Raw genomic sequence first — 57,077 nt, forward strand, 5'->3', positions numbered from 1 at the left:
GCGACTCGAGGACGTCCTGCTGCGCTCGCGCATCGCGGAGGGCATCGCGGTGGCCGAGCTGACCGGCGAGGGCCGCCACGCGGTGGCCGCGCTCATCGCCGATGGGCTCATCGAGGGATCATCCGCCGTGCGCGGTCGCGTCGTCCTCACTCGCCGTGGACGTCTGCTGGCGGATGCCGTGGTGCGCGCCCTCACCGCCTGAGCACACGATCGCGGTAATATTGGCACTCGATCACCCTGAGTGCCAATAAGGAGGAGCGATGGTCTCGGAACGCGGCCTGCAGGTCCTCCGCGCGATCGTGCAGGACTACGTCGACACCCACGAGCCCGTCGGCAGCAAGGCGATCGTCGAACGGCACCAGTTCGGCGTGTCCGCCGCGACCATCCGCAACGACATGGCGCTCCTGGAGGACGAGGAGCTCATCGCAGCGCCGCACACATCCTCCGGACGCGTGCCCACCGACAAGGGATATCGCGTGTTCGTCGACCATCTCGCCGAGCTGCGCCCGCTCTCGACGGCGCAGCGTTCGGCGATCTCGTCGTTTCTCACCGACCCGGGCGACCTCGACGAACTCTTGATGCGCACCGTGCGCGCCCTCACACAGCTCACCGGCCAGGTCGCCATCGTGCAGTACCCGTCATTCGCCCGCGCGAACGTCACTCACGTCGAGTTCGTGCACCTGGGCGGAGCACGCGTCGTCGTCATCGTCGTCACCGACACCGGCCGGGTCTCCCAGCGCGTGGCCTTCCTCGCCGAGGAACTCACCGAAGAGGCCGCCCAGCAGGTCAAGACGGCGATCTCGCGGCTGGTCACGGGCAAGCCCGTCGCGGAGGCTGCGGCCGCGATCGTCGAACTCTCGGCGTCAGCCCCCGACGGCACCCGCATCGATGCCGCGCTGCGCACCGTCGCGCGGATCGTCGGCGAGGAACTGGAGGACTTCCGCCAGGACCGGCTCGTGATGGCCGGGAGCGCGACACTCGCGCGGCGCGAGAGCGACTTCCGCGGGAGCATCTACCCGCTGCTGGAGGCCATCGAGGAGCAGGTCACCCTGCTGCGTCTGATGGGCGAGATGGTCGCCGACGACCAGGGACTCGCGGTGAGCATCGGCCGGGAGAACGAGCCCTTCGGGCTCACGGAAGCCTCGGTCCTCACGAGCGAGTACGACGCGACGGGTGCACGCGCGCGCGTCGGCCTCCTCGGCCCCACCCGAATGGACTACCCCACCAACCTCGCGGCGGTCCGCGCCGTCGCGCACTATCTGAGCCGACTGCTCGACGAGGACGACACGTCCCGCTGAGCGATCCGCTCCCGAACACCGACCCGCGCCCGCAAGGGCAGGAAAGGCGATTGTGGCCGACCACTACGAAGTCCTGGGCGTATCCCGCGATGCGAGCCCCGACGAGATCAAGAAGGCGTATCGGCGTCTCGCGCGCGAACTGCACCCCGATGTCAACCCGGGAGCGGACGCGTCCGAGCGCTTCAAGCTCGTGACCCACGCCTACGACGTCCTCAGCGACCCGGAGCAGCGCCAGCGCTACGACATGGGCGGCGACAGCTCGCCCTTCGGCGGAGGCGGCGCGGGTTTCGGCGGCTTCGGCGACATCTTCGAGACCTTCTTCGGCGGCGGCGGAGCGCGCGCCGGCCGGCCGCGCTCGCGCCGTGAGCGCGGCCAGGATGCGCTGGTACGGGTGACCCTCGATCTCGGCGACGTCGTGTTCGGGACCCACCGTGACATCGAGGTCGACACGGCGGTGCTGTGCGAGACGTGCCAGGGATCGTGCTGCCAGCCCGGGACGCAACCGGCGACCTGCGACATCTGCCACGGATCCGGTCAGGTGCAGCGCACCGTGCGCAGCCTCCTCGGCAACGTCGTCACCTCTCAGCCCTGCACCACCTGCCAGGGCTACGGCACCACGATCCCTTACCCGTGCGCGAGCTGCCAGGGCCAGGGCCGCGTCCGCGCGCGGCGGACGGTCTCGGTCGACATCCCCGGGGGCGTCGAGACCGGACTCCGCCTGCAGCTGCCGGGCTCCGGGGAGGTCGGCCCCGCGGGCGGTCCGAACGGCGATCTCTACCTCGAGGTCACCGTCGCCACCCACGAGGTCTTCAGCCGGGAAGGCGATGACCTGCTCGCCACCCTCGAAGTGTCGATGCCCGATGCGATCCTCGGCACGCACACCACGATCTCCTCGCTCGACGGCGACGTCGACCTCGAGGTGCGCTCCGGAGTGCAGTCCGGTGACGTCCTGACGATCAAGGGCCGCGGCATCACGCCCCTGCGCGGCGGCACACGCGGCGACCTTCGGGTCGGCGTGCAGGTCGTCACGCCGACGAAGCTCGACGCCAAGGAGCGCGCACTCATCGAGGACTTCGCCAAGCGGACGAAGGCCCCGGCTCCCCGCCTGGCGCAGTTCCACCAGGGCATGTTCTCGAAGCTGCGCGACCGGTTCCGCGGCTGAGATGGCTCTGCACTTCCTCGTCGACGAGCCGTCGGAGGACGGGCCCGCCGTCGCCGACGCCGCTCCGGGCGACGAGATCATCATCGCCGGTGCCGAGGCTCATCATGCGGCGGTCGTGCGTCGCGTCCGCGTCGGCGAAGAGGTGACGGTGGGCGACGGTGCCGGCGTCTGGCTCACCGGTGTCGTCGCGGCATCCGCACCCAAACGCGTCGCGGTGACGGTGACCGCCCGCACCGTCGCCGCGCCACCCAGCCCGCGCCTCGTGCTCGCTCAGGCGCTTGCGAAAGGCGACCGCGACGAGCTCGCGGTGCAGGCGGCAACCGAGCTCGGCGTCGACGAGATCGTGCCGTGGCAGGGCGCGCGCAGCGTATCGCGCTGGAGCGACGACAAGGCCATCAAGGGCGTCGCACGCTGGCAGAGCATCGTCCGCGAAGCCGCCAAGCAGGCGCACCGCCCATGGGTTCCGCGCGTGTCGGCGCCGGTGTCCGTCGCCGGCCTCGCCGCACGTGCCGCGGACGCGCGCGTTCTCGTGCTGGAGCCCACAGCCGCCACGGCCTTGAGCGCCGTCCCTGTGGCCGACGGCGCGGAGATCGTTCTCGTCGTCGGCCCCGAAGGCGGCATCGCCCCCGACGAACTCGACGCGCTCGCGGATGCCGGAGCCATCGCCGTCCGCCTCGGCAACACGGTGCTGCGCACCTCCACCGCGGGACCGGCTGCCCTCGCCGTGGTCAACGCCCGCCTCGGCCGCTGGTGACGGGCGCTGACTACACTCGGAGTATGAGCGAACCGTCCATCTTCACGCGCATCCTGGAGGGCGAGATCCCGGCCGAGATCCTTGCCGAGACCGAGAACGTGTTCGCGATCCGCGACATCGCACCACAGGCACCGGTGCACCTGCTGGTGATCCCCAAGAGCGCCGCCTACCGCGACGTCGTCGAGCTCGCGGCATCCGACCCGGCTCTCATGAGCGAGATGGTGGGGCTGGCGAACACGCTCGCCGCCGAACACGCCGACGGCGACTTCCGCCTCGTGTTCAACACCGGTCCGGCCGCCGGCCAGAGCGTGTTCCACGTCCACGCGCACGTGCTCGCGGGAGGACTGGACGAGGGGAGCCTCGGTGGCTGATTCCACCGACGACGCGTACGCGACCGCACCCGCCGTCGACCGGATTCTCGCCGACGGCGTGGCGATGGTCCAGCTGCTCGGACCGCAGGACCGGCTGCTGCGGGTCGTGGAGCGCGAACACCCCGACGTGCAGGTGCACGTGCGCGGCAATGAGATCACACTGACCGGCCTTCCCGCCTCCGTCGCCCGCGCCCGCGCTCTGGTCGACGAGCTGATCGCCATGGCCCGCGCAGGTCACGGTCTCGAACCCTCCGACGTGCAGACCTCGAACCGTATTCTCCGCGCCGACTCCGGCGAACGCCCGTCAGAAGTGCTCGGCGAGGCGATCCTCAGCTCGCGCGGGCGCACGATCCGCCCGAAGACGCTCGGTCAGAAGCGGTATGTCGACGCGATCGACGAGAACACGATCGTCTTCGGCATCGGTCCTGCCGGAACCGGAAAGACCTACCTCGCGATGGCGAAGGCCGTTCAGGCCCTGCAGCGCAAGGAAGTCGACCGCATCATTCTGACTCGACCGGCGGTGGAGGCGGGGGAGCGCCTGGGCTTTCTGCCCGGCACCCTGACCGACAAGATCGACCCGTACCTGCGCCCGCTCTACGACGCGCTCAACGAGATGATGGACCCCGAGATCGTCCCCAAGCTCATGGCGTCGGGCACGATCGAGGTCGCTCCGCTGGCGTACATGCGCGGGCGGACGCTCAACAACTCGTTCGTCGTCCTCGACGAGGCCCAGAACACGACGCCGGAGCAGATGAAGATGTTCCTCACGCGTCTGGGCTTCGGCACCCACATGGTCGTGACCGGTGACATCACGCAGGTCGACCTGCCGCAAGGAGCCTCGGGGCTGCGGCTGGTCACCCGCGTGCTGAAGGACATCGACGACATCCACTTCGCGATGCTGACGAGTGAGGACGTGGTGCGCCACAGCCTCGTCGGCCGGATCGTCGACGCGTACAGCGTGTACGACGAGCAGCGTCTCGCCGCGCGGCGAGAGCGCGACGAGGCCGCCGAGTTCGCCAACCGCGCCGAGCGGCGCAGCGGCATCCCGCGCTCCAGCGGACCGAGAGACCACCTGCCGCCCCGGGACAACCGGGGACACCAAGGCCCCCACGGAACACAGCGAGGACGCTCATGACCATCGAGATCACCAATGAGTCCGGCGTCGAGATCGACGAGACCGTGCTGCTGCGTCTGACCGAGAACAACCTCGCCGAGCTGCACGTCAGTCCGGATGCCGATGTCGCGATCCTCCTCGTCGACGAGGGCGCGATGGAGGCCCTGCACGTGCAGTGGATGGACGAACCGGGTCCCACCGATGTGCTCAGCTTCCCTATGGACGAGTTGCGACCGGGAACGCAGGAGCAGCCCACGCCGCCGGGTCTGCTGGGCGACATCGTGCTCTGCCCCCAGGTCGCCGAGACGCAGGCCCAGGCGGCGGGCCACACGACCGTCGACGAGCTGATCCTGCTCACCACGCACGGACTGCTGCACCTCCTGGGCTTCGATCACGCCGAGCCCGAGGAGGAGCGCGAGATGTTCGGTCTGCAGCGCGATCTGATTGCGGCATTCCACGCGTCGGAGCGCCGACGACGCGCATGACAGAGATCCTCCTCCTCATCGCGGCGGCCCTCCTGGTCGCGCTCGGCGGTCTGATGGCGGCGCTGGATGCGGCGCTCGGCGTCACCTCGCGCGCCGACCTCGCCGAGATGGCGACGACAGGACGCAGCGCGGCCGCTCTCGGCCGGATCGGCGCCGATCCCGAAGCGCACGGCAACGCCGTCGTATTCATCAGGATCCTCGCCGAGACGACGGCGGCCGTCGTCGTGACCGTGGCGTTCACGATCGCGTTCGACAGCATCTGGTGGGCCATGCTGGCCGCTGCGGTGCTGATGACCGTGGTGTCGTTCGTCCTGGTCGGGGCGAGCCCTCGCGCCGTGGGCCGCCAGCACGCGCGCGGACTGCTGCGGGCGTGCGCCCCGCTCGTGCGCGGCGCGCGCATCGTCCTCGGCCCCCTCGCGCATCTCCTCGTCATCGTCGGCAACCGGGTGACCCCCGGCATCCATCGCGGAGCGTCGTTCGCCAGCGAGGAGCAGTTGCTGAGCATGGTCGACGAGGCCGCGTCCCAGGACCTCATCGAAGAGGACGACCGCGAGCTCATCCACTCCGTGTTCGAGTTCACCGACACGTACGTGCGCGAGGTGATGGTTCCGCGCACCGACATGGTGACGATGGATGCCGCGGCCACGACGCAGCAGGCGATGCAGCTCTTCCTCGACAAGGGCGTCTCGCGCGTGCCCGTCGCCGACGGCGAGGCCGACGACATCACCGGTGTCGTCTACCTCAAAGACCTCGTGCAGTTCGCGTATCGCGACGAGACCGCATGGCGTGACGCGCCGGTCGCACAGATCGCCCGCCCCGCCGTCTTCGTCCCGGAGTCGATGAAGGCCGAGACGCTCCTGCAGCAGATGAAGCGGGATGCCGTGCACGTCTGTCTCGTCGTCGACGAGTACGGCGGCGTGTCGGGACTCGTGACCCTCGAAGACCTCATCGAGGAGCTCGTCGGCGAGATCTCCGACGAGTACGATGCCCGCTCCAACGAGATCGTCGACCTCGGCGAGGGACGTTTCCGCGTGAGCGCACGACTGGGACTCGACGAGGTCGGGGAGTTGTTCGGCCTGGAGCTGGAGGACGAGGACGTCGACTCGATCGGCGGCCTGCTGGGCAAGCTGCTCGGCCGCGTGCCCCTGCCGGGGGCGACCGCGGAGTACTCCGGGCTGCGGCTGACGGGTGGGGCCTCCCGCGGACGCGGACGAGGCCTGGCCACCGTGTTCGTCGAACCCACCGACAGCCTGCTCGCCGTCGACGCCGCCTTCGGCGACGACAACCGCACCGATCGGGAGGACTCCCACCGATGACCGCCAGCCCGCAGACCCGCTCCGGGTTCGTCACCTTCGTCGGCCGACCCAACGTCGGCAAGTCCACGCTGACGAACGCCCTGGTGGGTGAGAAGGTCGCGATCACCTCCGACAAGCCACAGACGACGCGGCGCGCGATCCGCGGCATCGTCAACCGCCCCGCCGGCCAGCTCGTCATCGTCGACACCCCCGGCATCCACAAGCCGCGCACGCTGCTCGGCCAGCGCCTGAACGACCTCGTCGAGCAGGTCCTCGGCGACGTGGACGCGATCGGCTTCCTCGTGCCGGCCACGGAGAAGGTGGGTCCGGGCGACCGGCGTATCGCGGCATCCCTCGACGGGTACCCCCGCGCGAAGAAGGTCGCCATCGTCACGAAGACCGACATCGCATCGCGCGACGAGATCACCGAACGACTGATGGAGGTCGACAGTCTGCGCGAGGACTGGGATGCCGTCATCCCCCTCTCCGCCGTCGCGAACGAGCAGCTGGACGTGCTCGCCGACGAGCTGCTGACGCTCATGCCCGAAGGACCCGCCCTCTACGAGGACGGTGTCGTCACGGATGAGTCGCTGGAGGACCGCATCGCCGAGATCATCCGCGAGGCGGCGCTGGAAGGCGTTCGAGACGAGCTGCCGCACTCGATCGCCGTCACGATCGACGATATCTCCCGCCGCGACGAGGGCGAGCTGACCGACATCTACGCGAACCTCGTCGTCGAGCGCGACAGCCAGAAGGCCATCATCATCGGACACAAGGGCTCGCGCCTCGCGTCGGTCGGCGCGCGCGCCCGCGCCCAGATCGAACCGCTCGTGGGCACCAAGGTGTTCTTGAAGCTGCACGTGCGCGTCGCCAAGGAATGGCAACGCGATCCGAAGCAACTCGGAAGGCTGGGATTCTGACATGACGCACACGACGGCACGGCAGTGGCGGGCGGTACGGGCCGGTGGGCCCGAGACGTGGGAACTCGCCGAGGTCGAGGTTCCCGCCCCGGCCCCCGGAGAGGTGACGATCCGCGTGCGCGCGGCGGGCATGAACCCCGCCGACGCCAAGCACGTCGCCGCCGAGAACGGGCAGTCCTGGCCTGTGCCGATCGGGTACGAGGTGTCGGGCGAGATCACCGCGATCGGTCTCGATACCGAGATCGGGTCGGGACCCGCGGCCAAAGGTGACGAGGTCGTCGCCTTCCGCGTGCAGGGCGGCTATGCGACGGAGATGACGGTGGATGCCGCGAAGGTGTTCCACAAGCCCGAGCCGCTCAGCCATCCGGAGGCCGCGAATCTGCTGCTGACCGGCACGACCGCCGCGGAGATGCTGCACGTCGTCGCGGCGAAGCCGGGAGAGACGATCCTCCTGCACGGCGCGTCGGGTGCCGTGGGCGTCGCCGTGCTGCAGTTGGCGGCGCTGCGCGGCATCCATGTCATCGGCACGGCGGCCGAAAGCTCGTTCGAGCGCGTGCGGCGCTTCGGCGGCGAGCCCGTCGCCTACGGACCGGGGCTCTTCGAGCGGGCGGTCGCGATCGCCGGTGATGTCCCCATCGTCGCGGCGCTGGATGCTGTCGGGACGGATGAGGCCATCGACGTGTCGCTCGCGCTGGTCGCCGACCGTGCTCGGATCGTGACGATCGTGTCGCCGTCGCGGGCGAAAGCCGACGGATTCCACTGGATCGCCGGGGCACTGCCCGACAGCGCGCGCTTCCGCGACGCGGCGCGGGCAGGCCTGATCGCGGCCGCGAACGCCGGCACTTTGGCCGTCCCGGTGGCACGTACGTTCCCCCTCACCGATGCGCCTGCGGCGCTCGCCCTGTTGGCCGAGGGACACGCCGGGGGAGCCCTGGCACTGGTCCCGTGAGTTTCGTCGAGTTCGACGGACAGGTGTACGCTGTCCCCATGCGCGCGTTCGGCCTCCTTCTTAGCCGCCGCGACGAGACCTCGTTCTAGGGCCCTCCTCGTCGCGGAGCTTGTCATCGTCTGACACTCGGCCCGCACCATCTGACGAAGAGAAGCGAACCCCATGAAGAACATGCAGCAGCCTTCCGGCATGCCGATCCACAAGTACCGCCCGTTCCACGAGCAGATCCGCGTCGACCTGCCCGACCGCACCTGGCCCGATGCCCGCATCACGACGGCTCCGCGCTGGTGCGCCGTCGACCTGCGCGACGGCAATCAGGCCCTCATCGACCCGATGAGCCCCGAGCGCAAGCGCATCATGTTCGAGCTGCTCGTGGGCATGGGCTACAAGGAGATCGAGGTCGGCTTCCCCTCCGCGAGCCAGACCGACTTCGACTTCGTCCGTCAGCTGATCGAAGAGAACCTGATCCCCGACGACGTGACCATCCAGGTGCTGACGCAGGCGCGTGAGCACCTGATCGAGCGCACCTACGAGGCGATCGCCGGAGCGAAGCAGGCGATCGTGCACCTCTACAACTCGACGAGCGTCCTACAGCGCGAGGTCGTCTTCCGCAGCGACAAGCAGGGCATCATCGACATCGCTCTGAACGGGGCACGGCTGTGCCGTGAGTTCGAGAAGCGCATCCCCGAGACCGCCGTGTACTACGAGTACTCGCCCGAGTCCTACACCGGCACCGAGCTGGAGTTCGCCGTCGACATCTGCAACCAGGTGATCGAGATCTTCGAGCCCACTCCTGAGCGCAAGGTCATCATCAACCTGCCGGCAACGGTCGAGATGGCCACGCCCAACGTCTATGCCGACTCGATCGAATGGATGGGCCGTCACCTCGCGCACCGCGAGAACGTCATCATCTCGCTGCACCCCCACAACGACCGCGGGACGGCCATCGCCGCCGCCGAGCTCGGCTACATGGCCGGAGCAGACCGCATCGAGGGCTGCCTGTTCGGAAACGGGGAGCGCACCGGCAACGTCGATCTCGTCGCGTTGGGCATCAACATGCTGACGCAGGGCATCGACCCGCAGATCGACTTCAGCGACATCGACCAGGTCAAGCGCACGGCCGAGTACTGCAATCAGCTGCCCGTCCCCGAGCGCAGCCCCTGGGCCGGCGACCTCGTCTTCACCGCATTCAGCGGCTCGCACCAGGACGCGATCAAGAAGGGGTTCGAGGCCATGGAGGCGCGGGCCGCGGCATCCGGGGTCACCGTCGACGACATCGAGTGGGCGGTGCCGTACCTGCCGATCGACCCGAAGGATCTCGGTCGCTCCTACGAGGCCGTGATCCGCGTCAACTCGCAGTCCGGCAAGGGCGGCGTCGCCTACCTGTTGAAGACGGACCACGCGCTGGATCTGCCTCGCAAGCTCCAGATCGAGTTCTCCGGTGTGGTGCAGGCCAAGACGGATGCCGAAGGCGGCGAAGTCTCCAGCGACCAGATCTGGGCGATCTTCACGGATGAGTATCTGCCTGCGCGTGAGGCGGACGAGAAGTGGGGGCGGTTCGAGTTGCTGTCCACGCGGACGCAGAGCGACATGTCGGGCGAGGTTTCGCTCGAGGTCACCCTCCGCGACGGCGAGGAGACCGTTGCGACACGCGGCGTCGGCAACGGCCCCGTATCGGCTTTCCTGGAAGTCGTGCGTGCGCAGGGCTTCGACATCACGCTCTACGACTACGTCGAGCACACGCTCAGCGCCGGGGGCGACGCGCAGGCCGCGTCGTACGTCGAGCTGCAGGTGGATGGCGAGCGCTTGTGGGGCGTCGGCATCGACGGTGACATCTCGACCGCGTCGCTGAAGGCGATCGTCTCCTGCGTGAACCGCGCCATCCGTACGCGCGAGCGCTCCGGCTCGCTCGCCGCCGTCTGACGCCGCGTTTCGACTCGTCGCAGCGCGTCGAAACGCCTCAGGGCCGGATGATCGGGATCGCGCTGGTCTCCACCGCGACTTTGCGCCGGTACAGCGCGCGCTGTTCGGGCAGCGAGATGTCGAAGATGACCGCGAGCAGTCGGATCACGGTCGTGACCACGACCGAGGCGATCGCCGCGGCCACCAGCGGCGCACCGACGGCGTGTGCGAACGCGAGCAACGCGCAGCCGACCGCGGCCGCGACGGCGTACAGCGATCCGACGTGCATGATCGCCACCGGCAGGCCCATGATCACGTCGCGAAGAATGCCGCCGCCCACCGCGGCGCAGACCCCGACGAAGACCGCCGGGACGGGGGGAAGGCCGAGCGCCAGCGCCTTGGAGGTGCCGAAGGCACCGAACAGGCCGATCACCACGGCGTCAAGGGCCACGATCACCGCGTTGAGGCGCTCGAAGATGTTGGCCAGCAGCATGCCGACCAGAGCCGCGCCGACGGCCGTGATCAGGTACCAGTTGCTCTTCAGCGTCGCGGGTTCGACGTTGAGCAGGAGGTCGCGGATGATGCCGCCACCCATGCCCATCACGGTGCCGACGATGACGACGCCGAGCAGGTCGAGTCGGCGCTGTCCGACGAAGCCCGACGAGAACAGGGCGCCCTGTACACCGCCGAGTCCCACGGCGAGGAGGTCGGCCCAGAGGGGGATCACGAACAGCTGCTCCGTCACCTGACCATTGTCTCCAATGCCGCCCGATGTCGGCACCGGCGGGGATAATCGAGGGGTGCCCACCTACCGCGACGAGGTCGTGGTCCTGCGCACCCACAAGCTGGGTGAAGCGGACCGCATCGTGACCATGCTCAGCCGTCGCCACGGCAAGGTACGCGCTGTCGCAAAGGGTGTGCGCCGCACGTCGTCGAAGTTCGGGGCCCGCCTCGAGCCGTTCATGGTCGCCGACGTCCAGCTCTACCAGGGGCGCTCGCTCGACATCGTGCAGCAGGCCGAGTCGCTCGGCTCGTACGGGGCCGCGATCGTGGCGGACTACGACCGTTACACGGCTGCGCACGCCATGGTCGAGACCGCCGACCGGCTGAACGAAGCCGAAGCCACCCCCCAGCAGTACCTGCTGCTCGTGGGAGGATTGCGCACCCTCGCGCAGGGCGGACGGGAGTCGCGTTCCGTACTCGACTCGTACCTGCTGCGCGCGATGTCGCTGTCGGGCTGGGCTCCCGCCCTCTTCGATTGCGCGCGATGCGGCGCGGCCGGCCCGCACGATTGGTTCGTCGCGCAGCTCGGCGGCGTCGTCTGCGGCGACTGCGCTCCGGCCGGCTCGGCGCGCCTTCGTCCGGAGACGGGTGCGCTGCTGCGCGCCCTCGTCGCGGGAGAATGGGATGTCGTGGATGCCGCGACCCACGCCGCCACCGCCTCGGCATCCGGCCTCGTCGCCGCCTACGCGCAGTGGCATCTCGAGCGCGGCATCCGTTCCCTGTCCCATGTGGAGAGCACCCGTTGAGCCCCAAGCCCTACACGCATCGCGATGCCGTGCCGTACCGCCCCCTCGATTGGACCGGCATCCATCCGCCGCGTTTTCCGAAGGGCGGTGTGCCGAACCACGTTGCGATCGTGATGGACGGCAACGGACGGTGGGCCAACCGCCGGGGACTGACACGAATCGAAGGACACCGGGCGGGCGAGGAGGTGCTCCTCGACGTCGTGGCCGGCGCGATCCAGGCCGGAGTGAAACACCTCAGCGTCTACGCCTTCTCGACCGAGAACTGGGCCCGCTCACCGGAAGAGGTGCGCTTCCTGATGGGCTACAACCGCGACGTGCTGCACCGCCGCCGTGATCAGTTGAACGAATGGGGCGTGCGCATCCGCTGGGCGGGCCGCAAGCCGCGCCTGTGGGGATCGGTCATCAAGGAGCTGCAGTATGCCGAGCAGCTCACCGCCGGCAACGACACGCTCACGCTGACGATGTGCATCAACTACGGCGGTCGGCTCGAGCTCATCGACGCGATGCGCGCGATGGGCGAACAGATCGCCGCGGGCCGGCTGAAGCCCTCGGCGATCACGGAGAAGACGCTGCGCACGCACCTGTACGTTCCGGACATGCCCGACGTCGACCTCTTCCTGCGCTCCAGCGGCGAGCAACGCACCTCGAACTTCCTGCTGTGGGAGTCGGCCTACGCCGAGATGGTGTTCCTCGACACGCTGTGGCCAGACTTCTCGCGGACGGATCTGTGGGGCGCGATCGAGCTGTATCTGGGTCGCAGCCGCCGATTCGGTGGCGCGATCGATGCCCCCACCGCTGACGCAGCGGAATAGACCGACGCCCGCGGAGAGTTGCACCCGACATGACAGACAAGATCACCATCGACGTGTGGAGTGACATCGCCTGCCCGTGGTGCTACATCGGCAAGCGCAATCTCGAGGCCGGCCTCGCTCAGACGGCGGCCGACACCGACGCCCCGCAGGTCGACGTGACCTTCCACTCCTTCGAGCTCTCTCCCGACACTCCCGTCGACTTCGAGGGCGACGAGGTCGACTTCCTTGCCGGACACAAGGGAATGCCGCGAGAGCGCGTGCGCGAGATGCTCGACCAGGTGACCGGCGTCGCCGCGAACTCCGGGCTCGAGTACCGCTTCGATCTGCTGCAGCACACCAACACCGTGAAGGCGCACGAACTGCTGCACTTCGCGAAGGCGCAGGGGCGTCAGTACGAGATGGCCGAGCGCCTCATGTCCGCATACTTCACCGAGGGCAAGCACGTCGGACGCGTCGACGACCTCGTCGACCTCGCCGTGGAGGTCGGCCTGGATGCCTCGGACGTGCGTGACGCACTCGAATCGGGCCGACATCTGGCCGATGTGCGCGCCGATCAGGCACAGGCGCAGGCTTACGGCATCCAGGGGGTGCCGTTCTTCGTGATCGACGGCAAGTACGGCGTGAGCGGCGCGCAGCCGGCCGACGCGTTCGCACAGATCACCCGACAGGTGTGGGCGGAGAAGCAGGACGCCTGAGACGTCGCGTTTCGACTCGTCGCTACGCTCCTCGCTCAACGACCGGCAACGAACCTCTCCGGTCGTTGAGCGAGCGCAGCGAGTCGAAACGGGCCGCAGCAGGGCTCAGGCGGGGAGGCTGGCCTCGATCGCCGCGATCACCTCGGGCGCGTCGGGCTTGGTCTGCGGACGGAAACGGTGCACCTCGCCGGTCGGCGTGACCAGGAATTTCTCGAAGTTCCACATGACCGGGCCCTTCGCCCCCTCCACGTTCTTCGCCTTCTTCAGCGCCTTGTAGAGGGGAGCGGCGTGCGAGCCGTTCACCCGCACCTTGTCCATGATGGGGAAGCTGACGCCCCACGTGACGGCGCAGTACTCCAGGATCTCCTCCATGGAGCCCGGCTCCTGACCCATGAACTGGTTGCAGGGGAAGCCGATGACCTGCAGACCCCGGTCGCCATAGGTGCGCTGCAGCTCTTCGAGCTGCTCGTACTGCGGCGTCAGACCGCACTTGGATGCGACGTTGACGATGAGAACGGCGCGATCGCCGAACTCGGAGAGGGTGTGCTCTGCGCCGGTCGCGTCGGTGTAGGGGATGTCGCGAAGCTGCGCTGTCTGTGTGTCGGCCATGTTGTCCACGATAGAGGCGCAGACCGGCGCACCGGCCGCGTGAGTCTGGGAGAATGGACAGGATGTCCCTCTCCGTCTCAGCCGGCGCCGCGCTGCGCATCGGCCCCATCGCGCTCGACGCACCCGTGGTGCTCGCGCCGATGGCCGGTATCACCAACACCGCCTTCCGTCGGCTCTGCCGCGAGTACGGCGCGGGACTCTACGTCTCGGAGATGATCACCACTCGCGCCCTGGTCGAGCGCAACGCGACCACGATGCGTTTGATCACGCACCACGAGTCGGAGACTCCGCGCTCGATCCAGCTCTACGGCGTCGACCCGGCGACCACCGAAGCGGCCGTCCGACTTCTCGTCGACGAGGACCGCGCCGATCACATCGACCTCAACTTCGGCTGTCCCGTGCCCAAGGTCACGCGCAAGGGCGGGGGAGCGGCACTGCCGTGGAAGCTCGGCCTGTTCCGCGAGATCGTCACGCGCGCCGCACGCGCCGCCGGCGACGTGCCGCTCACCGTCAAGATGCGCAAGGGAATCGACTCCGACCACCTCACGTTCCTCGACGCCGGCCGCATCGCGGAGGATGCGGGCGTCGCCGCGGTGGCCCTCCACGCGCGCACGGCCGCGGAGTTCTATTCCGGCCAGGCCGACTGGTCGGCGATCAGCGCTCTGAAGCAGGCGGTGACGAGCATCCCCGTTCTCGGCAACGGCGACATCTGGTCAGCGGAGGATGCGGCACGCATGATGACCGAGACCGGGTGCGACGGTGTCGTGGTCGGCCGTGGGTGCCTCGGTCGACCGTGGCTGTTCGGTGACCTCGCGCGAGCCCTCGGCGGCCCGGATGCCGCCAACGGCGCCCCCGTCGACGCGACCCTGGGCTTCGTCGCGGCCGCGTTCCGCCGTCATGCCGAGCTGCTCGTCGAGTTCTTCGAGGACGAGGGTCGCGGATGCCGCGACATCCGCAAGCACGTCGCCTGGTACTTCAAGGGCTACCCCGTCGGGGGCGAGACGCGCGCACAGCTGGCGACCGTGTCGAGCCTCACCGAGATCGACGATCTGCTCGCGACGCTGGATCTCGACGCCCCCTACCCGGGCGCCGCCGCCGAGGGCCAGCGCGGTCGTGCCGGCACGCCCAAGCGCCCGGCACTGCCCGACGGGTGGCTGCTCAGCCGCGATATGAGCGGCGACGCCGCGCGCGCGCTGGCTGACGCGGAGGTCGACACCAGTGGCGGCTGACGGCAGCAGCGTCGGCATCGCCTCGGGCCGACCCGCTGGCTACGACGACCACGACGCCGACCGTTTCGTCCCCGAACATCATCGATCCCAGAGAGACGGGTTCGCCCGCGATCGCGCTCGAGTGCTCCACTCGGCGGCCCTGCGCCGCCTCGCCTCGAAGACCCAGGTGCTCAGCCCCGCGAGCCCTGCGGACTTCGCACGAAACCGACTGACGCACTCCCTCGAAGTCGCTCAGGTGGGCCGCGAGCTGGCGATCGCCCTGGAGCTGTCACCCGACGTGGTCGACACGGCCTGCCTCAGCCACGACATCGGCCATCCGCCCTTCGGCCACAACGGAGAGCGCGCCCTGAACGACTGGGCCGAGGACATCGGAGGGTTCGAGGGCAACGCACAGACGCTGCGGATCCTCTCGCGTCTCGAGCCGAAGGTGCTGGATGCCGGGGGGCGCAGCGTGGGGCTCAACCTGACCCGCGCGAGCCTCGACGCGACGTGCAAGTACCCGTGGACGGTCGAGCACGGTGTTCCCGACCCCGGTGGACGAGAGAAGTTCGGCGTCTACCCCGAGGACGAGGATGTCTTCCGCTGGATGCGCATCGGCGCGCCCGGTCGCGTGCGCTGCATCGAAGCAGAGGTCATGGACCTCTCCGACGACATCGCGTACTCCGTGCACGATTTCGAGGACGCGGTGCTCAACGGCTACCTCGACCCGGCGCGCCTCGCCGACGCGCGCGAGCATGACGCTCTGCTGACGGCGATCCAGGCGTGGGTGGGCTTCGGCTTCACCCGCGACGAGCTGGCGGACGCGCTGTACCGGCTCACACGCATGCCGGAGTGGCTCACCGGATTCGACGGCTCTCGCGCCGCACTGGCCGGCCTGAAGAATCTCACGTCCGATCTCATCGGCCGCTTCGCGCGCGCAGCCACGACGGCGACGCGCGAGCACTACTCGGTGCCGGTGCTCACGCGCTACCGCGGCCGCGTCATCGTGCCGCGGGTGATCGAGGCCGAGATGGCCGTGCTCAAGGGCATCATCGGCGCCTTCGTGGTCACGATCGACGGTCGCCGCGGGCTGTACAAGGAACAGCGTCGCGTGCTCAAGCGCCTCGCCACCGCACTGTGGGAGCGTCCCGAGCACCTCGACCGGCTGCACGCGGAGGACTTCGCCGCGGCATCCACCGATGCCGCCCGCAAGCGCGTGGTCGTCGACCAGGTCGCGAGCCTCACCGATCGCTTCGCCATCGAGTGGCATGCCCGACTGATCGGCCCGGTCGATCTGCGCGAGCTCGGCCTGCGCTCCGGCGACGACCGCACGATCGCCCCCAGCGGTTTCGCTCTTCCCGAGCCGCTCGCCGGGCTGTGGCCGGCGGAGGGTCACTGATGGCACGGATCCGGCAATCCGACGTCGACGAGGTCAAGGCCCGCACCAACATCGGTGACATCGTCGGCGAGCGGGTCGCCCTCAAGTCAGCCGGCGTCGGGTCGCTGAAGGGCCTGTGCCCCTTCCACGACGAACGAAGCCCGAGCTTCCACGTGCGCCCGCAGGTCGGCTACTACCACTGCTTCGGGTGCGGCGAGTCGGGCGATGTCTACTCCTTCCTGCGCGCCATGGACCACCTGTCCTTCACCGAGGCGGTCGAACGCCTGGCCGCGCGCATCGGCTATACGCTCCACTACGAAGACGGCGGCGCGGCGCCGGAGACCAGCGGCCGCACGCGTCTCTATCAGGCCAACTCGGCCGCTGCGGAGTGGTTCCGCACGCAGCTGTCGTCTCCGGAGGCCGACGCCGGCCGCCGCTTTCTCGGTGAACGCGGCTTCGACGCAGGAGCCGCGGCCCACTTCGGTGTCGGCTACGCGCCGAAGGGTTGGAACAACCTTCGCGACGCGCTGCACAGCCAGGGCTTCACGGACGAGGAGCTGTCGGCCGCGGGGCTCGTCTCCCAAGGCCAGCGCGGCGTGTACGACCGCTTCCGTGGCCGTGTCGTGTGGCCGATTCGCGATCTGACCGGCCAGACGATCGGTTTCGGGGCGCGCCGTCTCTACGACGACGACCAGGGTCCGAAATACCTCAACACGCCCGAGACCACGATCTACAAGAAGGCGCAGGTGCTCTACGGCCTGGACCTCGCGAAGAAGGATGTCTCACGTTCGCACCGCGTCGTCGTCGTCGAGGGATACACCGACGTGATGGCCTGCCATCTGGCGGGCGTCACGACGGCGGTGGCCACCTGCGGGACGGCGTTCGGCTCCGACCACATCACGGTCCTGCGACGGGTCATGGGCGATGACAGCGCCGCCGGCGACGTCGTGTTCACGTTCGACCCCGATGCCGCGGGGCAGAAAGCGGCCCTGCGCGCCTTCGCCGACGCGAAGCGCTTCAACGCGCAGACCTATGTGGCGACCGGCCCGCAGGGACTGGATCCCTGCGATCTGCGACTCGAGCGCGGCGACGCGGCGGTGCGTGCGATGCTCGACACGAAGGTTCCGATGTTCGAGTTCGTCATCGATCAGCGCCTCTCGGGGTTCGATCTCGCGAGCGTCGAGGGCCGCGTCGGGGCCCTGCGAGCCGCCGCACCGGTCGTGGGTGAGCTGCGCGACCCGCTGCTGCAGCCGGAGTACACCCGCGTGCTGGCCCGCCGCCTCGGGATGGACACCGAGGATGTGCGGCGCGAGGTCGACCGCGCCGCTCGCGAGAGCGTGCGCCGCGAGGGCGACATCCCGCGCTCCTCGTCGACCGTGAGCGCAACGGCCGGGGTCGACGGCCCCGCTCCCACGCCGTCGGTCGGCGAGCCCGCACTCCGGATGAGTCTGCGAACGCTGCCGCGCACCGCCGATGCAACACTGGAGCGTGACGCCCTCATGGGAGTGCTGCAGTACGGTCACCTCGTCGACGGCGAGGAGGTGGATGCCGCGCTCGCGCTACCCATGCAGATCCCCGCTCTCGACGCGGTGCGCCAGTCCCTCGTCGCGCAGGGAGACCGCAAACGCATCGGCTGGGCGTCGAGGGCGGTGGAGTCGGTGCGCGAGCCCTACCGGTCGCTGGCGGTGGAGTTGCTGACGGCCGATTTCCCTGCATTGACGGAGGCGGAGGCCGCGGCCTACACACGCGGGCTCGCGCGCAAGCTGCGGGTGCGCGCGGTCGACCGGGAGAAGAACGAGTTGCTCGGCACGATCCAGCGGCTTCCCGCCGATTCGGAACAAGGGCGGGCGGTCCGTCTGGCGCTGCGCGAGCTGGACGCGCGCCGGCGCGCTCTCACCGAGGCGTCGCTCTGACCCCGTGGCGCGGTCGCACGCCCGGTCGCACGGTGGCGCCCACGGGTCAGAGCGGGCAGGATGAGCGCATGCCGCGTCGTGCCCCCACCGACAATCCTGCCGCGCTTCGTTGCGACGACCTCTCGATTGCGCGCGCGGGAGTGCGCGTCGTCGAAGGCGTCAGTTTCCGGGTCGACCCGGGCCGCGCGCTGGCGGTCATGGGCACGACCGGATCGGGCAAATCGACCCTCGCGACACTGCTCGCTGGCACGAGCGACGACTCGCTGTCGGTGGTGGGAGGCGACGCCTGGGTCGATGGCACGGCCGTTCGGCGCAGGGGGCGCGCTGCGCGTGTGCGCGCGTACTACACCGGGTATGTCCCGCAGCGCGCGGGAGCCGGCCTTCCGGCTCGACTGACCGTCGGAGACGTCATCGGCGAGCCGATCACGAGCCGAGATCGACGTGTCAATCAGCGCGCGCTGGCCGTCCGCGTCGCGGGGTTGCTGGACGAGTTCGAACTCCCGCTCGGCGCAGCCACCCGGTATCCCTATGAGCTGAGTTCGGGGATGCGCCAGCGTGTCGCGATCGCTCGCGCCCTCGTGCTCGGCCCGAAGGTCTTCATCGGCGACGATCCGTACGCGAACCTCGACGTCGAGGTGAGACATGCCGCGCGCGACGCGCTGCTGCGCCGGCGCGACGAGAACGGCATGGCGATTCTCATGGTGACCAACGACGCCGAAGCCGTGCGAGAGCTCGATGCCGATGTGCTGGTGCTCCGAGCAGGTCTGCCCGTCGCCTACGGGCATGGCATCGCGGATCTGCTCTGGACTCCGGACGGCGGTGCCCGCCTCGTGTCGTGAAGACGCGTATCGTGTCACGAGCACACCCCGACGTTTGCTAATATGGACGGGTTGCCCGCTCGCGGGTGATTGATCCTCGGTAGCTCAATTGGCAGAGCAGCCGGCTGTTAACCGGCAGGTTCTTGGTTCGAGTCCAAGCCGGGGAGCGAACGGCCCCAGACTCCACTCTGGGGCCGTTTTCGTTTCCACCGCTAGGCTTCGGACATGCCAGACCGTGCTGTCCCGAACCTGCCATCGCGTGATTTCGGCGGCACGGTCCGCTTCTACGGGGGTTTCGGATTCACTCCGAGCTACCGTGACGACGCGTGGCTGATCCTTCGTCGGGGCGAGCTGGTGCTCGAGTTCTTCCGATTCGACGACCTGGTGCCCGAAGCGAGCTCCTTCATGTGCAGCGTCCGCGTCGACGACGTGGACGAGCTGTACGAGGACATCAAGCGATCCGGCGTCCCCGAGCACGACGCGGGCCTTCCGCGGCTGCGACCCGTTCAGACGCAGTCCTGGGGACAGCGAGCCGGATTCCTCGTCGACGCAGACGGAACCCAGCTCACCCTGATCGAAAACGGCGCACCCGACGCCTAGCGATACCCGACCGGGCTCGCTCACCCCTCCAGATCGTCGACTCCCGGCGTCCAGGACGCGCCGGCGCGACCCCAACCGCGCTTGCGCGCGATCTTCTGGACGGTCCTCCAATCGCCGTCGTCCAGACGGTCCACGTAGAGGATGCCGTCGAGGTGGTCGAACTCGTGCTGCATGATGCGCGCACGCCAGCCGTCCACCTGGATGCGTACGGCCTCGCCGTCCAGGTCGATACCGGTGACCAGGACTTCATCCGAGCGGCGCAGGGCGAAGCGCTCACCGGGGAACGACAGGCACCCCTCGGACTCGTCGTCCGGGTCCGGCGCGCCGGGTACGGGAGGCCGCATCCACAGCTCCGGGTTGAGGATCACACCGCGCCAAGGCTGCCCGTCATCGTCTTGGTAGCTGTAGGTGTAGATGCGCAGACCCACGCCCACCTGCGGGGCGGCGAGGCCGACACCGGGCGCGGCATCCATCGTCTCGAACATGTCCGCGACGAGCTCGCGGATCTCGTCGGTGATCTCGGAGACAGGATCGGCGGGGGAGTGCAGGACGGGATCGCCCATGATGCGAATCGGAAGAACAGCCACGTCCTGAGCCTATCGAGCGCACCTGGCCGTTAGTGTCGAGGGGTGCATGCCGCCCTCAACGACCTCGGAGATGTGACCGACAAGCTCGTCGGCGTCTTCGCGGACCCCGGCATCCTCATCGGCATTCCGCTCGCCCTGCTCGGCGCCGTCTTCATGTCCTTCGGCGCGCAGTATCAGCACCGCGGGGTGCAGAAGGTCGAACGTCTCACGGCGACCGCCGGGGGCACCGGTCTCACCGGCGGCCAGATCTGGAACCTGCTGCGCCGGCCGTCGTGGGTGGCCGGCACCGTGATGCTGGGGCTGGCGATCGTCTGCCAGCTGTCCGCCCTGTCGTTCGCCCCCCTCATCCTGGTGCAGCCGCTCGGCGCCGTCTCGTTGGTCATCACGACGCTGCTGAACGCGCGAATCAGCGGCCTCAAGCCCACGAAGCGCTCCCTGACCGCCATCGGCCTCTGCGTCGCCGGCATCTTCGTGTTCGTCACGATCGCCGCCCTGTACGCCACCGAGACCCCGATCAGCGACGGACAGCTGATCACCGTGCTGCTGATCCTCGCCGGTGTCGCCATCGTCCTGACTGCACTCTGGCTGTGGCTGCGCACCCGCATGGGAGCACTGTTCTACATCGTCGCCGCCGGCATCATGTACGGCTTCGTCGCCACGCTGGCGAAGGTCGTGCTCAGCCGGATCCGCACCGGCGACTTCGAGTGGCTCACGATCGTGTGCATCGTCGCCCTGCTCACCGGTACTGCGATCGGCGCCTACTTCGTGCAGACTGCCTACGCGTCCGGCCCGCCCGACCTCGTCATCGCCGGTCTCACCGTCATCGATCCGATCGTCGCCATCGTGATCGGCCTGGCCGTACTGCGCGAAGCCGACGGCGCCCCCCTCTGGGCCTACGGCGGCTTCGTCGTCGCCGGCGCGCTGGCCGTCACCGGCGTCTTCCAACTGGCTCGCCACCACCCGCAGGTGATCAGCGACAGCCAGGAGATCCCCATCACACGCGGGAGCGGCGAACAGGTCTCGCCCGGATCGCAGCGCCTCACGGATGCCGTGGCGAAGGTGTGGCCCGAGCCACCCGTGCGCGATCGGGACGACCCGCGCCCCCGCTAGACTTCCGGGGACAGGGGGCGGTGGCCAAGCTGGTCAAGGCAGCGGGCTCATAACCCGACGATCGTGGGTTCAAGTCCCACCCGCCCTACCAATGACACGGTTGTGATTCCGCGTCGTTATCGGCCATAATGGGCCCACAACCACATAGGCGCCACGCATCCGACACTCAGGTCGTAGGGGAAGACGTACCTGAAGAAACGGAGAATCGCGATGGCGACCACGTCGACCCCACAGGCGCGCGGAGTGATCTACATCCACTCCGCGCCACGTGCGCTGTGCCCCCACTTGGAGTGGGCTGTCGGTCGCGCCCTCGGGCGCGCGGTGAGCTTCGAGTGGGCGGACCAACCCGTTCTCACGGGCAGTCGCCGCGCTGAGTTCTATTGGGAGGGTCCCGCCGGCACCGGCGCGGCCCTGGCGACCGCGATCCGCGGATGGGAGCATCTGCGGTTCGAGGTGAGCGAAGACCCCACGCCGCGCTCGGACGGCGGGCGGTGGATGCACACTCCGGATCTCGGCATCCACTATGCGCAGACCGACACCGCGGGCAACGTCGTGATCGGTGAGGATCGCATCCGCTACGCGATGGAGATCGCCGCCGGCGACCCGTACGACTTGCAGCGCGAGCTCCAGGTCGCGCTCGGGTCGACCTGGGACGAGGAGCTCGAGCCGTTCCGTCACGCCAGCGACGACGCACCGGTCGTCTGGCTGCACAAGGTGGGCTGAGAGACCCGCCACCGACCTCAGACGGGTGGAGGCGCCAGTACCGGCTTCGGACGGCTTCCCGGAGACCGAGACCGCTCATCCCCGTCTGACACGAAAGACGCCCCCGCCATCCTCACGGATGCGGGGGCGTCTTCACGCGCGAATGCTCAGACCGAAGCGAAGGCGGCGACGGCGTTGTGGCCGCCGAAGCCGAACGAGTTGCTGATCGCGAGCTGCGGACCGTCGCCCAGCGGCGTCGGCGCGCCCGACAGACGGAACGGGACTGCGGGATCCTGCTCCGTGATGTTGATCGTCGGAGGGGCCACCCGGTCGCGGATGGCCAGGATCGTGAAGATCGCCTCGAGCGCGCCGGTACCACCGAGCAGATGACCGGTCGAGGCCTTCGTCGCCGACACCGGGATTTCGTCGATGCGGTCACCGAACACACTCTTCAGCGCGACGTACTCGTTCGGGTCGCCGACCGGCGTCGAGGTCGCGTGGGCGTTGACGTGGGTCACGTCGTCGGGGGAGGCATCGGCCATGGCCAGAGCCATGTTGACGGCGCGCGCGGCGCCCGTGCCCTCGGGATCGTTCGCCGTGATGTGGTACGAGTCCGCCGTGACCCCTCCGCCCACGACGACCGCGTAGATCTTCGCGCCGCGGGCCTTGGCGTGCTCCTCCGTCTCGAGGATCAGCACGCCGGCACCCTCGCCCATGACGAATCCGTCGCGGTCGATGCTGCCCGGACGCGACGCCGTCTCGGGGGAGTCGTTGCGCTTGGAGAGCGCCTGCATCGACGAGAACGAGGCGATCGTGACGGGGTGGATCACCGACTCGGTGCCTCCCGCGATCACCACGTCGGCGAGGCCGTCACGCAGGTGCTCGATGGCGTTGACGATCGACTCCGTGCTGGACGCACAGGCGCTGGCGACCGTCCGCGCATACGCGCGGGCACCGAAATGCAGCGACAGGTTGCCCGCCGCCGCATTGGGCATGAGCATCGGAACGGTCATCGGCAGCACCCGACGCGGGCCCTTCTCGCGAAGCGTGTCCCACGCATCCAGGAGAGTCCAGAGACCCCCGATGCCGGTCGCGAAATCGACCCCCAACCGTTCCGGGTCCACCTCCGGGCTCCCGGCATCCGCCCACGCCTCCATCGCGGCGACGAGCGCGAACTGCGAGGACGGGTCGAGACGCTTGGCGATCGGGCGCTCGAGCACGGTGTCCGGGCGCACGGCGGCCTGCGCCGCGAAGGTGACGGGCAGGTTGTACTGCTCGACCCAGTCGTATTCGAGGGTGCGAGCGCCGGAGGCGCCACCCAGCAGCGCGGCCCAGCTCTCCGGCGCGGTGCCCCCGATGGGGCTCGATGCGCCGATGCCGGTGACGACGATTCGGGGAATGCTCATGGTCTCCTCGGATGCTCCGGTGGGGGCACGACGGCCCCCACCGGGGTGCAGGTGGCGAGGCCTGAGGTCAGGCCTGGTTGGTGGTGATGAAGGTGACGGCGTCGCCGACGGTCTTGAGGTTCTTGACCTCTTCGTCGGGGATCGTGACGCCGAACTTCTCCTCGGCGTTGACGACGATCGTCATCATCGAGATCGAGTCGATGTCGAGGTCGTCGGTGAACGACTTCTCCAGCGCGACCTCGTCCGCCGAGATGCCGGTCTCGTCCGTGATGAGCTCGGCGAGCCCTGCGAGGACCTCGTCGTTGCTGAATGCCATGGGATTCTCCTTGTTTATCGGGGTTTCACCGGCCCTGCGGGGCCGACGTTCAGTCTAGGTGCGACGGCTGTCGCGACCGGGTATCTCGGGCCGTCAGGGAAGGACGACGACCTGCGCGCCGAAGACCAATCCGGCGCCGAATCCGATCTGCAGCGCCAGCCCGCCGGACAGTTCCGGGTGCTCGGAGAGCAGGCGGTGGGTGGCGAGGGGGATGGATGCCGCCGACGTGTTGCCGGTGGTCTCGATGTCGCGGCCGATCACGACCGTGTCGGGGAGCTTCAGCTGCTTGGCGAACTCGTCGATGATGCGCATGTTCGCCTGGTGGGGCACGAAGGCAGCGAGGTCGGAGGGCTGCACACCGGCCTCTTCCAGCGCCTGGCGGGCGACCTTGACCATCTCCCACACGGCCCAGCGGAAGACCGTCGGACCCTCCTGACGCAGCGTCGGCCAGGGTGCCGTGCCGTCGCGGAACTCGGTGAGCGTGTGGTTCATCCCGACCGCATCGGCCTTCGAGCCGTCCGATCCCCAGACGGTGGGACCGATGCCCGGAAAGTCGCTCGGTCCGACGACCACGGCGCCGGCGCCGTCACCGAGCAGGAACGAGATCGAGCGGTCCGTGGGGTCGACGACGTCGCTGAGCTTCTCTGCGCCCACGACGACGGCGTAGTGCGCGGCGCCGGCCCGGATGAGGGCATCCGCCTGGGCGACGCCGTACGCGAAGCCCGCGCAGGCGGCGTTCAGGTCGTACGCGGCCGCGGGGTTGGCGCCGATGCGATCGGCGACGATCGCCGACACCGAGGGAGTCTGCTTCGGGTTCGAGATCGTCGCGACGATCACGGCGTCCACCAGCGACGGGTCGATACCGGCGCCGGCGATGGCCTCGGCCGCGGCGTCGGCAGCGAGTTCGATCGCCGTCGTTGCGGCATTCGCGCGCACACGCGTGATGATGCCGGTACGCTGGCGGATCCACTCATCGCTGGAGTCGATGGGGCCCACGAGGTCGTCGTTGGGCACGGCGTTCTCGCCACGGGCAGCGCCGTAGGCGTAGATGCGGGTGTGTGCCGGTCCCGTCGCCTGGACGAGGGTCGGTCGGGTGGGCGCGTCGGTCACGCGTCGCCTCCTGTCAGCAGGGCGGCCGCAGCCGCGAGGTCGTCGGGTGTCTTCACGGCCACGGTGGGCACGCCGCGGAGGGCGCGCTTCGCAAGGCCCGTCAGCGTTCCGGCCGGCGCGAGCTCGATGATGCCGGCGACCCCCGCATCCGCGAACGATTCCATGCACAGATCCCAGCGGACGGGGGAGGAGACCTGCGCGACGAGTAGGTCGAGCGCCTCGCGGCCGCCGTCCACCCGGGCGCCGTCGCGGTTGGTCCAGAGCGTGAGACGGGGGTCGGATGCCGAGACCTCGGCGGCCGCGGCGCGCAGGGTGTCGACGGCCGACGCCATGTAAGACGTGTGAAAGGCGCCGGCCACCTGCAAGGGGATGACGCGGCTGCCGGCGGCGGGGTGGGCCGCAAGCTCCGAGAGGGCGTCCAGCGCGCCTGCGGCGACGATCTGTCCGGCGCCGTTGTGGTTGGCCGCGGTGAGCTCCAACTCGTCGAGCAGAGCGAGCACGGCGTCGCGGTCGCCGCCGAGGATCGCGCTCATGCCCGTCTGCTCCTGCGCGGCGGCATCGGCCATGGCCCGTCCGCGAAGCCCGACCAGACGCATGCCGTCGTCGTCGCTGAGGACGCCCGCGGCGACGAGGGCCGCCACCTCACCGACCGAATGTCCGGCGACGCCGGCAGGCGAGAGGCCCGCGGCATCCTGGAGAGCGGCGTACGACAGCAGGCTCGCCGCGACGATCAAGGGTTGCGCGACCGCCGTGTCACGAATGCGGTCGGCGTCCCACTCGGTGCCGGCGGACACGAGGTCCACCTGCGCCGCTTCTGCATAGCGTTCGAGACGCTCGCGGGATCCCGCGAGTTCGAGCCACGGTGTCAGGAACCCGGGGGTCTGCGACCCCTGACCGGGGAAGACGGTGATGATCACGTGCCTATCCTTCCAAGTTCTTCGCCGCCGCGCTGGCGACGACGTCACAACAAACGCGAGATGCTTTGTGTCAGAGCGACAACGGCACGAGGCTCAGTCCGCGCGCGCGGACCGTCGCGCTGCGCTTCCGCGCCGTCGCGTCGCCTCCGTGCCGATCGATCCGATGATGAGCGCCGTCTGCAGGATGAGGGCCTCACGCGGGCCGGTCGCATCCCAGCCGATGACATCGGAGACCCGCTTGAGTCGGTAGCGCACGGTGTTGGGATGGACGAACAGCTCGCGGGCGGTCGCCTCGAGGGAGCGGCCATTGTCGAGATAGCTCCACAGGGTCGCGACCAGATCGGCCGAGTGCGCCTGCAGAGGACGGTAGATCCGCTCGACGAGCGTCGCCTTCGCCATGGCGTCGCCGGCGAGGGCACGCTCGGGCAGCAGGTCGTCGGCTTCGACGGGGCGCGGCGCGTGGCGCCAGGCACCGGCGACGGCGAAGCCCGCCAACGCGGCACGGGCGCTGAGCCCGGCATCCACGAGCGCGGGCACCGTCGACCCCAGCACGAGATGCCCCGGCCCGAAGCCCGGCTCCAGACGGAGGGCGATCTCCGTGAACGGCAGCTCTTCGGCGACGGGCTCACGCCCGGGCAGCACGGCGCGGCCGATCACGAGCACGAGACGAGATCCCTGCACGCCGATGAGGACATCGACACCCAGCTTGCGTGCCACTCGGCGCAGATGATCGACGTCCAGTTGCGGCGGAGTCGTGCCGACGAGAACCGCGACTTCGCCGTGGCCGTGCCAGCCGAGGGCGGCGATGCGGCTGGGCAGCTCCTCGTCTGCTTCGCCGGTGAGGATGGAGTCGACGACCAGCGCTTCCAGGCGCGCATCCCACAGCCCGCGCGCCTCCGCCGCCCGCGCGTACACGTCCGCGGAGGCGAAGGCGACCTCGCGGGAGAACAGCAGGATGCTCTCGCGGAGATCCTCCGCCTTTCCCGCGACGCGTTCCTCCGTGACGGCGACGGTGACGCGGATCAGCTGGAGAGTCTGCGTCAGGCTGACACTGCGCAGCAGCTCACGGGGAGCAGCGGCGAAAATGTCGGCAGCGATCCACGGCGTCGAGCCGGGATCCTCGTACCACTGGATGAACGACGCGATGCCCGCCTGCGCCACCAGGCCCACCGCCGAGCGACGGGCCGGAGGCATGTCGGCGTACCAGGGCAGAGACTCTTCGAGCCGCTTGATGGTCGCCGTGGCCAGGTCTCCGGAGACCCGGCGGAGCCACGCGAGTGTCTCCGCCTTCTCCTGAGGGGTGGGGCGGGCGGGCATCGAATCGATCAGCTTTCGCCGCCGGCGTTTCCGCTCGTTCCGGCGGTCACATCGTGCAGGCGGTACTTCTCGATCGCCTGTGCCGACAGCGACCGGTCGACGAGCCCTTCGTCGGCCAGCGCCTGCAGGGCACGGACGACGATGGACGGTCCGTCGATCTTGAAGAACCGACGCGCCGCGGCCCGGGTGTCGGAGAAGCCGAAGCCGTCCGCGCCGAGGGTGACGTAGCGACGGGGAACCCACTCGCGGATCTGGTCCTGCACCGCGTGCATGTAGTCGCTGACGCCCAGGACGGGGCCCGCGGTGTCGCGAAGCTTCTCGGTGAGGTACGCGGTGCGCGGCTCGGCCAGCGGGTTCAGGAAGTTGTGCTCGTCGGCGGCGAGTCCGTCGCGGCGCAACTCCGTCCAGCTCGTGACCGACCACACATCGGCGGCCACACCCCAGTCCTCGCGCAGCAGCTGCTGGGCCTCGAGCACCCACGGCACACCCACACCGGACGCGAGCAGCTGCACGCGATGTCCGTCACCGGCCCCCTCCGAGATGCGGTGGATGCCGCGGACGATGCCCTCGACGTCGACGCCCTCGGGCTCGGCGGGCTGCACCAGCGGCTCGTTGTAGAGCGTGATGTAGTACATGACGTTCGGATCGGGGTGGTTGCCGCCGTACATCCGCTCCAGGCCGGAGCGGACGATGTGGGCGATCTCGTACCCGTACGCGGGGTCGTACGACACGGTGGCCGGGTTCGTCGAGGCCAGCAGGTGGGAGTGGCCGTCGGCGTGCTGGAGTCCCTCACCGGTCAGCGTCGTGCGGCCCGCGGTGGCACCCATGATGAAACCACGCGCCATCTGGTCGGCGGCGGCCCACTGCGCGTCGCCGGTGCGCTGGAAGCCGAACATCGAGTAGAAGATGTAGACCGGGATCAGCGGCTCACCATGCGTCGCGTACGAGGTTCCCGTGCCGGTGAACGCCGCCACCGCGCCGGCCTCGTTGATGCCGACGTGCATGATCTGTCCCTGCGGGCTCTCCTTGTAGGCGAGCAGCAGTTCCCGGTCGACCGACGTGTAGTTCTGGCCGTTCGGGTTGTAGATCTTGGCGGTCGGGAAGAAGGCGTCCAGACCGAACGTGCGCGCCTCGTCGGGGATGATCGGCACGATGCGGTTGCCGAAGTCCTTCGAGCGCAGGAGGTCCTTCAGCAGGCGGACGAACGCCATGGTGGTCGCGACCTCCTGCGTTCCGGATCCCTTCTTCGGCAGCGCGTACGCACTGTCGTCGGGGAGGCTGATCGGAACGTGGTGGGTACGGCGCTCCGGGAGGAACCCGCCGAGGGCGCGACGCTTCTCCACCATGTACTGGATCGTCTCGTCTTCCATACCGGGGTGGAAGTACGGCGGCGCGTACGGGTTCTCCTCCAGCTGAGCGTCGGAGACGGGGATGCGCATCGAGTCGCGGAAGTGCTTGAGGTCGTCGAGCGTCATCTTCTTCATCTGGTGCGTCGCGTTGCGCCCCTCGAAGTGATGACCCAGGCCGTAACCCTTGATCGTCTTGGCGAGGATGACCGTCGGCTGACCCTTGTGCTCGGTCGCCGCCTTGTAGGCAGCGTAGAGCTTCTGGTAGTCCAGACCGCCGCGGCGGAGCTTTCCCCAGATGTCCTCGTCGGACCAGTCCTTGACCATGGCTGCGGTGCGCTCGTCGCGACCGAAGAAGTGGTCGCGGATGAACTTTCCGTCCTCGGCGCGATACGTCTGGAAGTCACCGTCCGGGGTGGTGTTCATCAGGCGCACGAGGGCGCCATCGGTGTCGACCTGCAGCAGCTCGTCCCAGCCGCGGCCCCAGACGACCTTGATGACGTTCCAGCCCGCACCGCGGAAGAACGCTTCGAGTTCCTGGATGATCTTGCCGTTGCCGCGCACGGGGCCGTCGAGGCGCTGCAGGTTGCAGTTCACGACGAACGTGAGATTGTCCAGGCCCTCGTTGGCGGCAACCTGGAGCTGTCCGCGGCTCTCGACCTCGTCCATCTCTCCATCGCCGAGGAACGCCCAGACGCGGGAGTTGGAGAGGTCCTTGATCCCTCGGTTGGTCAGGTACTTGTTGGTCATCGCCTGGTAGATGGCGTTGATGGGGCCGAGGCCCATCGACACGGTCGGGAACTGCCAGTACTCCGGCATGAGACGCGGGTGCGGGTAGGAGGGGATGCCGTCCGGTGCCTTCGACTTCTCCTGCCGGAAGCCGTCGAGCTGATCGGCCGACAGCCGTCCCTCGAGGAACGAACGGGCGTAGATGCCGGGGGAGGCGTGACCCTGGATGAAGATCTGGTCTCCACCGTTGGGGTCGTCGAGACCACGGAAGAAGTGGTTGAAGCCGACTTCGTACAGCGAGGCGGACGACGCGTAGGTGGAGATGTGACCTCCGACGCCGATGCCCGGACGCTGCGCGCGATGCACGGTCAGTGCAGCGTTCCAGCGGATCCACCGGCGATACCGGCGCTCGAGCTCCTCATCACCCGGGAACTCGGGCTCGTTCTCCGGGGCGATCGTGTTGATGTAGTCGGTCGTCGGCACCTGGGGAACGTTCAGCTGCAGCTCGTGCGACTTGTTGAGCAGGCTGAGCATGATCTCGCGGCCACGCCCGGCGCCCTTGCTGTCGACGAGCTGCTGGAGCGATTCCTGCCACTCGTGCGTCTCTTCGGGGTCGCTGTCCTGCGGGCCCTGGGAGTACGGATCCTGATCGTTGACCGTCACGAGACACCTTTCTTCGTCTGGCAGATCATGCCAGGGACGGGGCTTCTGATACGCGCGGCTTTGTGCAGCGTCGACAACGCATCCTGGATCAGCCTAGTCACATCTCGCTGGAGTGGATCGCGCTGGCAGCGAGTGGCCCCTGCGCGGTGCGCGTCACGCACGGAGTCGTCACGGCAAACTCCCCGGTGCCGCGAGGAAGGCGTCGATGATCGCCCACGTGGCCGCAGGTTCCTCGAGGTGAGGGAGGTGCCCTGCGGCCAGGATCTCTGCGAACGATGCGTCGCCGATCGCCGCCGCGACTGCGCGACCGTAGGCCGGTGTGACGATCCGATCGCTCGCGCCATACAGGAGCAGGGTCGGGACCTCGATCGCGCCCACGCGCTCGAGCAGGGTCGCGTCGCTCATCGTGGGGCCGGTCAGCGCCGCCATCGCCTGCCGGTTGGACTGCTGCACGGCACGCTCCGCTTCCGACATCGTCGCCGGGTTTCGGTATCCGCGCTCGGGGTCGTGCCACGCCGCTTCCGCGAGGCCGCGCGCGTCGAGCGCGAAGAAGTCTGCGCCCGGCTCGCCCTCGATAACGAGGCCGGTCCCGTCGATACTGATGATCGCGCCGACCGTTCCACCATCCTGTGGGTCGCCGGCTGCCTGCACACCCATCTCGAGCGCGATCCACCCGCCGATCGACGAACCGACGACGACGACGTCGCGCTCGTCGTCGTCGCGCAGGCGTGCGAGGTAGACCTTCGCAAGATCGGCGATCGATGCGATGTCGTCGGTGCGGGCCGTCCCGTCCCAACCCGGATGTGTGGGCGCGATCACACGCATCGATGTGCCCAGGTGGGCGACGATCGGCGCCACGGTTGCGGGACCACCGCCGCCGTGCAGAACGAGTGCGGTGCGCGTGAGATGTCTGGGTGTCACGATCATTCTCTTATCAATATGTTTATCTACGAATGTTGATACGGTAGCACCGTGGCAACGAATCTCGAACTGCTGGGGCAGGCGATCAAGCGCGCGCAGTATCGCAACCATCGGGCACTGGACGCTGCACTGCGCGACGCCGGTGTGACGCTCGTGCAATGGGACGCGCTGCGCGCGATCGATCGGATGCCGGGAGCGACCGGGCACACGCTGGCGTCAGCCACTTTCCAGAGCGATCAGGCCTTCGGCACCCTCGCCAATCGCCTGCTCGGCCGTGGGTTGATCGAGCGGACGGCGGGGCGGGGTCGGCGCATCGAGCACACCCTCACCGCGGCCGGTCGAGCAGCCCTGGCCGAGGGGAATCGCATCGCCGACGCAGTACGAGAGGCACTGTTCGCTCCGCTCGATGAGGCCGCACGGGAGAGGCTGGCCGCCATTCTCGAGAACCTCGTCGGCCACGACATCGAGTCATGAGTGGGCCCTGCCGGGATCGAACCGACGACATCCACGGTGTAAACGTGGCGCTCTACCAGCTGAGCTAAAGGCCCTGACTTCGACAGTCTACGAGTTCGCGATGCTCACTCGTCGCGTCCGACCACCGTCGGCTCCGCGGGATTGAGATACGGATCGCCGTCACGGCCGAGCCGGGAGTGCCCACGCGAGTAGGCGACGTAGACCACGACGCCGATGACCAGCCACACGAGGAATCGCAGCCACGTCTCCACCGTCAGGTTGAGCATCAGATAGAGACAGATCAGCGCGGCCAGAAGCGGCAGAACGGGGCTCCAGGGCACGCGGAAGCCTCGCTTCAGATCCGGCCGGGTGCGGCGCAGCACGACCACTCCGACCGAGACGAGCACGAACGCCGACAGCGTTCCGATGTTGACCATCTCCTCGAGGACTCCGACGGGGGTGAGCCCGGCCACGAGTGCGACGACCACGGTGACGATGATCGAGATGACCCATGGTGTGCGCCGCGTCGGGTGCACCTTCGCGAGCTGCTGGGGGAGCAGGCCGTCGCGCGACATTGCGAAGATGATGCGGGTCGCACCGATGAGCAACGTGAGCACGACGGTCGTCAGACCGGCGACGGCTCCCGCCGAGATCACCGTCGCCATCCAGGTCTGCCCATGGAAAGCGAAGGCGTTCGCGAGCGCTGCGGCCGGGTCGAGCTCGTCGAAGCGCACCATGCCCGTCACGACGAGCGCCACCGCGCAGTACAGCAGCGTGCAGATCGCAAGAGACGCGATGATGCCGATGGGAAGGTCCCGCTGCGGGTTCTTGGTCTCCTCCGCCGTGGTGGCGACCACATCGAACCCGATGTACGCGAAGAACACGAGCGCGGCTCCGGCGAAGATGCCGCCGACGCCGAACGCCATGGGCGCCGAGCCGGAGATGAACTGCAGCAGCGGCTGCATGAGGCCCGTCGCGGCCTCGCGCGGCGCGGCATCCGGGATGAACGGCGAGTAGTTCGCGGGGTTGACGAACATGATCCCCGCGACGATCACGAACAACACGATGAAGAGCTTCACCCCGACCAGCACGAGGTTCACGCGCATCGATTCGCGGATGCCGAGTGTCATGAGGGCACCGAGCACGACGACGAGGACGATCGCCATCACATCGACCGCACCCCCGTAGCCGATCACGGCGGGCAGCGGGATGCCGAGCTGCCCGAGGAGAACGCCGAGGTAAGCGCTCCAGCCCTGAGCCACGACGCTCGCACCGAGGAACATCTCGAGGATGAGATCCCACCCGATGATCCAGGCGAACAGCTCGCCGAGCGACGCGTAGGAGAACGTGTACGCGGATCCCGAGACGGGCACCGTGGAGGCGAACTCGGCGTAGCACATCGCCGCCAAGGCGCACGCGATCGCCGCGATGACGAAGCTGACGACGACGGCGGGGCCGGCGACCTCATGGGCGGCGCGACCGGTGAGCGTGAAGATGCCGGCGCCGATCACGACACCGACGCCGAAGACCGTGAGATCGAGGGCTGACAGCGACTTGCGGAGCCGGAACTCCGGCGCTTCGGTGTCGGCGATGGAGCGTTCGATCGACTTCGTGCGCATCAGGCTCATGGCGTCTCCCCGCGAGAACGAACGGCACCCTCGCAGCGCCGCGGTTGGTGTGGTCATGCTAGTGGGGCGCAACCTCACCGGGGATGCACTGTCCACGTGTCGCGGTAGGTTGGGACCGTGAAGTCCCGACCCGCAGACCAGCAGCTCCTGCTCGAACTCGCCAACCTCGACGGCGTGATGCGGGCCGCCGAGCACGCCCGCCGCACCCCCGAGCAGGCCGGTCGCGTCCAAGAGCTGCTCGCTCGCCGGCAGGGCCTGTCCGCGGAACTGACGACGCTGTTGGGGCGCCGCGACGACATCACCGCCGAACTGGCGCGGGTGGAGTCGGACGTCGCCGTGGTCGAGGCGCGGGCCGCCCGAGATGCCGAACGACTCGCGTCGTCGGCGAACGCCAAGGAAGCTCAGGGCCTCCAGCACGAACTGGCCTCGCTCGCCAAGCGCAAGAGCGACCTCGAAGACGCCGAGCTCGAACTGATGGAGCAGCTCGATGCCGCCCAGACCGCCGTTTCCGCAAAGGAAGAGACGATCGCCGCGGTGAACGAGGAGGGCGCTCGTCTCAGCGCGGCGGCGAAGGACGCGGTGGCGGCGGCCGCCGCCCGGGGGGAGGCGGCGACCCGCGACCGCGCCGCGGTCGCCGCGCGCGTGCCCGCCGATCTGCTGGCGATGTACGAGCGTCTCGCTGCCCGCGGCGTCGGAGCCGGTCTGTTGCACCGTAAGACGTGCGAGGCGTGCCGCATGGTGCTCTCCGGAACCGATCTGCAGACGATTCGACAGGCCTCCGACGATGACGTCGTGACCTGCCCGGAGTGCGGGGCGATCCTGGTACGCACCGACGAATCGGGGCTGTGACGACCAGCAGCGCGGCGGCGATCGCGCCGCGCTGGCGACTCGTGGCGAGCGAAGGCGACACCGCCGTCATCACGACGGTCGACGCCGACCTCGACGTCACGGACGTGCAGCGCCGCTCACGGGAGAACTGGTGGGACGCGGACGAGGCCGGCACACGATGGGTGTGGTCGGACACTAATCGTTGGTATCCCGGCATCCTGGCCGCGCGATCGGTGGTCGCGCGGTGTCACGATCTTCGCCTGACCCACGCGATCCTCCGCCGCAGTGCGCTCGTCACCGACCCGGATGCCCTTCGGACAGCGACGCAGTGGGATGTTGCTGCCACAGAGGAGGTGCCGCCCGTGACGGTGCCCACCCTTTTCGACGTCGAGGGCACTGTCCCCGCCGGCGTCCCGGATGATCCGGACGAGGTGCTCGCGGAGTTCCGCCGGCAGCAGCAGGCTGTTCGCAGCTCATCCGAGGCCGCGCGGTTGCGCCTGCTCGTGGCGGCGGAGTCAGCCGGAGCGCTCCTGGCCGTCGAGATGCACAGCGCCGGACTGCCCTGGGATCGGGGGACCCACGAGCACATCCTGGCGGAGACGCTCGGCACACGTCCGCCCCCGGGAGAACAGCCCGAACGCGTGCGCGAGGCCGCGGCGCGAGTCCGCGAGGCGCTCCAGGATCCGACGGCGAATCTCGACTCCCAGCCCAAGCTGCTGCGCAGCCTTCATCGCGTCGGCATCGCCGCGGACTCCACGAATCGATGGGAGCTCGCCGAGTACGACCATCCCGCGATCGCGCCATTGCTCGTCTACAAGAAGCTCACGCGGTTGATGAGCGCCAATGGCTGGGGGTGGCTCGACGAGTGGGCGCCCCGCGGTCGATTCCGTCCCGTGTACGTTCCCGGCGGCGTCGTCACCGGACGGTGGGCATCGTCCGGGGGCGGAGCGCTGCAGATCCCCCGCCAACTGCGCCCCGCGGTGCGCGCAGACCCCGGCTGGTGTCTCATCGTCGCGGACGTGGCTCAGCTGGAACCGCGGGTCCTGGCGGCGATGTCCTCAGACGAGGCCCTCGCCGCCGCGGCGCGCGGACAGGACCTGTACGAGGGCATCGTCAGCAGCGGTGTCGTCCACACGCGGCAAGAGGCGAAGATCGCCGTCTTGGGGGCGATGTACGGCGCGACGACCGGTGACAGCGGACGGCTGGTGCCTGCCCTGCGACGCGCTTACCCTCGCGCGATGGGTCTCGTGGATGCCGCCGCGGCGACGGGGGAGCAGGGCGGCGTGGTCTCGACCTGGCTCGGACGGACCAGTCCCGGCGCATCGACGCACTGGCGCGACATCCAGTCCGCCGCCGCGCTGCCGGAGGCGACGGAGAGCGATCGGACGCGGGCACGGCGCGCCGCACGCGATCGCGGGCGCTTCACCCGCAACTTCGTCGTGCAGGGCACGGCAGCCGAGTGGGCGCTCGCGTGGCTCGCCGACCTCCGTGGTCGACTGGCGGCGCTCCCGCCGGTCGACGAGAGGGATGCGGCACGGAACTCTGGGGCCGTATTCGGGCGGCGTCCGCACCTGGCCTTCTTCCTGCACGACGAGATCATCGTCCATACACCTGTCGTGCACGCCGACGCCGTGGCCGACGCCGTGGGTCAGGCCGCCGACGGCGCAGCGCGCCTGCTCTTCGGACGGTTTCCGGTCGACTTCCCCCTCGACCTCCGCATCGCGCAGGACGCCGCCAAGAGCTGACCGCGGCAGCACCGTCCGCACCCGCTCGCCCTCAGCCGCACGCCGTCGACGCCACCTCGGCGACGCTGACGTCGTTCATCATCGGCGTGTGCACGAGCACCGGTCGCAGCTGCGCGCCGTTCTTCGCGACGAACCCGAACGCGAGCGTCTTCTGCTCGCCGGGCCGCAGCGTCACCCGCGCCAACGAGGCGGAGGAGTCACTGCCGTCGGCCGCGGTCGCGGACACGTCCACGCCGTCGAGCGTCACACCGCCGACGAACCACTCGCGGGGGACCATCACCGTCACATCGGTCGTGATATCGCCGGGCGCGGCGGGATTCGCTGCTCCCGTCATCGATTCCGCGAACGTGCGCGCGCCGGCCGGCGCAGCGCTTCTGAGAGTCACGGCGACCATCACGTCGGCGGCGCCGTCCGCGCGGCACGTCCGCACGGACGCCGCGAGATCGACGTGGAGGAACGTGTCCATCTTTCCGGTCGTCGCGTCGTTGAAGTACACGCCCACGGCATCGGGCCCGGCAGCTCGGAACCTCCCCAGCGTTCCGGAGAACGCCCCGTCGGTCACCGCGACCTGTTCGTCACTGTGCGTGCTGAAGATCGAGATCCGCCCGTCGGCGACCGGCTTGGCGAGCGCTCGCAGCCAGCGCAGGGGGTCGATGGGCGCAGACGTGATCTGAGCGAAAAGGCGGTCGAAGACCTCGCGCTGAACCGCTGTCTGTTCAACGGGCGTCTTCTCGAGATACGGCGTGACGAGCACGTCACCCACGACGTCGGCAGGATCGACGATCGTGCCGTCGCCGAGGGTGATCGGTCCCGTGATCGTGAGCATCGCGGTGAGCACCGCAGGATCGATCGCAATCACCGCGTCTGGAGCCGGACGGCCGATCGACTGCCACCAGGCCGAGGCCAATCGGGCGCTCAGCGCGAAGTCAGTCGTCATGGTCGCGTTCATGACGAATCGTCCCGGGGACTGTCCGTAGAGAGTCACGAGATCAGCGGGCAGTTCTGCGATCGGGGTCTCGCGATGAGGGAACATGCTCGAATCGACCTGGTCGACCACCGCGAGCCGGTCACCGTCGGCGCGCAGCAGGATGAACGATCCGGTGATACCCCCGCCCGTGCGCACTTCAGCCGAGTTCTGCACCATGACCAGGATCGATCGGGCCCCGTGCGCTCCCAGCATCGCCGGCAGGATCTGGGCGACCGAGGCTGCCTCCGCCACGGTCGGAGCCGCCGCGGCGACCGCAGCACGCAGACGCGCCGTCGCTGCCTCGACCGGCCCGACCAGACCCGCGGTCGACATGCCGCCCAACGACCCGTCGACACGCGAGAAGACCGCGGCGAAGTCGTCCACCGGCTGCGCGGCCGCCGACACCGCCGTCAGGTCGAACCTTCCCTCGCCGCTGCGCGACGGCGTCGAAACGTGTAGCACCGGTTGCGCGGCGACGGCGAGGTCGCGCACGCTCTCCGCGACGATGCGCACCGCCGCGGTGTTGGCTCCGATGATCGGGACGGCTTCCGTGGCCCGCCAGATCGGATCGGTCGTCAACTCCGCCGCGCGACGCGCGTGCTGTTCGGCGTCGGCCACCACGGCGCCGAGTGCCTCGATGTCGCCCGCCGCCATCGCCGAGCTCAGCCGCGGCTGGAGGGCGGCGACGTCGTCCAGCTCGCCCTTGGCCATCCACCCGCGGATGCCGAGCCACGCCAAGCCCAGCACCACGACGCCGACGGCGACCAGGACGACGGCCCCGATGCGACGCCGGCGGGAACGCCGGCGGTCGCGGTCGCGGTGCTGCGCTGAGCCGGTGGTGGCCTCAGTCACGGGCGCGACGGGTGCGGCGCACGTACAGCAGCACACCTCCACCGACGAGCAGGACGACCGCCCCGCCGAGGAGCGGAAGCACCCCGGCGACGTCGCCTCCCGTCGCCGGCAGCGACATGCCGGCCGCCGCGACGGCACCCGACGTTCCGACACCCGTCGGATCGGTCAGGCACGCCGACGTGGACGGCGGGTACGACAGGGCGACGCGCAGCGACGGGTTGACCTCCACAACAGCGGAGATGTCGCCCCGGGTCCACGCGAAGTTGCCCGACGATGCAACCCACTGACCGTTCTCGAACGCCCATCCGGGCCATCCGTTACCGACGCCGTTCGCGTCGACGGACGCACCCGGCCACAGGACGCGCCCCGACAGTCGCCCGTTCACCAGCTCACCGAGCGGGATCGTCGTGGACTGATTGCCGTCGCTCAGCACGAGGCGGGCCGTGTGACTCGTGGCGAGCCCGCCCGGATCGTTCATGACGACCGAGTAGTTGATCCACGGAACATCGGACTCGCACGATGGCGCGACCATGGTGCCGACCAATGTCGGCGCCGGCGGCGTGTCGGGCCCGTACCCGTCGGCATCGGCGGCGACCGCAGCCGTCGCACCTCCCGACAGCAGGAGCACAGCGAGAACAGCGGACAGTGCGTACTTACGCATGATGATTGCCTCCCCCAGGCGATGCGAGCCCAAACCCCCCAGCCGGGTCTCGTGGCGACACCGTATCACGATCGACCGTTGCCGACCAGTAGGATCGAGAGCGCGAATGGGTCGGCTGGACGGTCGCGTGGCGGGGTCATCCCGCACCGAGGAACGTCCGGGCTCCACAGGGCAGGGCGGTGGGTAACACCCACCCGGAGCAATCCGCGAGACAGTGCCACAGAGAGCAGACCGCCCCGGACTCCGCTGGTCGGAGCACCGGGGTAAGGGTGAAAGGGTGGTGTAAGAGACCACCGGGATCGTGGTGACACGATCCGCACGGTAAACCTCGCCCGGAGCAAGGCCAGACAGGGGATGCCGACGCGGCTCGCCGAGTCCCCGGGTAGGCCGCTGGAGCGGCACGGCAACGTGTCGCCGAGAGAGATGACCGTCCACGGAGCATCAGCTCCCGGACAGAACCCGGCGTATAGGCCGGCCCATTCGCCCCCGTCGGTCAGACGGCCAGCGCAGCCGCGCCGATGATCCCGGCGTTGTTGCGATGCGTGGCGGGCACGATCGGTGTCGTCAGCGTCAGCATCGGCAGGAATTCGTCGGCGTGCTTGGAGACGCCACCGCCGACGATGAAGAGGTCGGGGCTGAGCAGGAACTCGAGGTAGCTGTAGTACCACTGCAGGCGCTTCGCCCACTTCTTCCAGGTGAGCTCGTCGCGCTCCATCGCCGAGTAGGCGGCCCAGGCCTCGGCATCCTTGCCGTGGTTCGCCCGCTGCAGGTGACCGAGCTCGGCGTTCGGGATGAGCGCGCCGTTGTAGAGCATCGCCGTGCCGATGCCCGTGCCCAGGGTCGTCAGCAGCACCAGCCCGGGAACATCGCGCGCGGCACCGTAGCGCGCCTCGGCGACACCGGCGACGTCAGCATCGTTGGCGAAGTGGATCTCGCGCCCCAGTCCGTCCTCGAAGAACTTCTCGGCTTCGAACCCGACCCAGGTCTCGGCGACGTTCGCCGCGGACAGGGTCTTGCCGTTCTTGACGATCGCCGGGAAGGCGACGCCCAGGGGAATGTCGGCATCGCTGACGCCGAGCGTCTCGAGAACGGTCTTCACCGCGCCCAGCACGTCGTCCGGCTCTGCGCCGGCCGGTGTCGGAACCTTGACGCGGTCGCTGAGCAGGTTTCCCCCCTCCAGATCCACGAGGGCACCCTTGATGCCGGTTCCGCCGATGTCCACACCGACCGCGCGGGTCGCCTTCGTCGTCATGGCGTCCAGCCTATCCAGGTCGTCGGTGCCGCTCGTTAGGATCGAGCCAGAGCCCGCAGATCGGGACCGGTGGGCGTACGCCCCGACAGGAAGGACGCGCCATGACGTCAGGCGAAGACAAGTACTGGTACAACTTCTCCACCGGCGCCGTGGAGCGCGGCTTCGAGTCGCCGGCGATCGACCGCGCCGGCCCGTTCGACACCGCCGAGGAGGCGGCCAACGCTCCGCAGCTGCTTGCCCAGCGCTCTCGCGAATGGGCCGAGGACGACGAGCGCGAGAACGACTGACGCGCGCCCGGCGACACGTCGGACACGAGCCGGGACCGATAGTCTGGGCGTGGGCCCGGCTTCCCTTCGAAGCGGCATCTGAGAAGCGGCATCTGAGAGGACGCGATGGACAAGCAGCGGGACTTCGTACTGCGCACGATCGAAGAGCGGGGCGTGAAGTTCGTCCGCCTCTGGTTCACCGATGTGATCGGCACCCTGAAGTCGGTCGCGATCGCTCCGGCCGAAGTCGAAGGGGCGTTCACCGAGGGACTCGGCTTCGACGGCTCGGCGATCGAGGGACTCACGCGCTCCTACGAGTCGGACCTTCTGGCGCACCCCGACCCGACGACGTTCCAGACTCTTCCGTGGCGCGGGGAGATCGACCCCACGGGTCGCATGTTCTGCGACATCACGACTCCCGACGGGCAGCCGGCGGTCGCAGATCCCCGCCACGTGCTCAAGCGCACGCTCGCGAAAGCGGCGGATGCCGGGTTCACGTTCTACACGCACCCCGAGATCGAGTTCTACCTGCTCAAGTCGTCGTCCTTCGGGGCGGAAGGCCCCGAGCCGGTCGATTCGGCCGGGTACTTCGACAACGTTCCCGGCGGCACCGCGCACGACTTCCGCCGTCGCAGCGTCCGCATGCTGGAGGACCTCGGCATCTCCGTCGAGTACAGCCACCACGAGGGCGGTCCCGGTCAGAACGAGATCGACCTGCGCTACGCCGACGCCCTCGCCACCGCCGACAACATCATGACCTTCCGGACCGTGGTCAAAGAGGTCGCGATCGAGCAGGGCGTCTACGCGACGTTCATGCCGAAGCCCCTCTCCGGCAAGCCCGGCAGCGGCATGCACACCCACATGTCGCTGTTCGAGGGCGACCAGAACGCCTTCTACGAGGAGGGCGCGCAGTATCAGCTCTCCAAGACGGGCCGACAGTTCATCGCCGGCCTGCTGACCCACGCGAACGAGATCGCGGCCGTGACCAACCAGTTCGTCAACTCGTACAAGCGCCTCTGGGGCGGCGATGAGGCCCCCAGCTTCATCTGCTGGGGCCACAACAACCGCTCCGCCCTCGTGCGCGTGCCCATGTACAAGCCGAACAAGGGGCAGTCCACGCGCGTCGAGTACCGTGCGCTGGATTCTGCCGCGAACCCCTACCTTGCCTTCGCGCTCATGCTGGCCGCCGGCCTCAAGGGCATCGAGGAAGGATACGAGCTTCCCCCCGAGGCCGAGGACAACGTGTGGTCGCTGACGGATTCCGAGCGGCGTGCGCTCGGATACGCACAGCTGCCCGCGAGTCTGGACCACGCCCTCGAGTACATGGAGGAGTCGGAGCTGGTCGCCGAGACCCTCGGCGAGCAGGTCTTCAACTACGTGCTGCTCAACAAGCGTCGCGAATGGCAGGAATACCGCGCGCAGGTGACGCCGTTCGAGTTGAAGAGCAACCTGGAGATGCTCTGAGCCGTGTCGTCGAACGAGCGCACGTCGGTTCTCACACAACTGGCGCGCGACGGATTCGGTGAGCTCGGCGACGCCGATGCGCTGCTGACCGAGCTCGTGGATCTGCTCGGGATGGGACGGCAGGAGATCCTGCGCGGAGCCGCAGAGGCGGGCGACCCCGACGCGGCTCTGTCCGCGCTGGCGCGCATCGCCCGACGTGACGGGCCCGCCGTCGCGGAGGCGCTGCGTCGCGTCTCCTCGAGCGTGTGGCGGCTGCTGGGCGCCTCCAACGGCTTCGCGGACTTCTACCTGCGCCATCCCGACGAGCTGGCTCACCTCACGGGTGCGGGCACACCGCTGCCAACGGCCGACGAACTTCGAGCAGAGCTCACGAGCGCGGTCGGAGCGGATGCCGAGGGCTTCGCCGCCAGCGGCGACGAGAGCGCGTGGGTGGCGCTGCGTGTGCGCTATCGCCGGATGCTGGCGCGCATCGCGACCTATGACCTCGGCGCCCACGATGCGGTCGAGGTCTTGGCGCCCGTGGCCGCCAGCCTCGCGGACGCGGCGGGGGCAGCTCTGGAGGCATCGCTGTGCGTGGCACGTACACGAGTCGCCGGCGGTGCCCCCGGCTCCGGATTGTTCCCCCACGAGCAGGTCTCTGCCACCCGGCTCGCGATCATCGGGATGGGCAAGACGGGCGCTCGAGAGCTCAACTACGTCAGCGATGTCGACGTGATCTTCGTCGGCGGTGGCTCGGATGAACTCGTCGAGCGGGTGGGGGAGAGCCGCGTCATCGACATCGCCACGCGACTCGCCGTGCAGACCATGCGGGGCATCTCGGGCATGGAGGTCGAGCCACCGTTGTGGGAGGTCGACGCGAACCTGCGCCCCGAAGGCAAACAGGGCGCCCTCGTCCGCACCCTCGACTCGCACCTCTCCTATTACGACCGATGGGCCAAGAGCTGGGAGTTCCAGGCCCTTCTGAAGGCACGCCCACTCGCGGGTGATCGCATGCTCGGCGAGGCCTACGTCGCTGCGGTCCAGCCGAAGATCTGGACGAGCGCAGCGCGCGAGAACTTCGTCGACAGCGTGCAGCGCATGCGCGAACGTGTCACCGATCACATCCCCCCGGGGGACGTGGCCTACCAACTGAAGCTGGGGCCTGGTGGCATTCGCGACATCGAGTTCACGGTCCAGCTGCTGCAGCTCGTCCACGGATTGACCGACGACAGCATTCGTCAGCGCGGCACGCTCGACGCACTGGAGGCCCTCGTGGGCGCCGGGTACATCGGCCGCGAGGATGCCGCGACCTTCTCCCGCGACTACCGGATGCTGCGCGTGCTCGAGCACCGCATGCAGCTGAGGGATCTGCGACGAACGCACCTGATGCCGCAGCAACCCGAGGGGCTTCGTCTGCTGGCGCGCTCGTCCGGGCTGGCCGAGACCGGACCCGCCGTGTGGGCGCTGTGGGAAGGGATCAAACGCGAGGTGCGCGAGATCCACGTCCGTCTGTTCTACCGTCCGCTGCTGTCGGCGGTGGCGGCGCTCAGTTCGGACGAGCACCAGTTGTCGCCCGACCAGGCGCACGATCGGCTCGCGGCGATCGGGTTCCACGACCCGGCCGGTGCCCTGCGCCACATCGGTGCTCTCACGGGCGGGTTGAGCCGCAAGGCGACGATTCAGCGTCATCTCATGCCGGTGATGATCCGTTGGTTCGCCGACGGCGTCGACCCCGACTACGGTCTGCTCGCCTTCCGACGTATCAGCGAGCGCCTCGGCGACACACCGTGGTTCTTGCGCATGCTGCGGGATTCCTCCGGGGCGGCGGAGCGCCTGACCCGCGTGCTGTCCGGGTCGCGTTACATCGGCGAACTGATGGAGTGGATCCCGGAGTCGGTGGCGTGGCTCGACTCCGACGAGCAGCTGCGTCCGCGCGGCGGGCACGCTCTGCAGGAGGAGGCGCGGGCGATTCAGACCCGCCACGAGACGGTCGGCGACGCCATGCGCGCCGTCCGGGCGCTGCGTCGACGAGAGCTGCTGCGTCTGGCCTTCGGCGCCATCCTCGGCACCCTCACCATCGACGAGCTGGCGCAGGGACTCACCACGGTCAGCGAGGTGACGATCCAGGCCACCCTTCGTGCGGTTCGGCGCGAGATCGTCGCGCCGGAAGATGCCGCTCTCGATTTCTCGGTCATCGCGATGGGGCGCTTCGGCGGCGCGGAACTCGGGTTCGGGTCGGATGCCGATGTTCTCTACGTCTATGAAGCCAACGGCATCGATCCGCAGCGTGCGCACGACCTGGCCCTACGACTCGTCAGCGGCCTGCGCTCGTACTCCGAAGACCACCGCGTTCCGTTCGATCTCGACGCCGATCTGCGGCCCGAGGGGCGCAACGGGCCGCTGGTGCGTTCGCTCGACTCGTATACCGAGTACTACCGCCGCTGGTCGCTGTCCTGGGAAGCGCAGGCGCTGCTGAGGGCCCGCGGCGTCGCCGGCAGCGTGAAACTCATCAACCGTTTCATGGCCCTCGCCGACGAGGTGCGCTACCCCGCGCGGCCTGCGGTGCAGGATCTGAGGGAGATCAAGCGGATCAAGGCCCGTGTCGAGAACGAGCGTCTCCCGCAGGGCGTCGATCGCGCACGTCACCTCAAGCTCGGGCCCGGCGGCCTGAGCGACGTCGAATGGCTCGTGCAGGTGTTGCAGCACGAACACGCGCACGATGTCCCCGCCCTCCGTACGACGTCCACCCTCGAGGCTCTCGAGGCCGCGCGCGCCGCCGGACTGGTGCCTGACGGCGCCGCGCAGCGTCTGCACGATGCGTGGCGTCTCGCCAGTCGGCTGAGGTCGGCGAACACGCTCCTTTCGGGGCAGACGAGCGACGTCTTGCCGACCGACCGCGGCAAGCTGGACGGCATCGGTCGACTCCTGGAGTATCCGGCACGGTCGGCGACGCTGGTCGAAGAGGAATGGCTGCGTACGGCGCGACGAGCGCGCCGTGACTTCGAGAAGCTCTTCTACGGCTGAGCCGCGCCCACCGACGTCCCGGCACGTGCCCATCGAGCCCAAGCTCCGATGAGTGCGATGGCCCCGACACCGATCAGCACCCAGGCCACCGCAGCCCCGAGCGCACCGGTCACGAGCAGACCGAGCAGCATCGCGACGATCGTCGCGAGTATCACGGCGACGGCGGTCACGACCAGACCGGCCGCCGTGCGCCACGGATGCCGGCGCATGGCTGTGGCCGCAGCGGGTGGGGACCCCGCCGCGATGAGCGGGCTTGCGATCGCCGCGACGATCGGAACCGCGATCGGCGCCGCCACAGCGGAGGCTGCGAGGGCAACCCCCGCGAGGAGAAGCGTCAGCAGGGCGCGAGCGGATACCGCGCGCAGGGCGAGTGTCCAGAGCGCAGCCGCGGCGACGAGCATCACGAGACCAGAAGCGACGGCAAGGGCGATCGCCCCGGCATCCAACGGCAGTCGCGGTGCCACGGCGACGAACGCCGCCTGCGCACCCGCGTGCACCGCGACCACGAGCGCGGCCGTGACACGGCGACGGGCGGGGGAGCGCAACACGTTCATCCGCGCGCCGCCTCGTCCAGCACCTCGGTGAGCGCACCGGAGTAGATCGTCTCGCCGCCGACGGCAACCACCAGTTGCGCACCGGATGCGACGCTCGAGGTGACCGTGATCTCGCGACCATCGGCGCTGGTTCCCGCACAGGTGACGAGCGGCCCGGTGTCCGCCTGTGCGCACACCGGCGCCGTCAGCAGGGCGACGTTCTTCTGCTGAAGGACGTCGATCGCAGCGAAGCGCACCTCGGCGAGCCCGTTGCCGCCGACCGGAGCGAGAGCGGCGATCTGAGAACAGCCCGTCAAGGCCAGGACCGCGAGCACAGCTGCGAAGGACGCGGCGGCGCGAGAACGACCCGACGTCATGACAGGGCTCCCTCGTGCGCGAGGATGCGGGCGCGCGCGGTGAGATGCTGCGTCTCCAGCGCCGCGTCGCTGATCGTGGCGAGATCGAACGGCGCCGGAAGCAGCAGCTCGGTGTTGCGGTCGAGCGGCGAACCGCGTCGCATCAGAGGCGTCTCGGCCCAGTCGTTGGATGCCAGTTCACGGCTGCGCGACGCGAGGGCGAGGTAGTCACCGCCACTTCCCGGCACAGGATCAGCCGCGTGGTCGACGACCGTCGTGAAGATGGAGAGTGTGCCGTCCCGATTGTCGACGAGCTCGACGGTCTGCTGCTGCTGCGGGAAGTCGATGCAGGATGCCGTCGTGATCTCCCAGAAGCCGCCGCCCGTCGACGCGGGATGCGCGAGAATCTGGTTCAGGTGCGTGTGCCCGTTCAGCCACGCCACGACGACGGGATAGCGGGCGAGCATGGCCACGAACTCGTCCGCTCCGATCAGCACCTCGTCCTGTCCGGGGCGTTGGGCGCGGTTCTCGAGGGTGTCGCTGTTGTGGTGGCTGAGAACAATGGCGAGGCGGTTCTCCTTCGTCGCCACGGCGAGCTCGGCCTCCAGCCAGTCGAACTGGTTCTTCGGGACCGCCCCGTCGGGCCCGGCGACCTGATTGCACGTGTCCAGCCCGAACGCGCGCACATTCGCGGACAGGTCCGCCTTCCACCACGTCTCGCCGGTGCTGAGGTTGTGGTCGGTGAAACCGTGCCCCACGGGACCGGGGCGATCGGCCGTGCGGAAATGCTCCTGCATGAACTCCTGCTGGGTGAAGAGTGCACGGTCGCGGTTGGCGGGCACAGCCTTGAAACCCGGACGCAGCCCGAGCTCGAGCCCCCACGCGTCGAGCGTCTGTTGGACGGCGCTGGTGCGCGCGGCGTACCCGCCCAAAGCCATCGCGGCGGTCGCTTCCAGCGTGTAGGACTTGCGACCGCCCACTGCCAGGGCACGCAGTTGGGTGTCCAGATCGAAGGTGCCCAGCAGGAGCGTCTCGTGGTTGCCGTACACGGTGTACCAGGGCGCCGGAAGCCCCACCGAGGCGACGGGGCGGGCGATGGCCTCGTCGAGCAGCGTCGGCAGCGTCGGGAACCCGTACGCTCCGAACGCGCCGCCGGTGGGATCGGCGGGGCGATAGGCCCACACGGCCTCGGCCCACGCCTGCACCCCCTCGAACGTGTCGCTGGTCCGCGGATCCACGCTGAGGCCGTCCAGGAGGTCGATGTACCACCGCAGTTCCCGGTGAGAGTGCATGTCGGCGCTGTCGCCGGTGACCACGGCGGCATCCATGGGCGCACCGGTGACGGGGCTGTAGCGCAGATCCGAGAGCGACTTCGTCATCGCGGCGATGACGTGGGGACTGAGCGGATCCTGCGGATGGAAGGCCGAGCCCCACGCGGAATGGTCCTGGACGATCATCGGCTCGATGCGCCCCGGTGACTGCGCGTCGATCACGTGCATATCCGACAGGTGCGCGAGGTACAGCAGCGATCGACGGGATGCCGCGCGTCCGGCCGCCGCGGCGCGACGCAGCACATCGAGTCGCGGCAGGTGCGGCTCGCCCGGACCTGCCACCAGCCCGCGGTAAGAGCCCTTCTGCACCCCGCCCTGCAGGATGGTGCGCGTGAGCGTCGATGGAGCCTCGGCGACCGCCGCGCGCGGCGGCGCGGTCGCCAGAGCCTGCGCCAGCTGATCGCGCGGGAGCGCGCCGGCGGCGGCGAGGCCACCGACGACGGCGAGGAACTGGCGGCGGGAGAGCACGCCCACGGGCACCTCCGGGTTGGTGCGTGACGCTATCGGGTGCGCTCAATCTAGCGGGCACAGCGTCTCGACGACCACAACGGCAAGCCCGCGTCGCGGGAGTGTCGCGATCAGGCCTGCGGCGGGTCGATCGGCTCGACGACCACAGCGGTTCCGTACGCGCAGAACTCGGTGAAGTTTCCGATCGAGCCGGAGTCGAACCGCATGGCGACGACCGCATTCCCCCCGCGCTGCTGCGCCTCCGCCCACATTCGCTGCATCACCTCGAAGCGCGACTCGTAGATCACCTTCGTGTATTCGGGCATCTCGCCGCCGGCGAGCGAGCGGAAGCCGGCGGTGAAGTTCTGGCCGAAGTTCGCCGAACGAACGGTCAGTCCCATCACCTCGCCGAGCACTTTCGTGATGCGGTAACCGGGAACGTCATTGGTGGTGACGGCGAACATCGATCCTCGTCTCTGTCGTCGTATGCCCGCGGCCGGGGGTGGTGCGCGGGGGAGAGCGACGCCACGATCCTACGGATGCCGCGGCATCCTTCGCGAGGGGAGGACGGCGAAGAGCCCGCCGGCGCGATGCCGACGGGCTCTTCGGGTGGGCGTCGCTCAGACGCCGAAGTACAGCTCGTACTCGAACGGGTGCGGGCGAGCGGCGAGCGGCTTGATCTCGTTCTCGATCTTGTACTCGATCCAGGTCTCGATCAGCTCGGGCGTGAACACGCCACCGGCCAGGAGGAACTCGTGGTCTGCACGCAGCGCCTCCAGCGAGTCGAGCAGCGAGTTCGGAACCTGAGGGATGTTCTTGGCCTCCTCGGGCGGCAGCTCGTACAGGTCCTTGTCGACCGGCTCGTGCGGCTCGATGCGGTTCTTGATGCCGTCCAGGCCCGCCATCATCTGCGCGGCGAAGGCGAGGTACGGGTTGCCGGAGGCGTCGGGCGCGCGGAACTCGATGCGCTTGGCCTTCGGGTTGCTGCCCGTGATCGGGATGCGGATCGCGGCCGAGCGGTTACCGGCCGAGTAGACCAGGTTGACCGGAGCCTCGTAGCCCTTGACCAGACGCTTGTAGGAGTTCAGCGTCGGGTTGGTGAAGGCGAGGACAGCCGGCGCGTGCGCCAGCAGACCGCCGATGTACCAACGAGCGACGTCGGACAGGCCGCCGTAGCCCTTCTCGTCGTAGAAGAGGGGCTTGCCCTCGAGCCACAGCGACTGGTGGGTGTGCATGCCCGAACCGTTGTCTCCGAAGAGCGGCTTGGGCATGAAGGTCGCGACCTTGCCCCACTGCTCGGCGACGTTCTTGACGATGTACTTGAACTTCAGGATGTCGTCGGCCGCGTGCACCATCGTGTCGAAGCGGTAGTTGATCTCCTGCTGACCACCGGTGCCGACCTCGTGGTGCGCACGCTCGAGGATCAGGCCCGCGTCGATGAGGTGCAGGCTGATGTCATCGCGGAGGTCGGCCGTCTTGTCGACGGGGGAGACGGGGAAGTAGCCGCCCTTGTAGGCCGTCTTGTTGGCGAGGTTGCCGCCCTCCTCCGCGCGACCCGTGTTCCAGGCGCCCTCTTCGGAGTCGACGCTGTAGAAGCTGGCGTTCTGCTTCACCTCGTAGCGGACGTCGTCGAAGATGTAGAACTCGGCCTCGGGAGCGAAGAACGCGGTGTCGGCGATGCCGGTCGAGGCGAGGTACTTCTCGGCCTTCTTGGCGACCTGGCGCGGGTCCTTGCTGTAGATCTCGCCGTTGCGCGGGTTGTAGATGTCGAAGAGCATGATGAGCGTCTTCGCCTCGCGGAACGGGTCGATGTAGGCGGTGGACACGTCGGGGATGAGCTGCATGTCTGACTCGTGGATGTTCGCGAAACCGCGGATCGACGAGCCGTCGAACAGCTGGCCGACCGTGAAGAACTCCTCGTCGACGGTCGAGGCCGGGATGTTGAAGTGCTGCTGCACACCAGGCAGATCCGTGAACCGGATGTCGAGGAACTTGACGTCCTCGTCCTTGATGAACTTCAGAACCTCGGATGAATCTTTGAACATGGAGTCTCCAAGATCGGGTGTGGAACACGCCTGAACGGGATCAGGCCCGCCTCGACGCTATCGATGACCGGTTGCCCGGCAGTATCCCCCGTGTTTCGGGGATGTTACAGCGACGCGGATAAGCTGACCCGGTGACGGCAGGTACCTCCGACAATACGGGACAACACGACAGCACCTATCCCGGCGAGCGGCTCGGGCTGCCACGGTCGGGCGCGGGGAGCATTGCGCGGATCGGTCGCCGCATCGGCGCTCTCGCCGTCGACCTGGCCACGGCGACACTGGTCGCCTACGCGTTCTTCCCGACACTGGACGAGGTCACCGGTTTCCGATACGCCAATCCGGTCGCGTCGAACCTGATCTTCCTCGCCGTCCAGGTACTGTTCATCCCGACGCTGGGAGCAAGCCCGGGGCATCGGCTGTTCGGCATGCGGATCGTCCGTGTCGACGGAGGCTGGAGCGGCGTCTGGCGTCCGCTGGTGCGCACACTCCTGCTCGCCCTGATCATCCCCGCCGTGATCTGGGACGGCGATCACCGCGGCCTTCACGACAAGATCGCGGGGACGGTCCTCGTTCGCGGCTGAGGCTCAGCGCGGGCGCGGCGCGCGCGCACGCATCGGGTCGATGCCCTTCGGGATCGGCAGCGAGGTGACGGATTGCGATACCGAGTCCACGCGCTTGACGACGGCAGCCATCGTCGTGCGGTCGACCTTCTTGGGGAACGACTTGATGGTCGCCGAGAGCTTCGAGATGGGGACATCCCCCTCGCCGTGACCGATGTAGAGCACGTTGATCGGGACTCCCGACGCCACGCGCTGGACCTTCATCTTCTCGTCGTTGACGAGTCGGGTCAGCCGCCCGCGCGCACCCTCACCCACGATAACGACACCGCCGCGGCCGATCACGCGGTAGACAGCGTCCTGCGTCTTGGGGTTGACGCCCACGGGCATCTCGGAGGCGACCCAGCTGCGACCGAGCGAGGTCGACAGCACGTGCCCGGCGGCTCCCGGCATCCCGTCGAGCTTGATGTACATCGCGCGCGTCGACAGTCGCGTGAGCACGATCATGGCGCCCAACAGACCGAACAGAAGACCGGTGACACCCCACAGGATGACGCTCCAGACAGCCGCCGGCGGGATGAGGAATCCGACGAGGATGCCGATGCCGATTCCGACGACCACGACAGCCACCAGCACCCACGGCAGCCACGAGAACTCGGCCTTCGTGAAGGTGTAGAGCGAGCGGATCTGAGAGAAGAAGCCGGGGCCCTTGTCGGGTGCGGAACTGCGGGATGCCATTCCCACAGCCTACCGTCGCGCCGACACGGCGCATGCGCATGCGGTGCGACGAGAGCTCCTCCCCATCGGCCCAGAGCGTCGGCGTCTACACAGTTGCCCCGTTCGTCGCCGAGCCCCGCCGACGAGCGGCGACACTCGCGATATGAGCTTCGATTCCGGTCTGCTCGCGCCCCCACCGCTGCTGCGGACGCTGGCGGCCGCCGACGCGCCCTTCCCCGGAGATCTCCGCGCGGGCACTCCACCGACCGTGTGGGTGCCCGTGCAGGATCTTCCGAGCGAGATCTGGCGCGTGCGCGGCGGCGAGCATGTGCTGACCCCCGCTGATCTGGCGCGCACACCCGACGGCCACGCCGCGCTCCTGCCGCACTGCCCGCACCGACTGATCGCGCTCGTTGCCGGACGGGCGTGGGAGGCGGGATCCATCGTCACGGCTGCCGTCAGTGTGCTGCGCGGCGCGGCAGAAGCCGAGAGGTGCGGATTCACCGTCGGCTCCTGGTGGGTGGACACCGAGGGGTGTCCACTTCTCGCTGCGACAGGAGCACCCTGGCAGGCCGATACGGTCGCACTGCTCAACGAACTCGCCGAGGCGGCCCCACCGGGTCTGCGGCACACCGTGCGGGAGGCCGCCGCACTGATCGACGTGGGCCACACGACGCCGGCACGGCGCGAGCGTGTGGAGGATGAGCTGTTCGCCGCCGCCGAACCGACGCCGCTGCCCACCGCGGGCACGGCCCAAGGCGCGGCGGGCGTGCCCGCCCCACGTCACGCGGCACGTCTCCCGGCACGTCTCGATGGCGCCGACGACGACCTTCCGCCCGATGCGGCGAGATGGGTTGCGCCGCTCATGGATCATGACCTCGCCGCTCGTGCTCTGGGCGTGCTCGGCGATGTCCGCTCCGCGCTGCGACGGACGGTGACGGCGCGTCGTGGGCGCGGCCTCGCGACGGCACGACACCGGGCGGGAGCCCTCACCACGTCAGCGAGGAAAGCGGCAACGCGCAAGGATGGTGTGCCGCGCACCCACCGGCGATCGCCGCTCCTGCTCGCGGCCGCCATCGCTGCCGTCATCATCGTGGCCGGGCTCGCCTGGCCTGACGGCGAGAGGGCCTCTTCGGCGCCGCCGGAGTCCGCCGTCTCCCCACCGTCCCCGGATCAACCGACGCTTTCCACGCCGGGAGCGATGTCCGATCCCCCAGCAACGGATGCCGGGACACCCGCACCGTCGGACGGCATCGACGACAGCTGCATCGCGCGACGCCTGCTTTCGGATCTCGCGTCGTGCGTCCGGGCGCAGAAGGCGGATTGCTCCGTCTTTCTGGAAGACCCCGGAGTCGGGATCCCTGACGCAGGCGTCCTGGGAAACATCGGAGAGCGCGAGGTCACCCTCGTCGACGAGTACGGCGGAGTCGCTGCATACCGTGTTACCGGCGGAGAGCAGCCGGACCAGGTGCTCGTTCTCGTGCAGATGGACGGGAAATGGCTGATCCGCGACGTGTACGACGTCGCGGATCAGCCATGAAGTGTGCCCGCCGGCGGGGCGTCCGCTCAGATCCCGAGGTTGGCCTCGAAGTCGGCCGTCTCGAGGCGAGTCTTGACCGCGCCGAGGAAGCGGGCCGCGTCCGCGCCGTCGACGATGCGGTGATCGTACGACAGGGCCAGGTACACATAGGAGCGCACGGCGATCGCCTCGACGCCGTCGACCTTCACCACACCGGGTTCCTTGACGACCGCGCCGGTCCCGAGAATCGCGGACTGGGGGAGGAAGACGACCGGGGTGTCGAAGAGCGCGCCACGAGAACCGGTGTTGGTCACGGTGAACGTGCCGCCGGCGAGCTCGTCGGGCTTCAGCTTGTTGTCGCGCGTACGGGCGGCGAGGTCAGCGATCTCCGACGAGATCCCCGCCAGCGTCTTGGTGCCCGCGTCACGGAGAACGGGAGTCAGCAGCCCGCGCTCGGTGTCGACCGCGATCGAGATGTTCTCGGTGGCGGGGTAGACGATGTCGGTGCCGTCCACCGTGGCGTTGATCACCGGGAACGCCTGCAGCGCCTCGGCGGCCGCGAGCACGAAGAACGGAAGGAACGACAGCTTGCCGCCCGTCTTCGCGACGAAGTCCTTCTGCACCGCCGTGCGGTACGAGGCGACCTTCGTGACGTCGACCTTCACGACGGTGGTGAGCTGAGCCGTCTGCTGCATCGACGCGACCGCGCGCTCCGCGAGAACCTTGCGAAGACGGGACATGGGCTGAGTCGTCCCGCGCAGCGGCGAGACCTCGAGCGGCGCCGGAGCCGCCGGAGCGGGCGCGACGGCCGCGGGTGCGGCCTGAGCGGCCTCGGCTGCCTTGAGCACATCTTCCTTGCGGATGCGGCCACCGACCCCGGTCCCCGTAACGGAGGCGAGATCGACACCCTGCTGCTGCGCGAGTCGGCGCACCAGAGGAGTGACGTAGGTCGTCGCGTCGTCGGCGGATGCCGTGGCCGGAGCAGGCGCGGCAGCTGGAGCGGGCGCAGCAGCCGGAGCGGGCGCAGCAGCCGGAGCGGGCGCAGCAGCCGGAGCGGGCGCAGCAGCCGGAGCGGGCGCGGCGGGAGCGGGCGCGGCCGCAGCGGGCGCAGGCGCGGCGGGAGCTTCCGCGGCCGGTGCCGGAGCAGCGGGCGCCGGGGCGCCCGAGCCGATGCGGGCGAGCACCGCACCGACGGCAACCGTCTCATCCTCCGCGACGAGGATCTCCTGCAGCGTCCCCGCAACCGGCGAAGGGATCTCGGTGTCGACCTTGTCGGTCGAGATCTCGAGAAGCGGCTCGTCGACCGCGACCTCGTCACCGATCTGCTTCAGCCAGCGCGTCACTGTTCCTTCCGTGACGCTCTCGCCGAGCTCGGGGAGAACGACATCCTTCGCATCGCCCGACGGTGCGGGAGCGGAGGCAGCGGCCGGGGCCGGGGAAGCCTCCTCAGCAGCGGGCACCGCTTCTGCCGGTGCCGCCTCAGCGGCGGGCTGCTCGGCCGCCGGAGCGTCGTCGGACGGAGCCGCCGCGGAGCCGTCTCCGATCTTGGCGAGAACAGCGCCCACCTCGACGGTCTCGTCCTCGGCGACCAGGATCTCCTCGATGACGCCGCTGACGGGGGAGGGGATCTCGGTGTCGACCTTGTCGGTCGAGATCTCGAGCAGCCCTTCGTCGGCCTGGATCGTGTCACCGACCTTCTTGAGCCAACGGGTGACCGTTCCCTCGGTGACGCTCTCTCCGAGCGCGGGGAGGACCACGGATGTGCTCATGACTGTGTCTCCTTCAGAAGTTCGATGTCCGACAACTAGCTTAGTGACCCTCGCGAGGGCCAAGCGGTGACGTGTCGGACGGGGCGGGAAAAGTGGGTGTCAGAGTGCGTGCAGAGGCTTGCCGGCAAGCGCGAGGAATGCCTCGCCGAGCGCCTCGCTCTGCGTCGGGTGCGCGTGCACGTAGGGCGCGATGTCTTCAGGGTGGGCTTCCCAGGCGACGGCCAGCTGGCCCTCGCTGATCAGCTCGCCGACGCGATCGCCGACCAGATGGACGCCGATCACGGGCCCGTCGACCAGTCGGACGATCTTGACGATGCCCCCGGTGCCGATGATCTCGCTTCTGCCGTTGCCGGCCAGGTTGTACTCAGAGACCGCAACCCTGTCGCCGTGTGCGGTTCGCGCGGCTGCCTCCGTGATCCCGACGGACGCCACTTCGGGGTGCGAGTAGGTGACCCGCGGGATGCTCTGCTCCGCGACCACGACGGGTCGGAGGCCGGCGATCTCCTCGGCCACGAAGATCCCCTGCTGAAAGCCACGGTGGGCCAGCTGCAAGCCGGGGACGATGTCGCCGGCCGCCCAGACGTGCGGGACAGATGTGCGGAGGCGCTCGTCCACGCTCACGAAGCCGCGCTCGAGAACCACGCCGGCCTCATCGAACCCCATCCCGGCCGTTGACGGCCCGCGTCCGACCGCCACGAGGAGATAGTCCGCGGTCAGTTCGCTGCCGTCGGACAGGACGATCGAGACGTCGGCATCCGTCTGCGAAACGGAGGCGAAGCGAGAACCGAGTCGAGCGACGATTCCGCGTTTGCGGAAGGCGCGCTCCAGAGCCTTGCTCGAGGCGACGTCCTCTGCCGGCACGAGGTGGTCGAGCGCCTCGACGATCGTGACATCCGCCCCCATCGATCGCCACGCGCTGGCGAACTCGACGCCGATGACGCCGCCACCGAGCACGATGACGGAAGCGGGAACCTCAGCGAGCGCGAGTGCCTCTTCACTGGAGAGGATCCGGCCCCCGATCTCGATGCCCGGAAGCGTACGCGTGTGCGAACCCGTCGCGAGGAGCACGTCGGTTCCGCGATAGGTGACCTCGCCCACCGCGACAGCGGGTCCATCGCCATCGACGACCAGCCGCCCCTCACCGGCGACAACCGTGATCCCGCGTGCTTTGATGAGGCCGGCGAGCCCCGCGAACTTCTTGGCGACGATGCCCTCGCGGAAGGCGGTGACCCCCGCCACATCGATACCCTCGAACGTCGCCGCCACGCCGACGCTCGCCGCATCACGGACAGCGTCGGCGATCTCCGCCGCGTGCAGGATCGCCTTGGTCGGGATGCAGCCTCGATGCAGGCATGTACCGCCGAGTTTGTCCTTCTCGACCAGGACGACCGAGCGCCCGAGCTCGGCTGCACGGATCGCCGCTGCGTATCCGGCCGACCCGCCGCCCAGAACGACGAGATCGGAGTGGTGTGCGGTCATCGTGCGTCTCCTTCGACGAATGCGAGCAGCGAGCGGACGGTCGCCGCGGTGGGCCCCTTGTCCGTCGCGCCGGTCGCGGATTTCGTGCTCCCGCTGCCGGCGATGTCCAGGTGCACCCAGGGGATGCGAGGTGCGTCCGCGTCGTCGGAGACGCGCCCGACGAACCGCTGGAGGAACAGCCCGGCGAACAGCGAGCCTCCCGACGGGTCACCGATCTTCGCGTTGACCAGGTCGGCGATAGGGGAGTCCAGCTCCTCCTCCATGTGAGCCGGCAGCGGCAGCGGCCACGCCAGCTCGTCTGCGGCCTCCGCCGCGTCGAGATATTCGGCGACGGCATCCTCTGAGCCCATGACCCCCGTGTGGCGAGAACCGAGCGCCACCGAGATGGCTCCGGTCAGCGTGGCCACGTCGACGATCACGTCCGGATGCGTGCGACTGGCAGCGACGAGGCCGTCGGCGAGGACGAGCCGTCCTTCGGCGTCGGTGTTCAACACCTCGACGGTGGTCCCGCCCAGAATCCGCAACACGTCCCCGGGCCGCGTCGCGCGTCCCGAGGGCATGTTGTCAGCCAGACAGAGCCATCCCGACACGCGCACCGGAAGACGAAGCTGTGCGGCCGCGCGGACGACGGCGAGCACGGTCGCGGCCCCGGCCATGTCGTACTTCATGCCCACCATTCCCGCGGCCGGCTTGAGCGAGAGGCCGCCGGTATCGAAGGTGATGCCCTTGCCCACGATCGCGACGTGGCGCTCGGCATCCGCGGGTGCGTATTCGAGTCGCACGAGACGCGGGGGGCGGTCCGATCCCTGACCGACACCGAGGATGCCCCCGTAACCGTCGGCGGCGAGCTGCTTCTCGTCCAGGACGACGACGTCCACGGGGAGTTCTGACAGCGCGGCCCGAGCAGCGTCCGCGACATCCTGCGGGCCCAGCCACTCGGCCGGGGTGTGCACGAGGTCCTTGACGAGTGCGGCCGCATCGCCGACGACCTGCGCACGAACCAGCGCCGAGGGGACCGTGGTTCCTTCACCGCGGATGATCACGTGCGACGCACGCGCAGGCGAGGCAACCGACTTGTATCCGTCGAAGCGGTACGCGCCGAGCGCTGCACCCTCCGCGACTGCTCCCCACCCGTCCTCATCGACTCCCGGGACCTCGACGGCCACGGTGTCGAAGCCGGTGGTGGTCCGCAGTGCGGCGCCGACCGCCTCACGCAGGGCGGCGGTGTCGGGCGAGGGCCCCGTGCCGACCACGATCAGGGGCAGTGACGTCGCTTCCGGGGCGTACGCGCGCACCGTGCTGCCGAGCGCACCCGAGTAGCCGACGGCTTCCAGGGCCGAGGCCAGGCCCGGCCACTGCGCGAGCGCCCCGCGATCGTGGTCGAGGGGCGGGAGGGCGAGCACGAGGGCATCGGCCTTCGTCTCACGCAGCGGATCGGTCGTGTACGACAGCTCGGGAAACGCCATGACCTCCATCCTAGGTTTGCGTCGTCCGGGACCGGCGACGCCCGATGGCGGCGAGCCGCGCGCGGCGTGTTCGCTGTCAGCGGCACGCGGGCCTCCGCCTGAGGAAGGCTCGTACAGTTGTCTCATGCCCCTGAGCGGTCCCCTTTACGAGCGTGTGGTGTCGGCCCCACCGGTCCCTGCCGGCCTTCCGCTGGTGATCGTGCTGACGGGCTTCACGGATGCCGGTGGCGCCGTCTCGCAGATGGTGGAGATGTTCCGCGACGACCTCGAGCCGGCTCCGATCGTGAGGTTCTCGGCCGACGTGCTGCTCGACTATCGTGCGCGGCGGCCGACGATCACTTTCGACGCCGACCATCTCGCCGACTACCGTCCGCCCCGGCTGGAACTCTCACTGGCGCACGATGCACTCGGGCAGCCGTTCGTTCTCCTGGCCGGCTACGAGCCGGACTTCGCCTGGGAGGCGTTCACCGAGACCGTCGTGGGCCTCGCCGAAGGACTGCAGGTGTCGACGGTGACGTGGGTGCACGCCATTCCCATGCCCGTGCCGCACACACGGCCGATCGGCACGACCGTGAGCGGGACGCGCGCCGACCTCACACAGGCGCACTCGGTGTGGCAGCCCCACACGCAGGTGCCGGCGACGGTCGGTCATCTGTTGGAGCACCGCTTCGCCCAGAGCGGCGCCTCCGTCGCCGGATTCGTGCTCCTCGTGCCGCACTACCTCGCCGACACGGACTACCCGGCCGCCGCACTCGCGGGATTGGACAGCCTGTCGGTGGCCAGCGGCCTCGTCTTCAACGTCG

The 57,077-nt window shown here is 69.0% G+C and carries 53 protein-coding genes, 3 tRNA genes and 1 other RNA gene (2 of these 57 cut by a window edge); 33 read left to right on the forward strand and 24 right to left on the reverse strand.

Annotated elements, in window-relative coordinates:
• The 11 genes from hemW to leuA all read left to right on the forward strand — a co-directional run.
• Positions 1-202, forward strand: partial view of a radical SAM family heme chaperone HemW gene (gene hemW, locus ACT53O_RS06875; RefSeq protein ID WP_476151635.1) — the final stretch only. It extends 1,016 nt beyond the left edge of the window; only the last 202 of its 1,218 coding nucleotides appear in the window; the start codon falls outside the window, past its left edge; it ends in the stop codon at positions 200-202.
• Between the two features lie 58 nt (positions 203-260).
• Entirely contained in the window at positions 261-1,298 is a 1,038-nt protein-coding gene (hrcA, locus tag ACT53O_RS06880; protein ID WP_112931466.1) for a heat-inducible transcriptional repressor HrcA, read from the forward strand.
• A 52-nt stretch (positions 1,299-1,350) separates the two neighbouring features.
• Complete coding sequence (gene dnaJ, locus ACT53O_RS06885; RefSeq protein ID WP_112931467.1) at positions 1,351-2,460, forward strand: molecular chaperone DnaJ; 1,110 nt, start codon at positions 1,351-1,353, stop codon at positions 2,458-2,460.
• 1 nt (position 2,461) lies between these two features.
• Positions 2,462-3,214, forward strand: coding sequence for a 16S rRNA (uracil(1498)-N(3))-methyltransferase (locus tag ACT53O_RS06890; protein ID WP_476151636.1), 753 nt, complete (start codon positions 2,462-2,464; stop codon positions 3,212-3,214).
• Positions 3,215-3,237: 23 nt separating this feature from the next.
• Entirely contained in the window at positions 3,238-3,585 is a 348-nt protein-coding gene (locus ACT53O_RS06895; protein WP_476151637.1) for an HIT domain-containing protein, read from the forward strand.
• The gene (locus ACT53O_RS06900) at positions 3,578-4,720 is read left to right on the forward strand and encodes a PhoH family protein (protein WP_476151638.1); all 1,143 of its coding nucleotides are present in this window, start codon (positions 3,578-3,580) and stop codon (positions 4,718-4,720) included. The genes ACT53O_RS06895 and ACT53O_RS06900 overlap by 8 nt, the downstream gene beginning before the upstream one ends.
• Entirely contained in the window at positions 4,717-5,184 is a 468-nt protein-coding gene (gene ybeY, locus ACT53O_RS06905) for an rRNA maturation RNase YbeY (protein ID WP_036315531.1), read from the forward strand. The genes ACT53O_RS06900 and ybeY overlap by 4 nt, the downstream gene beginning before the upstream one ends.
• Positions 5,181-6,500 (forward strand): hemolysin family protein, encoded by a 1,320-nt coding sequence (locus ACT53O_RS06910; protein ID WP_112931470.1) that lies wholly within the window; start codon positions 5,181-5,183, stop codon positions 6,498-6,500. The genes ybeY and ACT53O_RS06910 overlap by 4 nt, the downstream gene beginning before the upstream one ends.
• Complete coding sequence (gene era, locus ACT53O_RS06915) at positions 6,497-7,399, forward strand: GTPase Era (protein WP_036315535.1); 903 nt, start codon at positions 6,497-6,499, stop codon at positions 7,397-7,399. Before ACT53O_RS06910 ends, era begins: the two co-directional genes overlap by 4 nt.
• Before the next feature lies 1 nt (position 7,400).
• Positions 7,401-8,348 (forward strand): quinone oxidoreductase family protein, encoded by a 948-nt coding sequence (locus tag ACT53O_RS06920; RefSeq protein ID WP_036315536.1) that lies wholly within the window; start codon positions 7,401-7,403, stop codon positions 8,346-8,348.
• Between the two features lie 162 nt (positions 8,349-8,510).
• Positions 8,511-10,271 carry a 2-isopropylmalate synthase gene (gene leuA / locus ACT53O_RS06925; RefSeq protein WP_112931472.1) on the forward strand — a complete coding sequence of 587 codons (1,761 nt, stop codon included), beginning with the start codon at positions 8,511-8,513 and terminating at the stop codon, positions 10,269-10,271.
• 37 nt (positions 10,272-10,308) lie between these two features.
• Here the strand turns inward: leuA and ACT53O_RS06930 are convergent, their stop codons facing one another.
• Positions 10,309-10,995 carry a trimeric intracellular cation channel family protein gene (locus tag ACT53O_RS06930; RefSeq protein WP_036321079.1) on the reverse strand — a complete coding sequence of 229 codons (687 nt, stop codon included), beginning with the start codon at positions 10,993-10,995 and terminating at the stop codon, positions 10,309-10,311.
• Positions 10,996-11,050: 55 nt separating this feature from the next.
• On the opposite strand from ACT53O_RS06930, the gene recO reads away from it, so the two are divergent.
• Genes recO through ACT53O_RS06945 form a run of 3 tightly spaced genes read left to right on the forward strand, consistent with a single transcriptional unit; the run spans position 11,051 to position 13,286 of the window.
• Positions 11,051-11,779, forward strand: a complete 729-nt coding sequence (recO, locus tag ACT53O_RS06935) for a DNA repair protein RecO (protein ID WP_039415914.1) — start codon at positions 11,051-11,053, stop codon at positions 11,777-11,779.
• Positions 11,776-12,591, forward strand: coding sequence for an isoprenyl transferase (locus tag ACT53O_RS06940; RefSeq protein WP_039415915.1), 816 nt, complete (start codon positions 11,776-11,778; stop codon positions 12,589-12,591). The genes recO and ACT53O_RS06940 overlap by 4 nt, the downstream gene beginning before the upstream one ends.
• Positions 12,592-12,620: 29 nt before the next feature.
• The gene (locus tag ACT53O_RS06945; RefSeq protein WP_036318389.1) at positions 12,621-13,286 is read left to right on the forward strand and encodes a DsbA family oxidoreductase; all 666 of its coding nucleotides are present in this window, start codon (positions 12,621-12,623) and stop codon (positions 13,284-13,286) included.
• Positions 13,287-13,391: 105 nt separating this feature from the next.
• On the opposite strand, the gene ACT53O_RS06950 is transcribed toward ACT53O_RS06945, so the two are convergent.
• Positions 13,392-13,895: a glutathione peroxidase gene (locus ACT53O_RS06950; RefSeq protein WP_036318388.1), complete on the reverse strand. Its 504-nt coding sequence runs from the start codon at positions 13,893-13,895 to the stop codon at positions 13,392-13,394.
• A gap of 62 nt (positions 13,896-13,957) precedes the next feature.
• Between ACT53O_RS06950 and dusB the strand changes: the two genes are divergently transcribed.
• From dusB to ACT53O_RS06980, 6 genes are all read left to right on the forward strand, one after another.
• The gene (gene dusB / locus ACT53O_RS06955; RefSeq protein WP_135949810.1) at positions 13,958-15,124 is read left to right on the forward strand and encodes a tRNA dihydrouridine synthase DusB; all 1,167 of its coding nucleotides are present in this window, start codon (positions 13,958-13,960) and stop codon (positions 15,122-15,124) included.
• The gene (locus ACT53O_RS06960) at positions 15,114-16,502 is read left to right on the forward strand and encodes a deoxyguanosinetriphosphate triphosphohydrolase (protein WP_433721167.1); all 1,389 of its coding nucleotides are present in this window, start codon (positions 15,114-15,116) and stop codon (positions 16,500-16,502) included. The genes dusB and ACT53O_RS06960 overlap by 11 nt, the downstream gene beginning before the upstream one ends.
• Positions 16,502-18,394: a DNA primase gene (gene dnaG / locus ACT53O_RS06965; RefSeq protein WP_036318386.1), complete on the forward strand. Its 1,893-nt coding sequence runs from the start codon at positions 16,502-16,504 to the stop codon at positions 18,392-18,394. The genes ACT53O_RS06960 and dnaG overlap by 1 nt, the downstream gene beginning before the upstream one ends.
• A 68-nt stretch (positions 18,395-18,462) precedes the next feature.
• Positions 18,463-19,233 (forward strand): ATP-binding cassette domain-containing protein, encoded by a 771-nt coding sequence (locus ACT53O_RS06970; RefSeq protein WP_036318385.1) that lies wholly within the window; start codon positions 18,463-18,465, stop codon positions 19,231-19,233.
• 73 nt (positions 19,234-19,306) lie between these two features.
• A tRNA-Asn gene (locus ACT53O_RS06975) sits at positions 19,307-19,379 on the forward strand.
• 58 nt (positions 19,380-19,437) lie between these two features.
• Positions 19,438-19,812, forward strand: a complete 375-nt coding sequence (locus tag ACT53O_RS06980; protein WP_036318384.1) for a bleomycin resistance protein — start codon at positions 19,438-19,440, stop codon at positions 19,810-19,812.
• 20 nt (positions 19,813-19,832) lie between these two features.
• Here the strand turns inward: ACT53O_RS06980 and def are convergent, their stop codons facing one another.
• Positions 19,833-20,399, reverse strand: a complete 567-nt coding sequence (gene def, locus ACT53O_RS06985) for a peptide deformylase (RefSeq protein ID WP_476151639.1) — start codon at positions 20,397-20,399, stop codon at positions 19,833-19,835.
• Positions 20,400-20,441: 42 nt separating this feature from the next.
• On the opposite strand from def, the gene ACT53O_RS06990 reads away from it, so the two are divergent.
• The 3 genes from ACT53O_RS06990 to ACT53O_RS07000 all read left to right on the forward strand — a co-directional run bounded on the left by ACT53O_RS06990 (position 20,442) and on the right by ACT53O_RS07000 (position 22,232).
• Positions 20,442-21,509, forward strand: a complete 1,068-nt coding sequence (locus ACT53O_RS06990; protein ID WP_039415921.1) for a DMT family transporter — start codon at positions 20,442-20,444, stop codon at positions 21,507-21,509.
• Positions 21,510-21,523: 14 nt separating this feature from the next.
• A tRNA-Ile gene (locus ACT53O_RS06995) sits at positions 21,524-21,600 on the forward strand.
• 119 nt (positions 21,601-21,719) lie between these two features.
• Complete coding sequence (locus ACT53O_RS07000) at positions 21,720-22,232, forward strand: DUF3145 domain-containing protein (protein ID WP_036318382.1); 513 nt, start codon at positions 21,720-21,722, stop codon at positions 22,230-22,232.
• A 146-nt stretch (positions 22,233-22,378) separates the two neighbouring features.
• Here ACT53O_RS07000 and ACT53O_RS07005 read toward each other — a convergent pair whose 3' ends face one another.
• The 7 genes from ACT53O_RS07005 to ACT53O_RS07035 form a co-directional block, all read right to left on the reverse strand.
• The gene (locus ACT53O_RS07005; RefSeq protein ID WP_036318381.1) at positions 22,379-23,617 is read right to left on the reverse strand and encodes a beta-ketoacyl-[acyl-carrier-protein] synthase family protein; all 1,239 of its coding nucleotides are present in this window, start codon (positions 23,615-23,617) and stop codon (positions 22,379-22,381) included.
• 67 nt (positions 23,618-23,684) lie between these two features.
• Positions 23,685-23,933 (reverse strand): acyl carrier protein, encoded by a 249-nt coding sequence (locus tag ACT53O_RS07010; protein WP_005049448.1) that lies wholly within the window; start codon positions 23,931-23,933, stop codon positions 23,685-23,687.
• A gap of 93 nt (positions 23,934-24,026) precedes the next feature.
• Positions 24,027-25,043: a beta-ketoacyl-ACP synthase III gene (locus ACT53O_RS07015; RefSeq protein WP_036318380.1), complete on the reverse strand. Its 1,017-nt coding sequence runs from the start codon at positions 25,041-25,043 to the stop codon at positions 24,027-24,029.
• The gene (locus ACT53O_RS07020) at positions 25,040-25,960 is read right to left on the reverse strand and encodes an ACP S-malonyltransferase (RefSeq protein WP_476151640.1); all 921 of its coding nucleotides are present in this window, start codon (positions 25,958-25,960) and stop codon (positions 25,040-25,042) included. Before ACT53O_RS07020 ends, ACT53O_RS07015 begins: the two co-directional genes overlap by 4 nt.
• Positions 25,961-26,053: 93 nt before the next feature.
• Positions 26,054-27,277 (reverse strand): PucR family transcriptional regulator, encoded by a 1,224-nt coding sequence (locus tag ACT53O_RS07025; RefSeq protein ID WP_476151641.1) that lies wholly within the window; start codon positions 27,275-27,277, stop codon positions 26,054-26,056.
• A gap of 8 nt (positions 27,278-27,285) precedes the next feature.
• Complete coding sequence (aceE, locus tag ACT53O_RS07030; protein ID WP_039415924.1) at positions 27,286-30,015, reverse strand: pyruvate dehydrogenase (acetyl-transferring), homodimeric type; 2,730 nt, start codon at positions 30,013-30,015, stop codon at positions 27,286-27,288.
• Positions 30,016-30,183: 168 nt separating this feature from the next.
• Entirely contained in the window at positions 30,184-30,936 is a 753-nt protein-coding gene (locus tag ACT53O_RS07035) for an alpha/beta fold hydrolase (protein WP_476151642.1), read from the reverse strand.
• A 51-nt stretch (positions 30,937-30,987) separates the two neighbouring features.
• On the opposite strand from ACT53O_RS07035, the gene ACT53O_RS07040 reads away from it, so the two are divergent.
• Positions 30,988-31,410, forward strand: coding sequence for a MarR family winged helix-turn-helix transcriptional regulator (locus tag ACT53O_RS07040; RefSeq protein WP_294945511.1), 423 nt, complete (start codon positions 30,988-30,990; stop codon positions 31,408-31,410).
• A 1-nt stretch (position 31,411) separates the two neighbouring features.
• On the opposite strand, the gene ACT53O_RS07045 is transcribed toward ACT53O_RS07040, so the two are convergent.
• Positions 31,412-31,484, reverse strand: a tRNA-Val gene (locus ACT53O_RS07045).
• Positions 31,485-31,514: 30 nt separating this feature from the next.
• Positions 31,515-33,017, reverse strand: a complete 1,503-nt coding sequence (locus ACT53O_RS07050; RefSeq protein ID WP_112931481.1) for an amino acid permease — start codon at positions 33,015-33,017, stop codon at positions 31,515-31,517.
• A gap of 117 nt (positions 33,018-33,134) precedes the next feature.
• On the opposite strand from ACT53O_RS07050, the gene ACT53O_RS07055 reads away from it, so the two are divergent.
• Positions 33,135-33,866, forward strand: a complete 732-nt coding sequence (locus ACT53O_RS07055; protein ID WP_476151643.1) for a zinc ribbon domain-containing protein — start codon at positions 33,135-33,137, stop codon at positions 33,864-33,866.
• Positions 33,863-35,590 carry a bifunctional 3'-5' exonuclease/DNA polymerase gene (locus ACT53O_RS07060; protein ID WP_476151644.1) on the forward strand — a complete coding sequence of 576 codons (1,728 nt, stop codon included), beginning with the start codon at positions 33,863-33,865 and terminating at the stop codon, positions 35,588-35,590. The genes ACT53O_RS07055 and ACT53O_RS07060 overlap by 4 nt, the downstream gene beginning before the upstream one ends.
• A gap of 31 nt (positions 35,591-35,621) precedes the next feature.
• Here the strand turns inward: ACT53O_RS07060 and ACT53O_RS07065 are convergent, their stop codons facing one another.
• Both ACT53O_RS07065 and ACT53O_RS07070 read right to left on the reverse strand, forming a co-directional pair.
• On the reverse strand, positions 35,622-37,409 hold the full coding sequence (locus tag ACT53O_RS07065; RefSeq protein WP_476151645.1) for a DUF4012 domain-containing protein: 1,788 nt from the start codon (positions 37,407-37,409) through the stop codon (positions 35,622-35,624).
• Entirely contained in the window at positions 37,402-38,070 is a 669-nt protein-coding gene (locus tag ACT53O_RS07070; RefSeq protein ID WP_476151646.1) for an LPXTG cell wall anchor domain-containing protein, read from the reverse strand. Before ACT53O_RS07070 ends, ACT53O_RS07065 begins: the two co-directional genes overlap by 8 nt.
• A gap of 107 nt (positions 38,071-38,177) precedes the next feature.
• Here ACT53O_RS07070 and rnpB point away from each other — a divergent pair.
• An RNA gene (gene rnpB, locus ACT53O_RS07075) (RNase P RNA component class A) lies at positions 38,178-38,553 on the forward strand.
• 10 nt (positions 38,554-38,563) lie between these two features.
• On the opposite strand, the gene ppgK is transcribed toward rnpB, so the two are convergent.
• On the reverse strand, positions 38,564-39,322 hold the full coding sequence (gene ppgK, locus ACT53O_RS07080) for a polyphosphate--glucose phosphotransferase (protein ID WP_039415929.1): 759 nt from the start codon (positions 39,320-39,322) through the stop codon (positions 38,564-38,566).
• A gap of 101 nt (positions 39,323-39,423) precedes the next feature.
• On the opposite strand from ppgK, the gene ACT53O_RS07085 reads away from it, so the two are divergent.
• The 3 genes from ACT53O_RS07085 to ACT53O_RS07095 all read left to right on the forward strand — a co-directional run bounded on the left by ACT53O_RS07085 (position 39,424) and on the right by ACT53O_RS07095 (position 44,055).
• Positions 39,424-39,609, forward strand: a complete 186-nt coding sequence (locus ACT53O_RS07085) for a hypothetical protein (RefSeq protein WP_036285081.1) — start codon at positions 39,424-39,426, stop codon at positions 39,607-39,609.
• A gap of 105 nt (positions 39,610-39,714) precedes the next feature.
• A complete protein-coding gene (gene glnA / locus ACT53O_RS07090; protein ID WP_036285083.1) occupies positions 39,715-41,052 on the forward strand; it encodes a type I glutamate--ammonia ligase in 1,338 nt (445 codons plus the stop codon).
• 3 nt (positions 41,053-41,055) lie between these two features.
• Positions 41,056-44,055, forward strand: coding sequence for a bifunctional [glutamine synthetase] adenylyltransferase/[glutamine synthetase]-adenylyl-L-tyrosine phosphorylase (locus ACT53O_RS07095; RefSeq protein WP_476151647.1), 3,000 nt, complete (start codon positions 41,056-41,058; stop codon positions 44,053-44,055).
• Here the strand turns inward: ACT53O_RS07095 and ACT53O_RS07100 are convergent.
• From ACT53O_RS07100 to glnA (ACT53O_RS07120), 5 genes are all read right to left on the reverse strand, one after another.
• A complete protein-coding gene (locus ACT53O_RS07100; protein WP_347417363.1) occupies positions 44,046-44,609 on the reverse strand; it encodes a hypothetical protein in 564 nt (187 codons plus the stop codon). The genes ACT53O_RS07095 and ACT53O_RS07100 overlap by 10 nt on opposite strands.
• Positions 44,606-44,965, reverse strand: a complete 360-nt coding sequence (locus tag ACT53O_RS07105) for a hypothetical protein (protein ID WP_347417364.1) — start codon at positions 44,963-44,965, stop codon at positions 44,606-44,608. Before ACT53O_RS07105 ends, ACT53O_RS07100 begins: the two co-directional genes overlap by 4 nt.
• Positions 44,962-46,749, reverse strand: coding sequence for a TIGR03767 family metallophosphoesterase (locus ACT53O_RS07110; protein ID WP_135949820.1), 1,788 nt, complete (start codon positions 46,747-46,749; stop codon positions 44,962-44,964). Before ACT53O_RS07110 ends, ACT53O_RS07105 begins: the two co-directional genes overlap by 4 nt.
• 104 nt (positions 46,750-46,853) lie before the next feature.
• Positions 46,854-47,186 (reverse strand): YbjQ family protein, encoded by a 333-nt coding sequence (locus ACT53O_RS07115; RefSeq protein WP_061683163.1) that lies wholly within the window; start codon positions 47,184-47,186, stop codon positions 46,854-46,856.
• A gap of 156 nt (positions 47,187-47,342) precedes the next feature.
• Complete coding sequence (gene glnA / locus ACT53O_RS07120) at positions 47,343-48,767, reverse strand: type I glutamate--ammonia ligase (RefSeq protein ID WP_036289844.1); 1,425 nt, start codon at positions 48,765-48,767, stop codon at positions 47,343-47,345.
• 131 nt (positions 48,768-48,898) lie between these two features.
• Here glnA (ACT53O_RS07120) and ACT53O_RS07125 point away from each other — a divergent pair, with 131 nt between their 5' ends.
• The gene (locus ACT53O_RS07125) at positions 48,899-49,348 is read left to right on the forward strand and encodes an RDD family protein (protein WP_135949821.1); all 450 of its coding nucleotides are present in this window, start codon (positions 48,899-48,901) and stop codon (positions 49,346-49,348) included.
• A gap of 3 nt (positions 49,349-49,351) precedes the next feature.
• Here ACT53O_RS07125 and ACT53O_RS07130 read toward each other — a convergent pair whose 3' ends face one another.
• Positions 49,352-50,062 carry a DUF4191 domain-containing protein gene (locus ACT53O_RS07130; RefSeq protein WP_112931498.1) on the reverse strand — a complete coding sequence of 237 codons (711 nt, stop codon included), beginning with the start codon at positions 50,060-50,062 and terminating at the stop codon, positions 49,352-49,354.
• A 142-nt stretch (positions 50,063-50,204) separates the two neighbouring features.
• On the opposite strand from ACT53O_RS07130, the gene ACT53O_RS07135 reads away from it, so the two are divergent.
• Entirely contained in the window at positions 50,205-51,581 is a 1,377-nt protein-coding gene (locus ACT53O_RS07135; RefSeq protein WP_476151648.1) for a hypothetical protein, read from the forward strand.
• A gap of 26 nt (positions 51,582-51,607) precedes the next feature.
• Here the strand turns inward: ACT53O_RS07135 and sucB are convergent, their stop codons facing one another.
• The 3 genes from sucB to ACT53O_RS07150 form a co-directional block, all read right to left on the reverse strand.
• Positions 51,608-53,329 (reverse strand): 2-oxoglutarate dehydrogenase, E2 component, dihydrolipoamide succinyltransferase, encoded by a 1,722-nt coding sequence (gene sucB / locus ACT53O_RS07140; protein WP_476151649.1) that lies wholly within the window; start codon positions 53,327-53,329, stop codon positions 51,608-51,610.
• 99 nt (positions 53,330-53,428) lie between these two features.
• Positions 53,429-54,808, reverse strand: coding sequence for a dihydrolipoyl dehydrogenase (gene lpdA, locus ACT53O_RS07145; protein WP_476151650.1), 1,380 nt, complete (start codon positions 54,806-54,808; stop codon positions 53,429-53,431).
• Positions 54,805-56,274 (reverse strand): leucyl aminopeptidase, encoded by a 1,470-nt coding sequence (locus ACT53O_RS07150; RefSeq protein WP_135949824.1) that lies wholly within the window; start codon positions 56,272-56,274, stop codon positions 54,805-54,807. The genes lpdA and ACT53O_RS07150 overlap by 4 nt, the downstream gene beginning before the upstream one ends.
• A gap of 124 nt (positions 56,275-56,398) precedes the next feature.
• On the opposite strand from ACT53O_RS07150, the gene ACT53O_RS07155 reads away from it, so the two are divergent.
• Positions 56,399-57,077 carry the 5' portion of a proteasome assembly chaperone family protein gene (locus ACT53O_RS07155; RefSeq protein WP_039415941.1) on the forward strand. It continues 290 nt past the right edge of the window, so 679 of the gene's 969 nt are visible here — the first part of the coding sequence; it begins with the start codon at positions 56,399-56,401; the stop codon falls past the right edge of the window.

It is taken from the genome of Microbacterium sp. DMC48, from assembly GCF_056313825.1.

Bases quoted from the DNA above. Each gene is read 5' to 3' on its own strand.
- hrcA (WP_112931466.1), top strand. From the start codon at position 261: ATGGTCTCGGAACGCGGCCTGCAGGTCCTCCGCGCGATCGTGCAGGAC.
- ACT53O_RS06890 (WP_476151636.1), top strand. From the start codon at position 2,462: ATGGCTCTGCACTTCCTCGTCGACGAGCCGTCGGAGGACGGGCCCGCC.
- ACT53O_RS06895 (WP_476151637.1), top strand. From the start codon at position 3,238: ATGAGCGAACCGTCCATCTTCACGCGCATCCTGGAGGGCGAGATCCCG.
- ybeY (WP_036315531.1), top strand. From the start codon at position 4,717: ATGACCATCGAGATCACCAATGAGTCCGGCGTCGAGATCGACGAGACC.
- ACT53O_RS06910 (WP_112931470.1), top strand. From the start codon at position 5,181: ATGACAGAGATCCTCCTCCTCATCGCGGCGGCCCTCCTGGTCGCGCTC.
- era (WP_036315535.1), top strand. From the start codon at position 6,497: ATGACCGCCAGCCCGCAGACCCGCTCCGGGTTCGTCACCTTCGTCGGC.
- ACT53O_RS06920 (WP_036315536.1), top strand. From the start codon at position 7,401: ATGACGCACACGACGGCACGGCAGTGGCGGGCGGTACGGGCCGGTGGG.
- leuA (WP_112931472.1), top strand. From the start codon at position 8,511: ATGAAGAACATGCAGCAGCCTTCCGGCATGCCGATCCACAAGTACCGC.
- ACT53O_RS06945 (WP_036318389.1), top strand. From the start codon at position 12,621: ATGACAGACAAGATCACCATCGACGTGTGGAGTGACATCGCCTGCCCG.
- ACT53O_RS06950 (WP_036318388.1), bottom strand. From the start codon at position 13,895: ATGGCCGACACACAGACAGCGCAGCTTCGCGACATCCCCTACACCGAC.
- dusB (WP_135949810.1), top strand. From the start codon at position 13,958: ATGTCCCTCTCCGTCTCAGCCGGCGCCGCGCTGCGCATCGGCCCCATC.
- dnaG (WP_036318386.1), top strand. From the start codon at position 16,502: ATGGCACGGATCCGGCAATCCGACGTCGACGAGGTCAAGGCCCGCACC.
- ACT53O_RS06970 (WP_036318385.1), top strand. From the start codon at position 18,463: ATGCCGCGTCGTGCCCCCACCGACAATCCTGCCGCGCTTCGTTGCGAC.
- ACT53O_RS06980 (WP_036318384.1), top strand. From the start codon at position 19,438: ATGCCAGACCGTGCTGTCCCGAACCTGCCATCGCGTGATTTCGGCGGC.
- ACT53O_RS07000 (WP_036318382.1), top strand. From the start codon at position 21,720: ATGGCGACCACGTCGACCCCACAGGCGCGCGGAGTGATCTACATCCAC.
- ACT53O_RS07005 (WP_036318381.1), bottom strand. From the start codon at position 23,617: ATGAGCATTCCCCGAATCGTCGTCACCGGCATCGGCGCATCGAGCCCC.
- ACT53O_RS07010 (WP_005049448.1), bottom strand. From the start codon at position 23,933: ATGGCATTCAGCAACGACGAGGTCCTCGCAGGGCTCGCCGAGCTCATC.
- ACT53O_RS07025 (WP_476151641.1), bottom strand. From the start codon at position 27,277: ATGCCCGCCCGCCCCACCCCTCAGGAGAAGGCGGAGACACTCGCGTGG.
- ACT53O_RS07050 (WP_112931481.1), bottom strand. From the start codon at position 33,017: ATGAGCCTGATGCGCACGAAGTCGATCGAACGCTCCATCGCCGACACC.
- ACT53O_RS07070 (WP_476151646.1), bottom strand. From the start codon at position 38,070: ATGCGTAAGTACGCACTGTCCGCTGTTCTCGCTGTGCTCCTGCTGTCG.
- ppgK (WP_039415929.1), bottom strand. From the start codon at position 39,322: ATGACGACGAAGGCGACCCGCGCGGTCGGTGTGGACATCGGCGGAACC.
- ACT53O_RS07085 (WP_036285081.1), top strand. From the start codon at position 39,424: ATGACGTCAGGCGAAGACAAGTACTGGTACAACTTCTCCACCGGCGCC.
- glnA (WP_036285083.1), top strand. From the start codon at position 39,715: ATGGACAAGCAGCGGGACTTCGTACTGCGCACGATCGAAGAGCGGGGC.
- ACT53O_RS07100 (WP_347417363.1), bottom strand. From the start codon at position 44,609: ATGAACGTGTTGCGCTCCCCCGCCCGTCGCCGTGTCACGGCCGCGCTC.
- ACT53O_RS07105 (WP_347417364.1), bottom strand. From the start codon at position 44,965: ATGACGTCGGGTCGTTCTCGCGCCGCCGCGTCCTTCGCAGCTGTGCTC.
- ACT53O_RS07115 (WP_061683163.1), bottom strand. From the start codon at position 47,186: ATGTTCGCCGTCACCACCAATGACGTTCCCGGTTACCGCATCACGAAA.
- glnA (WP_036289844.1), bottom strand. From the start codon at position 48,767: ATGTTCAAAGATTCATCCGAGGTTCTGAAGTTCATCAAGGACGAGGAC.
- ACT53O_RS07130 (WP_112931498.1), bottom strand. From the start codon at position 50,062: ATGGCATCCCGCAGTTCCGCACCCGACAAGGGCCCCGGCTTCTTCTCT.
- ACT53O_RS07135 (WP_476151648.1), top strand. From the start codon at position 50,205: ATGAGCTTCGATTCCGGTCTGCTCGCGCCCCCACCGCTGCTGCGGACG.
- sucB (WP_476151649.1), bottom strand. From the start codon at position 53,329: ATGAGCACATCCGTGGTCCTCCCCGCGCTCGGAGAGAGCGTCACCGAG.
- lpdA (WP_476151650.1), bottom strand. From the start codon at position 54,808: ATGACCGCACACCACTCCGATCTCGTCGTTCTGGGCGGCGGGTCGGCC.
- ACT53O_RS07150 (WP_135949824.1), bottom strand. From the start codon at position 56,274: ATGGCGTTTCCCGAGCTGTCGTACACGACCGATCCGCTGCGTGAGACG.